The organism is Sinorhizobium prairiense, from assembly GCF_029201645.2.
GTDB lineage: Bacteria > Pseudomonadota > Alphaproteobacteria > Rhizobiales > Rhizobiaceae > Sinorhizobium > Sinorhizobium meliloti_A.
Window position 1 is genome coordinate 233,187 of the sequence record NZ_CP104131.1, and the last position, 56,220, is coordinate 289,406.

Consider the following 56,220-nt stretch of genomic DNA (forward strand, 5'->3'; position numbering starts at 1 on the left):
TCCTCATCGCCTTCCTTCTTGAGATCGGCGAAGAGGGCATCGACACGCTCTTTCGGAGTGGTAAGCGCAGCGACCTCGGCCTGAGGCGAGGGTTCTGCCGCACTGAAGCGGCGCGGCGGCCACTATCGCGGCGGCGGTCACGGCAAGAGATGCCAGTATCAGCTTCATGAAAACACGCATGGCGGACATCGTAGCCCGCCATGAAACAAGATCAAATCAATTTTGGGAAATCGGCGAGCAAGCCGCCGTGTTCCGGATTTTCCTTGAATCACGCCGATTCAGGAGACGTGCAGCAAGCCGAGTGCTACGACCTTTGCGCATCCGCCAAGACGCGCGGCGCTGCAGGCACGGCCTGCAGCAAGCATCAGCCCTGGCGTGCCTTGAAGCGCGGGTTCAGCTTGTTGATGATGTAGACGCGGCCCTTGCGACGAACCAGACGGTTTTCGCGGTGACGGGTCTTCAGGGACTTGAGCGAATTCTTGATCTTCATTTTTCCTGATCCGCAGGGTTTCGGGGAACGAAAATTCGCCCGGTAATTCCAACAATCAAAAGCGCGCCGTTCAGCGCGCTGTTCAAGTAGGCAGGCACATACCGTGTCGCCCCAATCGTGTCAACCGCATGACGGGGATTTTGCCGCCTGTCCCCGCCTTCCATGGCGTCCCGGTCAGAGCAGGCGGGTGAAGTGCCCCATCTTGCGGCCGGACCGCGCCTCGGCCTTGCCGTAGAGATGAAGGAGCACATTGCGCTCGGCAAGCAGGTCCGGAACGCGGGCGATGTCGTCGCCGACGAGGTTCTGCATCACGCAATCCGAATGGCGCGACGGGTCGCCGAGGGGCAGGCCTGCAATCGCGCGGATATGCTGCTCGAACTGCGAAACGACGCAAGCGGCCTCCGTCCAGTGGCCGGAATTGTGTACGCGCGGCGCGATCTCGTTTGCGACGACGCCGCCGTCGGCCAGAACGAAGAACTCGACACCGATGACGCCGACATAGCCGAGCGCGTCGAGAATGGCGGTTGCCGCCTTGCGGGCGGCCTCCGTGGTCGACCCGCCGACGGATGCGGGCACGGTCGATGTGTGGAGAATGCCGTTGCGATGCACATTTTCGGCAGGATCGAAACAGGCGGTGGTGCCGTCGGGCGCGCGTGCGGCGATGACCGAGATCTCCCGGTCGAACGGCACGAAGCTTTCGAGGATCAGCGGGACCTGTCCGAGCGCCATATAGGCACCGGCCGGATCGTCGGCAGCGGAACGGAAGACGCGCTGGCCCTTGCCGTCGTAGCCGAGCCGGCGGGTCTTGAGCACGCCGGCCCCGCCGAAGTCCGCAAGGGCGGCCTCCAGATCGGCCTGGCTGTCGACGGGATGGAATCCGGCGGTGGCGATGCCGCAGCCGTTGATGAAGCGTTTCTCGACGAGACGGTCCTGCGCGACTTCCAACGCCTTCGGCGGCGGGAAGACCGGCCGCGAACGGGCGAGTTGCTCGGCGGCCGAGACCGGGACGTTCTCGAATTCGTAAGTGATGAGATCCGCCACCCGCGCAAGCTCGTCCAACGCGCGCGGATCATCATAGGCGGCAATGATCTGGTCGTTCGCCACCTGCGCCGCCGGACAGTCCGGCTGCGGCTCGAGCACCACGGTGCGAAAGTTCAGGCGGGCAGCGGCCATGGCCAGCATGCGGCCAAGCTGGCCGCCACCGATGATGCCGATGATCTTCATGCCTCGTCTACCGGATATTCCGCGACCGATACGGTCTGCTGTTCGCGCCAGTCGTCGAGACGGTCGGCAAGATCCTCGTCACCGAGCGCGAGCACGGCGGCGGCCAGAAGTGCCGCATTGATGGCGCCCGCCTTGCCGATCGCAAGCGTGCCGACCGGAATGCCGGCCGGCATCTGCACGATCGACAGCAGGCTGTCCTGGCCGGAAAGCGCTCTCGACTGGACCGGGACGCCGAAGACCGGAAGCGGCGTCATGGCCGCGCACATGCCGGGAAGATGCGCCGCACCGCCGGCACCGGCGATGATCACCTGGAACCCCTCGTCGCGCGCGCCCTTGGCGAAGCGGACCAGGCGGTCGGGCGTGCGATGGGCGGAAACGATCCGGGCTTCGTAAGCGATGTCGAGCGCCTCGAGCGTGTCGGCCGCGTTCTTCATCGTCTCCCAGTCCGACTGGCTTCCCATGATGATGGCGACGGGCGGGGGCGTAGTGTCGGTCACGTCTCGATCCATTTCAGGCGATGATGTCGGGAATGATCTGGTCTTCGATCTTGGTGATCTTGTCCTTGATGGCCAGCTTCTTCTTTTTCATGCGCTGGACGCGCAAGGCGTCGCAACCCGTCTGGATCATCGCGTTGATTGCCGCGTCGTAGTCTTCGTGTTCCTGCCTCAGGCGCGCGATAGTCAGTCTGAGTTCGGCCTGGTCCTGGTCCGGCATGCAAAGCGATCCCCATAAGCCCGGCTTCGCCGATCCGCGATCCGGAAATTCCTGCGTCGCTCTACCACATCTTGGTTAGCGACGGGAAGTTACCCGGCGTCATCATTTCGCCTTCGACAAATGAAAAATGGCATGGCACATTAAAAAGGTTTCAACCATGGAACATCCGGCATTTGCGTGCCGGATGCAAGCTAAAGGGAAGGGACTGCCAATGACCATTGAGGCTCATCTTGCAACGCTTGAGAAAAAACATGGCGTCCTTGAAGAGGAGCTACACGAGGCTCTGAACTCTCCGTCCTGCGAGGACGAACTGATCAGCGAACTCAAGCGACGGAAGCTGCGCATCAAGGACGAAATCGAAAGACTCCGTTCCTCGACGCACTGAGCGTGAACGGTACTCCCGATTGAATCGGGACGCATCGCCACGCGGAACTGCAGAGGCGATGCAACGATAGGGTCAAAACAATCCCGAAAAGATAGATTGCATTGCTTGACCGGACCAAGGTCCGGTCGGCTTTGCGCGGCCGAACGGAATGCATCAGGACCAGAATTGGTCCAGCCACAGGTTGAGCCGGTCGAAGCCCGGCTTGTTGATCGCGTATATCCGCCGTGTGCCGCTGGTCGAAACTGATACCAGACTGCAGTCCAGCAGGGCTTTCAGATGCTGGGAGACGGCGGGCCGGCTGATCGGCAGACCTTCGGCGAGCTCGTTGACGGTTCTTGGCGCGCGCCTGAGTTCCTCCAGCAGATGGCGCCGGTTCGGATCCGCAATGGCATCGAATGGGTCCGCGATCGTCATGCACGGACGTTAGGCGAATTCCCCCGGAGCGGCAAGAAAATTGTGCGGTGCGGAATGTGCTTCGCACGGCAGCACCCGCTACACTCCTCCCGATACGATGCTCCGGAGCCCATCCCATACGAGCTTCGAGCCGGCGAGGAAGGCCATCGTGTACATGAAGGGATAAAAGACCTGCGGCTTCATCCGCCGGACGGTCCAGGCGCCGCAGGCGGTCGCGACCATGGCCAGCGGGAAGAGCGTTGCCGAGGTCTTGAGATTGCTGAGATCGAGTTGGCCAAGGGCGAAATAGGGGATGAGCTTCACCGCATTGAGGGTCGCGAAGAAGCGCACGATGGTGCCGGTATATTCGCGCGGCGCGAGCTTCAGCGGCAGTGCGTATATCTGGAAGGGCGGACCGCCGGCATGGGCGACGAAGCTGCCGTAGCCGGCGAAGGAGCCCCAGAGCGCTGCCGGACCGGCGCGCTGCGGTTTCGGCTGGATGGGCGGACCATTGCGGCTGCGCCACAGGGTGTAGACATAGCGCAGTACGAAGACGACGGTGATGAGCCCGATGATCAGCCTCAGCGCATCGCGGGGCACATAGGCGGACGTGGCCCAGCCGACCGCGATGCCGGCGAGGGCGCCCGGGAGGAGCATCACAAGGGTTTGCCGATCCCCGTGCTTGCGCCAGATCAAAAGGGAAACGATGTCCATGGCGATGAGGATCGGCAGGAGCAGCGCCGCGGCCTGTACGGGCGAAACGACCATGGACAGGATCGGGACGCCCATCAGCGACAGGGCCTCGCCCATGCCCCCCTTGGACAGGCCAACGAGCACGACGGCCGGAACGGCAACGAGATAGAAGTCGATGTCGGGAAGCATTGGCGGCGGTTGATCCTTTTGTCATCTCCGTCTATCGGTTTTCCGCAATGAAATCGAGTGCCGGCTTCCGGCCCGAAGCGAGATCGCCAGGATTGACCCATGAGCAACATTGAAGACCGCTGCCGCCTCGTGCTGGTCGTTCCGGACATCGCAGATAGCGCGGAACGCGCGAAACTCGTCGGCGAGGCGCTGAGGGGCGGCGACGTAGCGTCCGTGATCGTGCCGCAATACGCGCTCGGCGATGCGGATTTCCAGGAGCATGCGGAAGCGCTCGTGCCGGTTATCCAGCAGGCCGGCGCCGCGGCCTTGATCGAGGGCGACACGCGCGTCGCCGGACGGGCGAAGGCGGACGGTCTCCACATCGCCGGCGGTCCGGATGCGCTTGCAGATGCGATCGAGCGGCACGCGCCGAAGTTGATCGTCGGCGGCGGCAACGCCACCGACCGTCACCATGCGCTCGAGATCGGCGAGCTGCGGCCCGATTACGTTTTCTTTGGCCGCACGGATGGCGACATAAAGCCGGAGGCGCATCCGAAGAACCTGGCACTCGCCGAATGGTGGGCGTCGATGATCGAAATTCCCTGCATCGTCATGGGCGGCACGGATCCGCAATCCGCGCTTGCGGCCGCCGAAACCGGTGCCGAGTTCGTGGCGCTCCGCCTTGCCGTCTTCGGCGAGGCCGGTCAGGCGCCGTCGGTGGTTGCGGCCGTCAACGCATTGCTTGACGAAAAAGCGCCACGGTTTGAAGGTTAAGACCTGCCGATGGTAATCCGCTCTCTCCTGAAATCCAGCCGGCCCGCAGCCCTTGCCGCCGCGATGCTTCTTGCAGTCGCGCCCGCCGTGGCTCAGCAACCGGTCGCGCCTGCGCCGGCTGACGAGGGCAGCGCGTCGAAGCGCGGGCGGATCACGCCTTTCAACGGCGCGGTACTGCCGGAGGATGCGGAGCGCAAACCGGCAACGGCCGCTCCGGAAAAGCCGAAGCCCGGCGACGGCAGTGCGCCTTCGAAGGGCGTCACCGTTTTCGATCGCATGGGAGCCGAATTGCCGGCTCTTCCCGAGGAAAAGCCCTTCACCGGCAAGATCGACGAAGCCTACGGCGCCTTCCAGCGAGGTTACTACCTGACGGCGATCGACCTTGCCTTGCCGCGGGCCCAGCTCGGCGACCCCGCCGCCCAGACGCTTGTCGCCGCGATCCTGGAACAGGGTCTCGGCGTTGCACGCGACGCCAAGGCGGCGGCGTTCTGGTACGGCCAGGCGGCGAACAATGGCGACCCGGCGGCCATGTTCAAATATGCCCTGATCCTGATGGAGGGCCGCTACGTCAAGCGCGACCGGAAGAAGGCCGACGAACTGATGAAGAAGGCTGCCGATCTCGGCAACGCCTCGGCCCAGTTCAACTACGGGCAAACGCTCGTGGCCGACATGCCGGGCGAGCGGGGGCTGAAGGCGGCGATGCCCTATTACGAGAAATCCGCCGAGCAGGGTATTGCGGATGCGCAGTATGCGCTCTCGCAGATCTATCTCAATGTCGACGGCATAGAGGAGAGCAAGCGGGCCCGTGCTCGCGAGTGGCTGCTCAGGGCGGCGCGGGCGGGCTATGATACCGCCCAGCTCGACATTGCCATCTGGCTGATCGAGGGAATTGCCGGCGACCGCAATCTCGACGAGGGGTTTGCCTGGATGAAACGCGCCGCCGAAAGCGGCAACGTCGTCGCCCAGAACCGGCTTTCCCATCTCTACGTCAATGCCATTGGAACCCGTCCGAACCCGGTGGAGGCGGCAAAGTGGTACGTGCTCTCGCGCCGGGCCGGCCTCAAGGACGATGCGCTCGAGGATTTCTATCTCGGCCTCAACGAAACGCAGCAGAAATCGGCGCTGGCGGCGGCAAACAAATATCGCTCGACCTGACACGCGCCGGCGGACCCGATCTATTTCGCTTGAACTTCGGGGGTTTTTGTGGTCTTGAAGCCCCGGTTTTGTCCGCGGCCTCCCACCCCTGTGCCGCCGCGGACGGAGTGACATCTCACTCGGTTTTTTGACGACGGTTCTCCTGCCCGCGCTTCGAGCTGCGGCCTGCATGCGGACTGTCAGACAGGTTCAATGTCCGGTCGAGCGGTCTCGGCCGGCCTTCGCTAGAGGAATTGCCGTATGGCCCGCTCCGCCCTTCTCAATGTCATGGTCCAGGCCGTCTTCAAGGCCGGCAAGTCGCTGGCACGCGATTTCGGCGAAGTACAGAACCTGCAGGTTTCCTTGAAAGGACCGGCCGACTACGTTTCGCAGGCGGACCGCAAGGCCGAGCGGATCATCCGTGAGGAGCTCATGAAGGCTCGCCCGACCTACGGCTTCCTCGGCGAGGAGGGCGAGGAGATCAAGGGAACGGACGGCGCCCATCGCTGGATCGTCGATCCGCTCGACGGCACCACCAATTTCCTGCACGGCATTCCGCATTTCGCCATCTCCGTCGCGCTCGAGCGCCAGGGCGAGATCGTCGGCGCGGTCGTCTTCAATCCGGCGACGGACGAGCTCTACACCGCCGAGCGAGGCGGCGGCGCCTTCCTGAACGACCGCCGCCTGCGCGTCGGCGCGCGCAAGGCCCTCTCCGATGCCGTGATCGGGACCGGCACGCCCCATCTCGGCCGCGGCAATCACGGCAAGTATCTGGTCGAGCTGCGCCACGTCATGGGCGAGGTCGCCGGCATTCGCCGCATGGGCTCCGCCTCGCTCGATCTCGCCTATGTCGCGGCCGGCCGCTTCGACGGCTTCTGGGAACGGGACCTTGCCGCCTGGGACATGGCTGCCGGCCTCTTGCTCATCCGCGAGGCCGGCGGGTGGTCCACCGATACCGAAGGCGGCAGCAAACCTCTGGAAGCAGGTTCGATCGTCTGCGGCAACGAGCATATCGCAAAGGCACTTCGCGAGGTGATCCAGCGCCCGATTCCGTCCAAGTAACGGCAATATAGTTCACCCGGTACGGTGCAACGTTTCCGGGACGGCAACATGCATAAAACAGCAAGCTGAAGCGCGCCGTATGAATTCGATTTGAATGCGACGCGCTTTAGTGCCGTGCCCTTTGTTTTCCCTTCAATTCGGCGCAAACTTCCACTAGTCTCCGGGCCAATACGGATGGCCTGCGGCCATCGGCAGCACCGCTCTTCGATCGTCTCCGATTTGGGAATGGTGCAGCGATTCAGAGTGATGCGGCCGCCCTCTTGTTCGTCGGACAGGCGCGGAAACTGCCGCAAAACCGGGAGACTGGCGAACTTATGGCGAAACTGAATCTGTCCGGGTGGCGCGATCGCGAAGACGTGGAGGAGGACTACGGTCCGCACAAGCTTTCGAGCCCGATGCCCTATTTCTGGACGATGGTCCTTTTCCTGATCATCGTCGGTTTCGTCGCTGCGATCCTCTTCCGGCAGGCAAGCGAGGCCTTCGCCGGCAATCCCGGCCTCAACGGGCTGATCCTGGGCGTGCTCGTGATCGGTATCCTGCTGGCGTTCAACCATGTCCTCAGTCTGAGACCCGAGGTTCGCTGGTTCAACTCCTTCCGTGCCGCCGGCAGCGCCGATAAAGTCGGGCGCGATCCGGTGCTGCTTGCGCCAATGCGTGCTCTCATCGGGGGACGCCAAACGACGGCAATCTCGACGGCCGCGCTCCGGTCCATCCTGGATTCAATCGCTGCGCGCCTCGACGAGTCGCGCGACATCACCCGCTATCTCGCCGGACTTCTCGTTTTCCTCGGCCTGCTCGGCACGTTCTGGGGCCTGCTCGGCACCATCGGTTCCATCAACACCGTGATCCAGTCGCTGGATGCGGGAAGCGGCAGCACCGACGATCTCCTGAGCTCCCTCAAGAGCGGCCTTTCGGCGCCTCTCACCGGCATGGGAACGGCGTTCTCCGCCTCGCTCTTCGGTCTTTCCGGTTCGCTCATCGTGGGCTTTCTCGATCTGCAGGCGGGACGCGCGCAGAATCGCTTCTATACGGAGCTCGAGAATTGGCTTTCGTCGGTAACCGACGTCAGCTCCGGTTTTTCCTCGCCGGGCGACATGACCGACGGCGCTCCGGTGGAAGAGCTGCGGCGGCTCACCGACCAGCTTACGCGCCTGACGCATGACGGCGGCGTGAACCAGCGCACCACCGCGGCCATGGCGAGCCTCGCCGAAGGCATTCAGGGCCTCGTCAAGAACATGCGCGGCGAGCAGCAGATGCTGCGCGACTGGATCGAGGCGCAGCAGGAGGAAGCCAAGGCGATGCGCAAGACGCTCGACCGGCTGACGGCGCGCATCGGCCAGGCCGACCGGATCACCGTGCAAAGCGAGAAGGCCGCAGGACAGGCGAAGCTCAGCCGCATCGAAGACGGCGGAGGGGATTGACCATGGCGCTTTCCCGACGCCGCGATCCGCGGGCGATCAACTACTGGCCGGGCTTCGTCGACGCACTCTCGACGCTGCTCATGGCGATCATGTTCCTGCTCAGCGTTTTCGTCACCGCGCAGTTCCTGCTCGGTCGGGAGATCAGCGGCAAGGACGAGGTGTTGAACCGGCTGAACAGCCAGATCAACGAACTCACCCAGCTCCTGGCGCTCGAGAAAAGCGGCAAGCAGGATCTCGAGGATTCGCTCGCCAACCTGCAGGCGTCGCTTTCACAATCGGAAGGCGAGCGGTCCCGCCTGCAGGCCCTGCTCGACCGGGGCGCCGGCAGTGCCGAAGTCGCCGACGAAAAGATCGGCCGGCTTGGCTCCGAGCTCGAAAACGAGCGGCAGGTCAGCGCCCGGGCCATGAGTCAGATCGAACTCTTGAACCAGCAGATCGCAGCGCTTCGCAGCCAGATCGCCGCCATCGAAGGCGCACTCCAGGCATCGGAGGCGAAGGACGACGCCTCGCAGGCCAAGATAGCCGATCTCGGCCGCAGGCTGAACGTCGCCTTGGCGCAGCGTGTCCAGGAGCTCAACCGCTACCGTTCGGACTTCTTCGGCCGGCTGAGGGAAATCCTGTCGGATCGGGAAAACATCCGCATCGTCGGCGACCGTTTCGTCTTCCAGTCGGAAGTGCTCTTTCCCTCGGGCGGCAGCGACCTGAACCCGGAAGGGCAGACCGAGATGGCGAAACTTGCGACAGCCCTTCTCGACCTTGCCAAGGAGATCCCGGCGGAGATCAACTGGGTGCTGCGCGTGGACGGCCACACGGACGACGTTCAGCTGTCGGGGATAGGGCGCTTCCGGGACAATTGGGAACTGTCGTCCGCCCGCGCGACGTCCGTCGTCAAGTTCCTGATCTCGAAAGGCGTCCCGGCCGACCGGCTGGTGGCGGCGGGCTTCGGGGAGTATCAGCCCATCGCACCGGGCGAAAGCCAGGAAGCACGCGCGCAGAACCGCCGCATCGAGCTCAAGCTCACGGAGAAATAGGCGCGGGCGAGCCGACGAACAGTGCTTCTGCGCCGTGATCGAACTGGAGCCGCGCGAGCTTCGCATAAAGCCCGCCCTGGCGGATCAGCGACTCGTGGGTTCCTTCCTCGACGATACGGCCGTGCTCCATTACCAGAATGCGATCCGCCTTCAGCACGGTGGCGAGCCGATGGGCGATGACGAGCGTCGTGCGCTCCTGCATCAGGTTCTCAAGCGCCTTCTGCACCAGCGTTTCGCTCTCCGCATCGAGCGCCGAGGTCGCCTCGTCGAGAAGAAGGATCGGAGCGTTTTTGAGGATGGCGCGGGCGATTGCGATGCGCTGGCGTTGACCGCCCGAAAGGGTCACCCCGCGCTCGCCGACCAGCGTGTCGTAGCCCTGGTCCAGCCTGCCGATGAACTCTTCGGCCTGCGCTGCGACGGCGGCGGCGCGCACCGCTTCACGGCTTGCGTCCGGCACGCCGAAGGCGATGTTGTCGTGCACCGAGGTGGCGAAGATGGTCACGTCCTGAGGCACGATCGCAAGTCTCACCCGCAGATCCTCGGGATCGACGGCGCGTATGTCCGTACCGTCGACGCGGATGGTGCCTTTCGCCGGGTCGTAATAACGCAGGAGCATCGAGAAGACCGTGCTCTTGCCGGCGCCGGACGGGCCGACGATGGCCACCGTCTCGCCCGGTCTTACCGCAAAGCTCAAGCCCCGGAGGCTCTTATAGTCCGGACGGGCGGGATAGGCGAAGTGGACACCGTCGAACTCCACCGCACCCGCGGCAGGGACGGGCATTGCGACCGGATGCTCGGGCGCCCCGATCTCCGGCACTTCGCTCAGAAGCTCGTTCAGACGCTCGGCGGCCCCCGCCGCCTGCGAGAGCTCTCCCCACACTTCCGAGAGTGCGCCGAGGCTGCCTGCCGCAAAAACGGAATAGAGCAGGAACTGACCGAGCGTCCCCGCGGAAAGCGAGCCCGCCAGGACGTCCCGCGCACCGAACCAGAGCACGGCGACGACGCTTCCGAAGATCATGGTGATGGCAAAGGCGGTCAGCACCGAGCGCGCTTTGGTCGCAGCGCGCGCGGCGCGATAGGCAGCCTCCACAGCGCTGCCGTAGCGCGAGCGCGCGCTCTCCTCACCGTTGAAGGCCTGCACGGTGCGGGTGGCGGCGATCGCTTCGCCGGCATAGGCAGAGGCGGCCGCGAGCATGTCCTGCGCTTCGCGGGAACGCCGGCGTACCGAGCGTCCGAAGCCGACGAGGGGGAAGACGATGAGGGGATCGCCGCAAGCACGAGGCTCGAAAGCTTCGGGCTCGTATAGACCATCATGCCCATTGCGCCGAGACAGAGGATCAGGTTGCGCAGCGCCACCGATGCCGTCGCACCCACCGCCGACTTGATCTGCGTCGCGTCGGCCGTCAGCCGCGAGACGATTTCGCCGGACTGATTGACGTCGAAGAATGAGGCCGAGAGCTGCATGACGCGTGCGAAGACGTCGCGTCTGAGGTCGGCGACGATGCGCTCGCCGAGCGAGATCACGAAGTAATAGCGGGCGGCACTGGCAAGGGCGAGGACCACTGCAAGCACCATCAGCATGGAGAAATAGGTGTTGATGAAGCCGGAGTCGGAACTGGAGAAGCCGTGATCGATCATCCGTCGAACGGCCAGCGGCAAGGTCAGCGTGGTGGCCGCTGCAACGGTCAGAGAGACGGCGGCGCCGATGGCGAGGCCACGGTAACGCGAGAGATAAGGCAGCACGGTTGCGAGCGGGCGGATGGACCTGCGCGCCGGCGGTTGTTTTTCTTGTCTTGGCACATAGCCCCCCGTTCGCCTGTCACGGGGCCACAGGCCTGTGCGCCGCCGAGGCGCCAGAGCTGTGCGACTGCGATCTGCTGCAGCCCCGGACCGTGCCGATCCGACGGACCATACAGAGATCACAAGTCTTCCGCGCGGCACTTGTTATCCCGCAGACCTTCATGTATAGGCACGGCATCGAATTGGGAAGCCGCGGCCCAAGAGCGGTCTGCGGCTTCATTTACGTGTTCGGTCCCAAAGTCGCAATGCCTTGCGACAATTGGACCCTGGAACTCTAGGAAGATTGTTATGAAGGCAGACATCCATCCCGACTACCACACGATCAAGGTTGTCATGACCGACGGCACCGAATACGAAACCCGCTCGACCTGGGGTACGGAAGGTGCGACCATGAACCTGGAAATCGACCCCAAGTCGCATCCGGCCTGGACCGGCGGCAACCAGCAGCTCGTCGACCGCGGCGGCCGCGTCTCCAAGTTCAAGAAGCGCTTCGAAGGCCTCGGCCTCTGATTCAGCCGCTCGACAGCGTGTTTCGAAGCCCGGCATTGCCGGGCTTTTTTGTTGGCTGCCGCTCTTTCCTGCCGGCTTCGGGCAGGTGCTTTGTCGCTCAAGTCGTCCGTGCATGCATCCTCGGGCTTGACCCTGGGCTTGACCCGAAGATCCAACCGCAATCACGCCCGCGCCAACAAAAAACCCGGCACATGGCCGGGCTTTGGCTTACAGCGGCAGGGTTCTGCCTCGCTCAACTCGCTCCGAAGGCCGTCTGCAGCAGCTTTATCTGCGCCTTGACGCCGTTCTGGTTGTCCGGAACGAAGGTCGTCGCTTCCTGCGGCCGATAAATCTCGCGGTCGAGCAATGCGACCCGGTTCTGCAGCCGGAGCGACCGCTCGATGAGCTCGCGGAAGCTCTCCGGCAGATCGTTCCAGCCCGGCGCGCTGCGGTCGACGTTGAAGCTGTCCAGTCGCACCTTGCTCTTTTCCGACAGCACCTGCTCGCGGCTCATCTCGCCATTGTTGACGGCGCGCTGCAGCAGGAGCCATGACGCCATCTGCATCAGCCGGGTGGTGAGGCGCATCGACTCGGCAGCATAGAGAACGGATGCCATGCGCGGCAGCACCTTGGCGGCGGTGCGTCCAGGGCCATCGAGATAGCTTGCCGTTTCCTCGACCAGGCCCATCCCTTCAGCGTAGAGCGCCTTGAACTGCGCCGAAGACGCAGCGTGACCGGCGAAACTGACGGTATTCAATCCTCGTTCGGACATGCCTGTATTCCCTGGTTCCAACGCATCACAACTGTCAGGAAACGGGCGGCTCTGGGAAAAGTTTCCTGAGGCCCCTCCATGCTCGAAGAATGATCCCATACCGCATTCCGCGCAAGAGCATTCTTAAGAAAGGGTTAATCTCCACACTTCTTTGGAGGCCGCCCTGTCGCAAAGCAAAAAAAGAGCCGCGTGAAGCGGCTCTCAAGGTAAAACAGGGAGAAAAATCAGACCCATTCGCCAGTCGGTGAAATTGTCTGAGTCCGGAAGGACCGGATGCTCGGACAATCGCAGAAAATGCTTAATTTACGGTTAAAGCCCAAGCATTCTTCTGGATTAAAAGTCCGCAATCATTCCAGCCCGCGCTCACCGGAAAAGGCTTTCGGCGGCCGAACGGCTCGCCGACTTGCGCTGTCTTTCCGCTTCGAGCCTTGCAATTTCCTCCGTCAGAAGCGCGATGCGCGCGGTCAGTTCGTCCACGGAGAGCAGCGAAAGATCGCTGCCGATCTCGTGCTCGGTCTTCTTTTTCGGTTGGTCATCGTCAAACAGGCTCATTCGATCTCTCCTCTTCCTGGGGATCGTCGGCGCCTTCGTCCGGCAGTTCCTCCAGCGGAGCCGCACGCGGCGAGAGCTGCAGGCTCTCCGGCGTCGTCGCCGTGCCGGCATTGACCGGCGAGAAGTTTTCGCGCTCGGCCGCGGGCACCGGTGCGCGCCGGCGGCTGCGGACGATCGCATAGGCAGTGATGAGCATATGCGCACAGGCCGTGATCATGAAGAGGCCATAAGGCCCGCTGGCGGTCATTATCGGCCCGCCGATCGTCGGGCCGATAATCGTGCCGATGCCGTAGAGCAGCAGGAGCCCGCCCGAAACCTTCACGAAATCCTCAGGGGTCGCGAAGTCGTTGGCGTGGGAAACCGCGATCGGGTAGAGCGCATTGGCGGCTGCGCCGTAGATCGCGATCAACGTCAGAACGATCCAGACCTGGCCGGGCTCGACGAGGAAGATCAGGAGGCCGGCGAAAGCGCCGACGCCTGCGAGCGCGGCAAGCACATAGCGGCGGTCGATACGGTCGGAGATGCGGCCGGCCGGCAGTTGCATGACGGCGCCCGAGAAGATCGCCACGCTCATCATCGCCGCGACGGTGCTGTCCGACAGCCCGGCCTGGCGGCCGAAAACCGCGCCGAGCGTGCCGAAGGTGCCGTTGGCGATGCCGATGAGCAGGATGCCGAGGAAGGAAACCGGCGAATTGCGGTAGAGGCCGCGCAGGTCGAGGCGGACCTGTTTCAGCGGCTGCGGCGAGGCGGCCCTGGACAACAGCGTCGGCAGCATCGCTACGCAATAGAGAATGCCGCAGATCATGAAGAAGAAGGTCGTGGACGTCTCGCCGAAGGGAATCATCATCTGGCCGCCGACGACGCCGAAAAGGGTGATGGCGATATAGAGCGAGAAGATCACGCCGCGGCTCTCATTGGTGGCGCGCTCGTTCAGCCAGCTTTCGATGATCATCGACGTTCCGGCAGTGGAGAAACCCGTGACCGCGCGCAGCGCCAGCCACCAGACCGGGTCGATCAGAATGCCCGTCAGCAGGGAAACGATGGCGATCAGGGCCGTGAACACGCTGAAGGCGCGCACATGCCCGATGCGCTTGACGACATTCGGAGCGAAGAAGCAGCCAAGCACGAAACCGGTGGCCCAGAGCGTGCCGAACAGACCGAGGATGGTCGTCGGATAGCCCTCCGCGGTGCCGCGCACCGGCAGGAACAGGCCCTGCAGACCGTTTCCGAGGAAGAGAAACAGGGTGCCAAGCAGCAGCGCGGCAACGGGAAGCAGGTTATTTCTCATCGTCCACCCGGAATTCGTTCGCCCTTCGGCGTGTCGTGACGAGGACCGCCGCTCTGCCGATGGAAATCAATACCACCGGTCATTGCAAATCGACGGCGAAAACAATAGCCCTCTATGCGGCGAAAAGTGACGTCCGTATGACGTCGCTCCCATTGCAGCGGATCTTCCCGGAAATGAGCGAATGTCAAAGGCACTGACGGTTCTCCTGCTGCTGGCCATGTGCGTCCAGCTCATCAAGCCGCTCGGCTATCCGGGACTGCGGCAGCGCCGCGATTTCTGGAAGATTGCCGTCTTCGCCATCGTCGTGATGATGGTCACGGTGCTCGTGCGTCCCTGAGCCTCCTGCGTGCCGCACGAGATTTAGAAGTCCGGCGGCTTCGGCGTTCCTTGAGAAACAGCAACTTGGGAAAGGGCCGCGCTATTGTGGCGCTCAAGTTGCTCTATCTCCGCACGACATGACGACAGGAAAAGGTTAAATTACCGTGCTCGGCCACAAGATGAAGATCGAGGCTCTGTTGGAACGTCGTCTCACCGCCATTCTCGCAGCCGATGTCGTGGGCTACAGCCGCCTCATGGGAGCGGATGAGGCCGGGACGCTCGCGGCGCTGAAGCGCCACCGCCGCGAGCTGCTGGAACCAAAGATCGCCGAACATAAAGGCCGAATCGTCAAACTGGCGGGAGACAGCATGCTCGTCGAGTTTTCGAGCGTGGTGAACGCCGTTGCCTGTGCCGCCGCGATTCAGCGCGGTATGCTCGCCTGCAACGAAGGCTTGCCGAAGAGCAGGCGCATCGAACTCAGGATCGGCATCCATCTCGGCGACGTGATCGTCGAGGACGGCGACATCTTCGGCGATGGCGTCAATGTCGCGGCGCGCCTCGAAGGGCTTGCCGATCCTTCCGGCATCGCCGTTTCTGCCTCCGTACGGGACCATGTCGGCTCGAGACTCGATGTCGGTTTCATCGACAAGGGCGAATACAGCCTGAAGAACATCGCATCGACCGTCCGCGTCTATACGGTGTCGCTCGGCGGCAATTCGCTCGGCAAGCGTGGGGAGCCGTCCGGCGTCGTCGACCGCGGCTACGAATTATCGATCGCCGTCCTGCCCTTCACCAATATGAGTCATGATCCCGAGCAGGAATATTTCTCCGACGGCATCACAGAGGATGTCATCACCGACCTTTCGAAGATTTCGCGCCTGCACGTCGTCGCCCGCAACACCGTCTTCACTTACAAGGGCAAGTCCGTGAAGGTTAAGCAGATCGCCCATGAACTCGGCGTTCGCTTCATCCTCGAAGGCAGCGTGCGCAAGGCGGGCGGGCGCGTGCGCATCACCGGCCAGTTGATCGACGCGCAGACCGGCGGGCATCTGTGGGCCGACCGCTACGACCGCGATCTGACGGATATTTTCGCGATTCAGGACGAGATCACTCATGCCATCGTCGACCAGCTCAAGATAAAGCTTCTGCCGGAGGAAAAGAGAGCGATCGAAAGCGACCCGACGACCTCGGTCGAGGCCTATACGTACTATCTCCGCGGTCGTCAGTTCTCCCATACGTGGACCCGGCCCTGATCTGCTGCTCGCACGCCGCATGTTCCTGAAGGCCGTCGAACTCGACCCGAACTATGCGCGTGCCTATGCCGGCATCGCCGAGTGCGAATGTGCGATCAGGGACTGGCACGAAAAGGAGTTCCCGCTGGAGAGCATACTCGACATGAGCGCCAGGGCGCTCGCGCTCGATCCGAACCTGGCGGAAGCGCATGCCTCGCGCGGGCTCGCATTGAACCACCACGGCCAGACGGAAGAGGCAAGCCGTGAGTTTCTGCAGGCTCTGGCGCTCGATCCTTCGCTCTATGAGGCGAATCTCTATTATGGCCGTTTCCTCTTTGCGCAGGGCCGATTCCGGGAAGCGATCGGGTTCTTCGAGCGCGCGGCGGAAATCCGGTCGGACGATTACTTTTCGCCGATCCATTTGATGGGTTGCCATCTGTCCCTTGGTATGGAGACCGAGCGCCAGCGCTGGGCGCGGATCGGCATCGAAAGAGCGCAAAGCGCAATGGAGCGGAACCCCGAAAATGCCAGCCCGGCGCATCGCGGTGCATTGGCGCTGGCGCATATGGGCGAGGCGGAACGTGCGAAAGAATGGGTATCTCGCGCGCTGGCGATCGATCCGGACGATATCGTCGCGCGGTACAATGCAGCCTGCGTCCATTCGCTCCTCGGTGAGGGCGAGCGCGCGCTGGAACTGCTGGAAACCGTGGTGCCGCTGAGCTCCAGCTACCATGTCCAGTGGTTCAACCAGGATCCGGACCTGGACCTCATACGCGACGATCCGCGCTTCCGCGCGCTCCTCGACGCGCTCACAGAGTGCAAGGTCGGGAGGCGCTGAACATTCCGGCGATCAGATCAAGATCTCCCCGCGCATCGCCGAAACGCAGTCGCCCGAGACGCTGACGTTGCGGACTGTGCCGTTCCTCTTGTCGACACCGACCGTGATGAGGCTGCGGCGGCCCATTTCCACGCCCTGTTCGATGACGAGTTCGGCCTTCGCGTCGGCCTCGGGAAGCAGCGAGACGAGGTAAGCGCCGAGCGCCGCCGAAGCGCTGCCGGTTGCCGGGTCCTCGATGACGTTGTCGAGCGGAGCGAACATGCGTGCCCTTATATGGCCGGGCCGCTCGCGCGTATGGCCATAGAGAAACAGGCTGAAGCTGTCTTCCGCAAGCGGATAGCGGCTATTCGCCTCCTCGAAGGCCGAGACGTTCGGCCGCGCTGTCGAAAGGGCATCGACGTCGCGCACCTCGGCGACCGCGAAGGGCAGGCCGACCGAAATGCGCACCGGCGGATGAGTTCGGTCGACGAGGTCGTCCTGGCGCAGCGATGCGCAGGCGGCAATCGTCGCGGCGTCTATGGCGGGTCCGATTTGCAGCGCCTGCGGGGCGACGATCCTTGCGCCCGTGACGATGCCGTCACTGCCGAGAAGAGTCACTTCGACAAGGCCCGCTTTTTCCTCGAAACGCAATGCGCCGCCCGGCTTGCGGCCGAAGACTTCCCGTTGCCGGCCGAGCACGAAGGCCGTGCCGACATTCGGGTGGCCGGCGAAAGGCACTTCGGTCGTCGGCGTGAAGATGCGCACGCGCGCGGTGTTCTCCGGATTTTCGGGCGGAAGGACGAAGGTGACTTCGGAATAGCCGAACTCCGTGGCGATCGCCTGCATCTGGGCGTCGCTCAAGACCCGTGCATCCGGGATGACGGCAAGCTGATTGCCGGCGAAACGGTCGGTCGTGAAGACGTCGACGGTAATGAAGGAGACGGTGTTCATGGTGCCCTCCGGTCGGTCGCAGATGGCGTAGATTTAAAGTCGTCGCCGGCGCCGCTGAACAGCGAACTTGTCTCCCTGACAATTGTCGAGGCAGCAAGGCGGCGCCATAAAAAAGGCCCGGCGGCATCGCTGTCACCGGGTCTCTCCTCGCTCCCTCTAACTATTCTGGCGCTCAGGCGGCTTTTTCGAAGTCCTTCGTCCAGCTTCCCTTGGCGGCGAGGCTGCACATCTTGGCGCGATGGGCGAAGGCGCGCTGCCCGGCCGCGACGTTTTCCGACTTGCCGCCCCAGGCATTGAGCGCTTCCTGCTGCAGCGCCCGGCCATAGGAGAAGGTAAGCTTCCAGGGCAGGTCGTGCGCCGCGTTCATGGCTGAAAGGTGCGCCGTCGCCTCTTCGGTCGACTGGCCGCCGGAAAGGAAGGCGACGCCGGGAACAGCCGCCGGAACGGTGCGCTTCAGCACCTTGATGGTGCGTTCGGCGACCTCATCGACGGACGCTTTGCGCGCCTTCTTGCCGTCGATCACCATGCTCGGTTTCAGGATCATGCCTTCGAGGCTGACGCGGAGTTCGCCAAGTTCCTCGAAGACGGTGCGAAGGACCCATTCGGTGACCTCTTCCGAGCGCTCGATCGAGTGATCGCCGGGGGCTCCATCCATCAGCACTTCCGGCTCCACGATCGGTACGATCTTCGCCTCTTGGCACAGCGCGGCATAGCGGGCGAGCGCATGGGCATTGGCCCTGATCGCGCCCCAGGTCGGAAGAGCGTCGGAAATCGCAATCACGCCCCGCCATTTGGCGAAGCGGGCGCCGGCTTCATGATATCTGGCAAGGCGGGCGGCGAGCCCGTCGAGGCCTTCGGTTACCGTTTCGTTCGGGAAATGGGCCATCGGCTTGGCACCGGTGTCGACCTTGATCCCCGGTATCGAGCCCGCATTGCGGATGACGTCGGCGAGGGGCGTGCCGTCGGCAGCCTTCTGGAACAGTGTTTCCTCATAGAGGATGACGCCGGAGATATACTCGCGCATCGCATCGTCCGAGCGCAGCAGCATCTCGCGATAGTCGCGGCGCGACGTCTCGGTGGACTCCAGGCCGATGCTGTCGAAGCGCTTCTTGATCGTCGCGGTCGACTCGTCGGCCGCAAGCAGGCCGCGGCCGTTTGCCACCATGGCAACCGCAATGTCTTCCAGTCTTTCGCTCATATTCTTCTCCTACACACAGCGCTGATCAGCAATCGGAACAGCGAATGAAACCAATCTCGGAGCGAGGCGCAAAACCGTCTTTCGCGCCTCGGGAACAAAGCCGCGTTAACAGAAGATACCGTGCGGGAAAATGGCAGTAAAACGAGCTAAAACGATTTAAATAATTTTAATCGTTTGAAATATCGTAATTATTTCGGGTGGCTTGGTTCCGGCGCGAAGGTGCATGTTACCTGCACGACGAGGCGTTCGAATCTGGAGCAACTTGTCGGGATTTAGTCATCGAGGCGATAGGCGCGTCGCATGAGTACTTCAATGCGACGCACCTTGCATGCAGAGCACCGTAGCCGGGCTCAGTTCCGCTGCCGGAGAATATCGACGCCCGGCAGGGGCTTGCCTTCCATCCATTCGAGGAAGGCGCCGCCGGCGGTCGAGACATAGGTGAAATCGTCCGCGACCTCGGCATGGTTGAGCGCTGCGACCGTGTCGCCGCCCCCGGCGACGGAGACGAGCGAGCCTGCGCGCGTGCGGGATGCCGCGTGTTTCGCGGCTGCCACGGTCGCCCTGTCGAACGGCGCGATCTCGAAGGCGCCGAGCGGGCCGTTCCACACGAGCGTTTCGGCGCGGGAGATCCATTCGTTGATGGCATCGATCGATTTCGGCCCGACGTCGAGCACCATGGCGTCGGCAGGGATGGCGTTGATATCGACGGCCTCGTTGTCCGCACCGGCCTTGAACTCACGGGCAACGACGCCGTCGACCGGAAGAACGATTGCGCATCCCGCTTCCGAGGCCGCCGCGAGGATGGCCTTGGCGGTCTCCGCAAGATCGTGCTCGCAGAGCGACTTTCCGACATCGACTCCTTGCGCCGCGAGGAAGGTGTTGGCCATGCCGCCCCCGATGACGAGCGCGTCGACCTTCTTCACGAGGTTCTGCAGAAGGTCGATCTTGGTCGAGACCTTGGCGCCGCCGACGATCGCAACCACCGGGCGCTTCGGATTGCCGAGTCCCTTTTCAAGCGCTTCGAGCTCCGTCTGCATGGTGCGGCCGGCATAGGCGGGAAGGTGATGAGCAAGCCCTTCGGTCGAGGCGTGGGCGCGATGGGCGGCGGAGAAGGCGTCGTTGACATAGATGTCGCCATTGGCGGCGAGCGCCGTCACGAAGTCCGGATCGTTCTTCTCCTCGCCTTTGTGGAAGCGGGTATTCTCGAGCAGCAGCACTTCGCCGTCGTTCAATTCGGCAATGGCGTTGGCGGCCTTGTCGCCGATGCAGTCGGCAGCGAAATAGACGCGCTGGTCGAGAATCTCCTCGACGGCGGGGGCGATCGCCTTCAGCGACATGCCGGCGACGGGCTCGCCCTTCGGCCGGCCGAAATGCGCGAGCAGAACGACTTTCGCGCCCTTCTCGGAGAGTTCGCGAATGGTCGGCGCCACGCGCTCGATGCGGGTGGTGTCGGTCACCTGATTGTCCTTGACAGGCACGTTCAGATCGACGCGCACGAGAACGCGCTTGCCGGCGATGTCGGTCAGATCGTCGAGAGTCTTGAAAGTCATCAGATGGTCTCCGGTGATAGTCTCTGGAATAGGGTAGGGTAGTCGATGACGAGGCCATCCTCGTCCACTGGCAGGTCCGCCGTGAAGCTGCCGTCCGCCGCCTCGTAACGGTAGAGCTTCCCGTCGTCGAGGCAGGTGTAATGCTGACCGTCGACGGTCGGTTCGAAGCTGTCGAAGGGCACGTAAAGCATGTCGAGCCTGGCGGTGCCGGATTGCCGGGTGAGGCCCAGGCGGCGGATCGGCAGCGTATTCGTGAAGGGCGTGCCGGCCAGGTCGATATCGACGCAACCGTCGAATTGCGGCAAGGCCGTTCCGTCTGCTTTGCGCCAATGGCCGTGCCCATCGGACATGAGGTGCAGCCTCAGCCCTTGGGTCGTCTCTATGAGAAAGGAATAGACGCGCCAGCCGGCATCGCAGTCGATCCGGTAGCGAACGCCATAGGCCGTTGCGCCGCGTTCGCCGATGAGAACGCTTTCGGCGCGGATGGCCGCGCCGAGCGATGTGTCGAAAGTCCTGAGCGTCAGATGTTCGAGCCCTTCCCCTTCGAGCGGGCGCCAGCGCACCGTCGTTGAGGAAAGGGCCCGGAACATCGGTCTTAGAGGAGCTTGCTCAGGGCAACCGCCGTATCCGCCATGCGGTTCGAGAAGCCCCATTCATTGTCGTACCAGGACAGGATCGACACGAACTTGCCTTCCATCACCTTGGTCTGGTCCATGTGGAAGACCGAGGAATGCGGGTCATGGTTGAAGTCGACCGAGACGTTCGGCTGAAGCGTGTAGCCGAGAACGCCCTTGAGCGGGCCGTCGGCGGCAGCCTTGATGGCGGCGTTGATCTCTTCCTTGGTCGTCTCGCGCTTGGCGACGAATTTCAGGTCGACCACCGAGACGTTCGGGGTCGGCACGCGCACCGAGATACCGTCGAGCTTGCCCTTGAGCTCCGGCAGAACGAGGCCGACCGCCTTGGCCGCACCAGTGGAGGTCGGGATCATCGACAGCGCCGCGGCGCGGGCGCGGTAGAGATCCTTGTGCATCTGGTCGAGCGACGGCTGGTCGTTGGTGTAGGAGTGGATCGTGGTCATCATGCCGTGATCGATGCCGATGGCATCGTGCAGCACCTTGGCGACCGGTACCAGGCAGTTGGTCGTGCAGGATGCGTTGGAGATGACGAGATGATCCTTCGTCAGCTTGTCGTGGTTGACGCCGTAGACGACGGTCAGGTCCGCGCCGTCGGCCGGGGCCGAGACGATGACGCGCTTGGCGCCGGCTTCCAGGTGAGCGGCTGCCTTGTCACGGGCGGTGAAGATGCCGGTGCACTCCATCGCGATGTCGACGCCGAGTTCCTTGTGCGGCAGTTCCGCCGGATTGCGGATGGCGGTCACCTTGATCGGCTTGCCGTTGTTGATGACGATCGCGTCGCCGTCGACCTTCACGTCGGCCGGGAAGCGGCCGTGGATGGAATCGAAGCGCAGCAGGTGAGCATTGGTCTCGACCGGACCGAGGTCGTTGATGGCAACGACTTCAATGTCGGTGCGGCCGGATTCGACGATGGCGCGGAGAACGTTACGGCCGATGCGGCCAAAACCGTTAATGGCGACTTTCACTGTCATATCGGGTCTCTCCCTGTCAGAATGCGTGGGGTGGAAAGGAGGGCATCGGGGAATGTCCTCCTGGCTTGATCAGGACAGCTTGGCTTCGGCGGACGCAACCACGACTTCTGGCGTAATGCCGAAGTGCTTGTAGAGATCCTTGTAGGGGCCCGAAGCACCGAAGCTCGACATGCCGATGAAGATGCCGTCATTGCCGATGAAGTGGTCCCAGCCCTGGCGGATGCCGGCTTCGACGGCGATCTTGACCGGCGACGTGCCGATGATTGCCTGCTGGTAGTCTTCGCTCTGCTCGGCGAAAAGCTCGAAGCAGGGGACGGAGACGACGCGCGTCGCAATGCCCTTGGCGGTCAGCGTCTGGCAGGCCTTGACGGCGATCTCGACTTCCGAGCCGGTGGCGAAGATCGTCACCTGCGCATCGCTTGCGGAGATCAGGTCATAGGCGCCGCGGGCGCAGAGGTTCTGCTCCTCATATTCCGTGCGCACCGCCATCAGGTTCTGGCGGGTGAGCGCAAGACCGGAGGGGCGCTTGCGGTTTTCCAGGGCAAGCTGCCAGCATTCGGCGGTCTCCGTCGCATCCGCGGGGCGGAACATCAGAAGGTTGGGGATGGCCCGAAGCGCGGCCATGTGCTCGACCGGCTGGTGGGTCGGCCCGTCCTCGCCGAGACCGATGGAATCATGCGTGAGCACGTGGATGACGCGGATGCCCATGAGCGCGGCAAGGCGGATCGACGGGCGGCAGTAATCCGAGAAGATCAGGAAGCCACCGGAATAGGGGATGAGGCCGCCATGCAGCGCCATGCCGTTCATTGCGGCCGCCATGCCGTGCTCGCGCACGCCGTAGTGGATATAACGGCCGGAGAAATCGTCCGGGGTGATGGAGTGTGTCTGGCTCGTCTTGGTATTGTTGGAGCCGGTCAGGTCGGCGGAGCCGCCGATCGTCTCGGCAAGTACGCCGTTGATGACTTCCAGCGCATCCTCCGAAGCCTTTCGCGTCGCCGGCGAGGGCTTGGTCTCGGCAAGCTTCTGCTTGTAGGCGCCGATCGCCGAGGCGAGGCTGCCTTCGAGCTCGCCGGAGAAGCGGCGGACGAACTGCGCCTTCTTCTCCGCCTCTGCGGCTTCGAGCCGCTCTTCCCATTCCTTGCGCGCCTTGGCCGACCGCAGGCCTGCGATGCGCCAGGCGTCGAGCACGTCGGAGGGAACCGTGAACGCTTCGGCTTCCCAGCCGAGCGCCTTGCGGGTGGCGGCGATTTCCTCGGCGCCGAGCGGGGAGCCGTGGACCTTGTGCGTGCCGGCCTTGTTCGGCGCACCGAAGCCGATCACGGTCTTGCAGGCGATCATGGTCGGTTTGTCGGACTTCTGGGCTTCCTCGATCGCGGCGGCGATCGCTTCGGGATCATGGCCGTCGATGGCGATCGTGTGCCATTTGCTGGCGCGGAAGCGGGCGTGCTGGTCGGTCGAGTCGGCAATGGAGATCGGACCGTCGATCGAGATGTTGTTGTCGTCCCAAAAGACGATCAGCTTGTTGAGCTTCAGGTGGCCGGCAAGCGCGATCGCTTCCTGACTGATGCCTTCCATCAGGCAGCCGTCGCCGGCCAGCACATAGGTATAATGCTCCATCAACTCGCTGCCGAACTCCTCGCGCAGCTTGCGTTCGGCGATCGCCATGCCGACGGAATTGGCAATGCCCTGGCCGAGCGGACCGGTGGTCGTCTCGATGCCGGCGGCGTGGCCGTATTCCGGATGGCCCGCCGTGCGCGAACCCAGCTGGCGGAAGTTCTTGATCTCGTCGATGGTGATGTCGTCGTAGCCCGTGAGGTAGAGCAGCGAATAGAGCAGCATGGACCCATGGCCGGCCGACAGGACGAAGCGGTCGCGGTTCGGCCAGGCGGGGTTTTTAGGGTCGAAGCTCAGATAGCGGGTGAACAGCACTGTTGCGATATCGGCGGCGCCCATCGGGAGGCCGGGGTGGCCGGAATTTGCCTTCTCGACGGCGTCCATGGAGAGGAAGCGGATTGCATTCGCCATCCGGTCGTGTTTTTCGCGAGAGATCATGACTGTTCCGTTTGCGTTCGGTGGTCAGGGGACGGTCTCTATCCTCCAAAGACCGCATGAGAAGCGGCAGACACATAGCAGGTGCGTGAGCCGAGTCAATAAATACGGGCCCTCCGCGACCAAATGCGGCGGCCCCCGCGCGGTGTCTCTCGAACGGCAGGAACGCCGCCGGCCGGTTGCCGGTTCGGGAGGCGAAATCGACCATCCACAGCTTCCGCAGTTCAATGCCGCGCTTGGCATTGTTGAGACTTGCGTAATAGGTTTAAAAAAGAAAAGGGCCGAAGTGATGAAAGCTCTACGATTCGGCCTTGGAGCGAGGCCCGTCCAGGCAAGGTGCAAGCGCTCCGCACTTTGTTTTAGGGCAGGGCGAAGCCGCTCCCCCTAGAGAGGTATCGGAAGACATGCCGGCAAAGACGGTCAAGGCGGCGATCGACGAGTTGCGCAACGCGGTTCAGTCACTTGAAATCGCGATCGACGGCCGCTTCGACAAGGAAAAGGATGTGAGCGAGTTCGAAGGCGAGGTCAGGCGGGTCAATGAGGACCGGTCTCGCCTGGCACAGGAACTCGACCAATCCCAATTCCGCGCCAACCGGTTGGAAGAGGTCAATCGCGAGGTATCCCGTCGTCTCGTGACGGCGATGGAGACCATTCGCGCGGTGCTGGATCGCTGAGGTTCTGAACGTATGGCGCAGGTGACGGTAACGATCGACGGCAAGGCCTATCGCATGGCCTGCGAGGAAGGGCAGGAAGAGCACCTCGGCGACCTCGCGACCAGGTTCGACCAGTATGTCGGCCATCTGAAGGCCCAGTTCGGCGAAATAGGCGACCTCAGGATCACCGTCATGGCAGGCATCATGGTCATGGACGAGTTGAGCGAGGTCAATCGCCGGCTGAAGAGTATCGAGGCCGAAGTGGACGATCTGAAGAGGGGCCGCGACACCGCGCTTTCGGATCACACGAGAAGCGAGGAGGCGCTTGCCTCGGCGCTCGGTGAAGTGACGGCGCAGATTCAGGACATCGCCGCCAAGCTCAACGGGCGGCCGACTCCCCCGACAAATTGAGTCCGGCCTGCGATTTCGCAGAAATTATGCAGCTCCACGGCATCCGGCTCTGGTGAAAAGCCCCGGGACGCTCTATATCTGCCGGGCGATCTGCGCTTCCCGACAGGAACCACAATCCCCGGGGCCATACACGATCTCAAGGGAACTGTCCCTGGCCGGACCCGTGGGTCCGGGCATACGGTGCCCACCTACCTAGTAGGTACCCGGGATCGTAAACTCTCCATCGGTCGTCGTGGATCGCACTTCTTCCCTTTCCTTCTCGCTCGGTGCCCGGAACGCGCGGCGGATTGCATCCGCCATCGCGTCGACCGTCGGCGACCGGTTCCCGCGTCTCGTCCGCAGCACGACATTCGACATATCGATGATGCCGAAGCCATCCGCCTCGGTAAGCTCGCGGCAGCCGGGCGGTATGGTGCTTCGCGACAGGGGCGCAATGGCGAGGCCTGAAACGACGGCGGCGATGAGCCCGCCGCTCGTGCGGCTCACATAGGCGACGCGGTTCTCGATATTCCGGGTCGTCAGGCTGCGCAGGGCCAGGTCGTCGCACCAGCCGCCTTCCGCATAAGTATAGGTCGCGATGGGCAGGGGCTGCCGCAAATGGGTGCCATGCTGCTCGGAGGTCGCCCAAACGGTTGGGTTTACCATCAGAACCTCGCTGCGGGTTCGTCCGCCCGGCTCGAAGACGACGGCGATGTCGAGTTCTCCGGCCGCGAGCGCTGCCGAGTTGGCCATGGAGGTTTCCTGACGCACCGTCACTTCGACGCCGGGATGAATGGCCGCGAAAGCGCCGAGCGCCTTCGGCAGGGTGGAATTGACATATTCCTCGGAAATCCCGATCCGGACGGACCCGTCGAGCGCCGGTGAGCGCATCGCCGCAGCCGTATCGTCGAGAAGGGTAACGATCCGGCGCGCATTGTCGACAAGGCGCCGGCCCTCAACGGTCAGTATCACGCCACGCGAATGGCGTTCGAAGAGCGCGGATCCGATGAGATCCTCAAGCCTGCGGATCTGCATGCTGACGGCCGATTGGGTGCGCCGCACCATGTCGGCAGCGCGTGTGACATTGCCGGTGTCGGCCACCGCCAGGAAGGTTCTGAGCAGGTCGCTGTCGAGCGGTGCGGTCATGTCGCTGCCATAAGAAATGCTGATGACAGGCATGGTTGCAATTCATTTGTCACATGTCAAGGACGGCGCAAAGATGGACCTGTCGCCATCCTTCCGAGGTCCTCGCCATGCCCGTTCTGGTCGTCTCAGCACAGCCCGTCAGAAGCTCCTCCCCGCCGCTTGCGACGGCCCTTGCGCGCTGGCGGCTGTGGCTTTCGCTTCGCACGCAATGGGCGCTGGTGAGCCGCCGCGGCGACCGGCACCTTCTGGCAGACGCCGCTATCCCCGCCACGTATCGCCTCGGATGCGAGGAAGACCGGCGCCACCGTGACGCAGTCCGGCATCTGCACTGGATGCTCTGAGGCAACTTCCTTCGAGAATTGGCATCCCTAAGCCATTGTGGCACACGCACGAGTCGCGAAGTATTGCGAAAGCGGCGCCCGCATGGTTCCGCTTCGGGGTCGTTTTGCGCTATGGCATGGCGTTGAGGTTGATCACCGCGGCAATATTCGCCCGCAGGGGAAGGTTGGATGTCACCCAAGGATCTGAAAGCAGCTTTGAGGAAGGAGCGCCTGGCGCTCCGCGATGCCATGCCGGCGGAAGCGCGTATCGAGGCGAGCCTTGCCATGGCCGATCATGCGGCCGAGGTCATCGCGCTCGATCCCGGACACGTCGTCTCGGGCTTCTGGCCGATCCGTTCGGAGGCCGACGTCCGGCCGCTGATGGTGCGGCTCAGGGATCGCGGTGCGCGCCTCTGCCTGCCGGTGATCCTGGACAGCAAGGCCATCGTTTTCCGGGAACTGCTCGACGGCATCGCGGTCGTCGAAACCGGCTTCGGCACCACCGGCCCCGGCCCCGATGCGCCGGAAGTCGATCCGGACATCATGCTCGTACCGCTCTCGGCCTTCGATGCCGTGGGCCATCGGATCGGCTATGGCGCCGGCTATTATGATCGGGCGATCGACCGGCTGCGCCGCAAAGGCCACATGCCGCGCCTGATCGGGATTGCATTCGACTGCCAGGAAGTGGCATCAGTGCCGGCTGAACCGCACGACGTGGCGCTGGACGCCGTATTGACGGAGAGCGGTTTTCGGCATTTCTGAGCGGGATGAGGATTTTGCGCGGATTCCGCCACATCCTGCTTAAAATTCATTGAACCGACCACGTGCATGAATTGGAGTCGATCCAGATTGCCTTGGTCCAAGCGGGATTGAACGGCATGCGACTTCTGTTTCTGGGGGATATGGTGGGCAAGACGGGCCGCATGGCCGTCTGGGAGCGCCTCCCGGGACTCGTGAGCGATCTCAAGCTCGACTTCGTCATCGTCAATGGCGAGAACGCTGCCGGCGGATTCGGCATAACCGAAGACATCTTTCTCGAGACGATCAGCGCCGGTGCCGACGTAGTGACCACCGGCAATCACGTCTGGGATCAGAAGGAGGCGGTGGTCTTCTGCGAGCGGCACGATCAGTTCCTGCGGCCGGCAAACTATCCTGCCGGGACTCCGGGTCGCGGTTCCAATCTCTTCTTCGCGCGAAACGGCGCCCGCGTTCTGGTTGCCAATGTCATGGGGCGCGTCTTCATGCATCCCGAGCTCGACGATCCCTTCAAGACGGCCGAGGCGATCCTCGACGCCTGCCCGCTCGGCGAGCAGGCCGATGCAGTCGTCTTCGATTTTCACGCCGAGGCCACGAGCGAGAAGCAATGCTTCGGCCACTTCGTCGACGGGCGTGCCAGCCTGGTGGTCGGCACGCACACCCATGTGCCGACGGCGGACCATCAGATACTCAACGGTGGCACCGGCTATATGAGCGATGCCGGCATGTGCGGCGACTACGACTCGTCCTTGGGGATGGACAAGGAAGAGCCGCTCAACCGCTTCATCTCGAAGATGCCCAAGGGTCGCTTCGAAGCGGCATCCGGCCCGGCGACCATCTGTGGCGTCGGGATCGAGATTTCGGACCGGACGGGGTTGGCGGAAAAGATCGCGCCGCTCAGGATCGGCCCGCGCCTAGCTGAGACGATCCCGCAATTCTGGGTTTGAGCGGCTGGGCTTCCTCCGTCTGCGCATCCATTTCCGGATGCGGGCGCTCTGTTCGGATCTCCTTTTTCAAGGGTGACAGACCCGCCAAATGGTGGCAGGTTAGCGACCAAAATGAGAGCCGCACCGCACGCGGCCGCTATTCGTAAGTTTCCATGCCAATAATTGAAACGGGATGCGGTCGGAGGCGCCCATACTTTCGCTCATCCCGGCGTACAGCGCCGCGCGTTCCTCAGACGCGCAGAGGTCGCTGCAGCATTTTGATTGCTGCATGTGTCTTCCTTTGACCGAAAACGATCAAGGGAAACATGCAGGTAATGCAGCCGGAGTTCCATAGCGTCGCAGCTCGGTCGGGCGCACAGAGTCGCTGTGGCGCTCCGGTATCCAAAGGCGCCGCACCAATTGCAGTCCCGGTGCCGGCGATCTGACGTTCAGATATCTGGAGAGCGTGCATGTTGCGAAAGTGGCGTCTGCCGGCCATCGCCGGCTTTTTCGTCTCCCTTCTCGTTTCGGTCCCGGCAGGCGCGCAGGATGCGCAGTTGCCGACGGTGACCGTCGCCAAACCGGTCGTGCGCGATGTCGTCGACGCCGACGAATTCATCGGCCGCTTCGAAGCGGTCGACCAGGTCGCGATCCGCGCACGGGTCGGCGGCTATCTCGATCAGGTCTTCTTCACCGACGGCGCCATGGTGAAGAAGGGCGACAAGCTCTTCGTCATAGACCAGCGGCCGTTCCGCACCGCCCTTTCCCAGGCGGAAGCCTCGCTCGAGGCTGCGCGATCGACCCTTGTCTTCGCGGAGACCACGTTCAAGCGAACGGAATCGCTCGCGGGATCGGGCACGCTCTCGGTGTCCAGGCTCGATGACGACCGCCGTGCGCTGCTCGCGGCCCAGGCGAATGTGCGCGGCGCCGAGGCGGCCGTCGAGCGCGCAAAGCTGGATCTGGATTACACGACCATCACGGCGCCGCTGAGCGGACGCGTCGACCGGCGTCTCATTTCCCCCGGCAATCTGGTACAAGCGGACCAGACGGTGCTGACGACGATCGTCTCGCTCGATCCGATCGATTTCTATTTCGACGTCGACGAGCGCCGGCTGCTCTCCTATGCGCGTACGGCTCGGGACCGCGGCAGCGCTTTGCAGGAGGGGGCGGGCTCCATCCCGGTGCTGGTCACGATCGCCGACGCCAACGAGCCGCCATTCGAGGGCAAGCTCGACTTCGCGGAGAACCGGGTCGACAACCAGACGGGTACGATGCGGGTGCGCGCGCGCCTCGCAAACCCCAAATTGATCCTGCAGCCCGGCCTGTTCGGCCGCGTAGAAGTGGAGGGATCGAACACCTACCGGGCGGTTCTGGTGCCTGACGAGGCAATCGCCGCCGACCAGAACGAACGCATCGTCTACACGGTCGGCGAGGATGGCAGCGTCGCAACCAAACCGGTGCGTCTTGGTCCCAGGCTCCACGGTTACAGGGTCATCCGCAGTGGCTTGACGGGGAGGAGACGATCGTCGTCAACGGTCTCATGCGCGTCCGGCCGGGCGTAAAGGTCAAGCCCGAGCTCATCGTCCTGCCCCCCGAGGCCGCGCAATCGGCGGAGAATGCCCAATGAGGTTCGCGCATTTCTTTGTCGACAGACCGATCTTCGCGTCGGTGCTTTCGATCGTTCTGCTGATCGTCGGCAGCATCGCCTATTTCCAGCTTCCGGTGGCGCAGTATCCGGAGATCGCGCCGCCTACCATCGTCGTGCGCGCCTCCTATCCGGGCGCGGATGCTGAGACCGTCGCCAATACCGTTGCCACCCCGCTCGAGCAGGAGATCAACGGCGTGGAGAACATGCTCTACATGTCCTCCTATGCCACCGCTGACGGCTCGATGGCGCTGACGATCACCTTCAAGCTCGGGACCGATCTCGATCAGGCGCAGGTGCTGGTGCAGAACCGTGTCTCGATCGCCGAGCCCCGGCTTCCCGAGGAAGTCCGGCGCATCGGCGTAACCACGACGAAGAGCTCGCCGGACCTGATGATGGTCGTTCATCTGCTTTCGCCGAACGACCGCTATGACCAGCTTTATGTTTCCAACTACGCCCGCACGCGCATTCGCGACATATTGGTCCGGCTGGACGGAGTCGGCGACGTTCTTCTGTTCGGCGAGCGTGAATATGCGCTGCGCATCTGGCTCGACCCGCAGAAGCTCTCCGCCTACGGCATGACTGCAGGCGATGTCGTCTCCGCGCTGCGCGAGCAGAACGTCCAGGTCTCGGGCGGATCCATCGGCGGTCCGCCGATGTCGAGCGACAGCGCCTTCCAGTATACGGTGACCACCGACGGCCGCTTCAGCGACGCCCGTCAGTTCCGCTACGTCATCGTCAAAGCGACCGAAGAAGGCAGGCTCGTCCAGTTGCAGGACGTCGCCCGCATCGAACTCGGTGCGCGCGAATACGTGACCAACAGCTATCTCAACGGCAGCCCCGCCGTCGCGCTCGGCATCTTCTCCCGCCCCGGCAGCAATGCGCTCGCTGCGGCCGACGCGATCCAGGCGACGATGACCGAACTTTCGCGGGATTTTCCTGAAGGGCTCGAATACAGGATCATCTACAACCCAACGGAATTCATCTCGGAATCCATCGACGAGGTCTACAAGACGATCGGGGAAGCCGCGCTCCTCGTCGCTCTGGTCGTGATCGTGTTCCTGCAGTCGTGGCGCACGGCGATCATTCCGATCGTCGCCATCCCCGTTTCGCTCGTCGGCACATTCGCGCTTCTCTATGCCTTCGGCTTTTCACTGAACATGCTGACGCTGTTCGGCCTGGTTCTCGCGATCGGCATCGTGGTCGACGACGCGATCGTCGTTGTCGAGAACGTCGAGCGCAACCTTGCGCGCGGGATGACGCCGCGAGAGGCGGCGCATGTGACGATGGACGAGGTGGGCGCCGCGGTCATCGCGATCTCGCTCGTCCTGACGGCAGTGTTCGTGCCGACCGCGTTCATTCCGGGTATTGCCGGGCAGTTCTACCTGCAATTTGCGGTGACGATCGCAGTCGCGACGGTGATCTCCGCGGTCAATTCCCTGACGCTCTCGCCGGCGCTTGCCGCAATCCTGTTGCGGCCGCACGAGAACCACGAGCATGAGAGCCGCAATCCCCTGACGCGGATCGGCCGCGGTTTTGCCAACGGCTTCAACCGCGGCTTCGACCGCATGGCCGATGGGTATGCATGGACGGTGCGCCACCTCGTCAGGACGCGGATCGCCTTAGCCGGGGCGCTCGTCGTCTTCGTCGCCCTGCTCGGAGCCACCTGGTACATGGCACAGGTCGTGCCTCGCGGCTTCATACCCACGATGGACCAGGGCTATGCCATCGTCGTCATTCAGCTTCCGGACGGTGCCTCTCTCGAGCGCACCGATAAGGTCGTCCGGCGGGCCTCGGAGATTATCCGGGAGGTACCCGGCGTAAAGGATGCGGTCGCCTTTGCCGGTTTCAACGGCGCGACCTTCACCAATGCATCCAATTCCGGCGTGATATTCACGCCCTTCGACAGTTTCGAAGAACGCCTCGAGCAAAAGCAGAGCGCGGAACAGATCATCGGCCAGATCTTCGGTGCGATGCAAGGCATTCAGGAGGCTTTCATCATCGCCGTTCCGCCACCCTCCGTGCGAGGCATCGGCAATTCGGGCGGCTTCAAGATGCAGATCATGGACCGCCAGAGCGCCGACATGCGCCGGGCGCTCGGGCTCGCCCATCAGATGATGGGAGCGGCCAACCAGACGGAGGGGCTGACCGGCGTCTTCACCACCTTCACGGCCTCCAGCCCGCAATTCTTCCTGGCGATCGATCGCGACAAGGCGCGGGCGCTGAACGTGCCGATTCCCAATATTTTCGAGACACTCTCGATCAATCTGGGGACGTCCTACGTCAACGATTTCAACGCCTTCGGCCGCGTCTATCAGGTCCGTGCCCAAGCCGACCAGCAATTCCGGCTGGAGCGGGAGGACATACTTGCGCTTAAGGTACGCTCCGCCTCGGGCGCCCTGGTGCCGCTCGGCACGCTCGTCGAGATCCGCGATACGAGCGGACCGGCGCTCGTCCAGCGCTACAACATGTATGTCTCGGTCCCCGTTCAGGGCAATCCGGCGCCGGGCGTTTCGACGGGCAGCGCCCTGGACAAGATGGAAGCACTTGCAGGTCAGATCCTGCCGCAGGGCACCACCTTCGAATGGACGGAACTCGCTTTGCAGGAGCGCCAGACCGGCAACACTGCGGTCTTCATCTTCGCGCTTTCGGTGGTCTTCGTTTTCCTGGCGCTCTCTGCGCAATACGAAAGCTGGGTGCTGCCGCTGGCCATCATCCTGATCGTGCCGCTTGCCGTGCTCGCGGCGCTTCTCGGCGTTTCGATCCGGGGCTTCGACAACAATGTGCTGACCCAGATCGGGCTTATCGTCCTGATCGGTCTTGCCGCGAAGAACGCGATCCTCATCGTGGAATTCGCCCGCCAGGGCGAGGAGGAGGGCAAGACGCCGATCGAGGCGGCGATCGATGCGAGCCGGCTGAGGCTGCGGCCGATCCTGATGACCGCTTTCGCCTTCATCCTCGGCGTCGTGCCGCTCGTCATCGCCACGGGACCCGGCGCCGAAATGCGCCAGTCGCTCGGCACGGCGGTCTTTGCCGGCATGCTCGGGGTCACCGTCCTCGGCCTGTTCCTGACGCCGGTCTTCTATGTGGCCCTGCGCTCATTGCGGCGCAAGCGTGCACCGGCTGCCGCGCCGGCGCCGGCGCCGGGGGAGTGAAGAGACCAGTGCATCGGCAATGACGCAATTGTGAGCGGCCGCCGGTCGTTAGACGCTGGACGCGATCGCGGCCTTGAATGATCCTGCGTGCCGCCCGGCATGAGCAGCAATGCGCTATGCGGGCGGAGTACCAGAGCAAGTTTTTCTTCCCGCACATGTGAGAGGTGAAGGATGCTGCTGCGATACCTTGCCTACACCGTGACCGTCATCTGGATTATCCATGCGCTCTGGCCGACACCGGCGCACGCGCAGCAGGCGGAAGCCCATGTGAGCCAATGCCAAGCGATCGCGGCAGCCACGCCGGCGGCGACGTTCGCCAGCTTCTCGGCCCCCGCCGCCGCTCCCGCGGCATCTGCCGACACAAGCGAGGTGACGATCACCTTTCTCGGTCATTCGACCTTCCTGATCGAAACGCCGGGGGAGTTTCGATCGCCACCGACTACAACGGCTGGTTCCGCACTCCGTCGCCGCCAACGGTGGTGACGATGAACAGGGCCCATTCCAGTCATTACACCCTGGCGCCGGATCCGGCGATCCGGCATGTCCTGCACGGCTGGGGCGACAACGGCGAGCCGGCGGATCATGACCTCGTCGTCGGCGACGCCTATATCCGCAATGTGACCACGGATATCCGTTCGGGTTTCGAGGGAATGGAACGGGACGGCAATTCGATCTTCATTTTCGAGATTGCCGGGCTCTGCATCGGCCATCTCGGCCATCTGCACCACGAGCTCGACGAAAGCCATTACCGGCAAATCGGCCGGATCGACGTGCTCATGGTGCCGGTGGACGGCGGTCTGACGATGGGAGCGGAGAGCATGAGCCGCGTCGTCTCGCGACTGCGCTCGGCGCTGATCCTGCCGATGCACAGGCCGATGACCAACAACTTTCTGGCGATGTTCGGAGACGACTTCGACAAGCGCTTCGCCACGGAGCCTTCCGTGAAGGTGTCGCTGCGCTCCCTGCCGAGGAGACCGCTCATCTATGTCCTGCAGGGTGTTTGAGGACCGCCGCAGCGCATTTCCGTCTCCTGAAAACACGACGCGCCTGCTGGACTGGACGCGGCAATGAAACTATAAGGCGCCCGATCTCACCGAAATCACGCATGCAGAGGGCGTCATGGCTGGCCATTCACAGTTCAAGAACATCATGCACCGCAAGGGCCGTCAGGATGCGGTGCGCTCCAAAATGTTTTCCAAGCTCGCGCGCGAAATCACCGTCGCAGCAAAAACCGGCCTTCCCGACCCGACGATGAACCCGCGCCTGCGTCTGGCGATCCAGAACGCCAAGGCGCAGTCGATGCCGAAGGACAATATCGAGCGCGCGGTCAAGAAGGCTGCGGGCGGCGATGCCGAGAATTACGAAGAAGTCCGCTACGAGGGCTACGGCCCGGGCGGCGTCGCAGTCATCGTCGAGGCGTTGACGGACAACCGCAACCGCACCGCCTCCAACGTACGCTCCACCTTCACCAAGGCGGGCGGGGCGCTCGGCGAAACCGGTTCGGTTTCCTTCTCCTTCGATCGCGTCGGTGAAATCACCTACAAGCTTTCCGCCGGCGACGCCGACAAGGTGATGGAAGCGGCAATCGAAGCGGGTGCCGACGACGTCGAGACCGATGAGGAAGGCCACACCATCACCTGCGGCTTCGAGGATATCGGCGAAGTATCGAAGGCGCTCGAAGGCGCGCTCGGCGAGGCGGAGACCGTAAAGGCCGTCTGGAAGCCGCAGAATACCGTGCCGGTGGATGAGGAAAAGGCACAGTCGCTGATGAAGCTCATCGACAATCTCGAAGATGACGACGACGTCCAGAACGTCTATTCGAACTTCGAGGTCTCCGACGAGGTTCTGGCGAAGCTTTCTGCCTGAGCGCCTCCGGAGCATCCCAATGCAATTGACCCGCATCGCTCCGAGCGATGCGGGTCAATTGCTGTTCGCGTCAGGCGGCGGCGAGATCGCGTTGCGCTTGGGCAAACAACTTCACCGAACGCAATCGCGCTTCCATGTCGAAGATCGGCATTGAGACGATCAGCTCGTCCGCCCTGGTGAGATCCACGAATGCCTCGATCTTTCGGCGGATCGTCTCGGGGCCGCCGACCACCGCGTAGCTCATTGCATGGTCGACAAAAATCTTCTCGTCCTGGCTCCAGAGGCCCTCCATCGATTTGACCGGCGGCGGAAAGCGCCCGCGGGCATTGCGGCGAAGCGCGACGAAGGATTGCTGCATTGAGGTGAAGAGGTGGTTCGCCTCATCGTCGGTGTCCGCGGCGACGCCCATGACGCCCACCATGATATGCGGCTTGTCGAGCTGGGGCGACGGGGTGAAGCGCTCGCGATATATTTCGAGCGCGGAAAGCAGCATGTCCGGCGCGAAATGCGAGGCGAAGGCGAAGGGAAGGCCGAGCATGCCGGCGAGATGGGCGCTGAAATGGCTCGAACCGAGCAGCCAGATCGGCACATTCGAATCCGCGCCCGGAACGGCGATGATCTTCTGGTCTTCGGTCGCCGGGCCGAGCAACGCCTGCAGTTCGACGACATCGTTTGGGAAGTTGTTGGCGCTCGCCTCCATGTTGCGGCGGAGCGCCTGCGCCGTTCTCATGTCCGTGCCGGGCGCGCGGCCGAGGCCGAGATCGATGCGGCCGGGGTAAAGCGCCGCAAGCGTGCCGAATTGCTCGGCAATGACGAGCGGTGAATGATTGGGAAGCATGATGCCGCCGGAGCCGACGCGGATCGTCCGCGTGGCGGAAGCCACATGCGAAATCACGAGAGAAGTCGCGGCGCTGGCAATGCCTTTCATGCCATGGTGTTCGGCCAGCCAGAAGCGCTCGTAGCCGTTCTCCTCCGCGGCGATTGCCAGCCGCCGCGAATTTTCGAGCGACTCTGCGATGCTGCCCCCTTCGGTGATCGGCGACAGGTCGAGAATGGAGAAGGGGATCATGGCGGGGCTTTCAATTAAGAGAAATTGATCTTCCGCAATGTAGGTTCAAGTTTCCTTACGCCAAGGGTGCGCCGGCGCTTTTAGGCAAAGCGCGACCATTTCTGTGCAATGTTTTTGTTTTGTTCACTTTTTGCTGGCAGCGTCGCGCCGACCGAAATAGGGTGAAGCATGCAGACTACGATTCGCATCATCGGCATCGATCCGGGCTTGAGGCGCACCGGCTGGGGGGTCATCGAAACACTCGGCAATTCGCTGCGTTTCATCGCTTCCGGCACCGTCACTTCCGATGGCGAGATGGACCTTGCCTCCCGCCTCTGCCAGCTGCATGACGGGCTTGCCGAGGTGGTGCACGGCTATCAGCCGCACGAGGCCGCTGTCGAACAGACCTTCGTCAACAAGGATGCGACGGCGACGCTGAAGCTCGGCCAGGCGCGCGGCATCGCCATGCTGGTGCCGGCCCGGGCGGGCTTGAGGGTCGCGGAATATGCGCCAAACGCCGTCAAGAAGGCCGTGATCGGCGTTGGCCACGGCGAAAAGCAGCAGATACACATGATGCTGAAGGTGCTGATGCCCAAGGCCGAGTTCAAAGGCAATGATGCCGCCGACGCGCTCGCCATCGCCATCTGCCATGCCCATAACAGGCAGGCGGTGACGAGCCGCCTTGCGGCGCTTGCGGGCTAGGCCGGGCAACGGCATTTCTTCAAAGACGACGGACCAACACCATCCAGAGAGACCAGATGATCGGCAAGCTCAAGGGCACGATAGACGAGATCGGCGAGGATCACGTGGTTCTCGACGTGCATGGGGTCGGGTATGTCGCCCATTGTTCGGCGCGCACGCTCGGAAAGCTCGGAAGCGCCGGAGAGGCGGCCGTTCTCTTCATCGAGACCTATGTCCGCGAGGATCAGCTGAAGCTGTTCGGGTTCCTGAGCGCGTTGGAACGCGAATGGTTCCGCCTGCTTCAGAGCGTTCAGGGTGTGGGATCCAAGGTGGCGCTGGCAGTGCTCTCTACGCTGACCCCGGGGAACTCGCCAACGCGATCGCCTTGCAGGACAAGACGTCGATCTCGCGCGCGCCGGGCGTGGGTCCGAAAGTTGCCGTGCGTATCGTCACCGAACTCAAGAACAAGGCTCCCGCCTTCGCCGGCGAGATGGCACCGTCGATCGGCCTGAAGCAGGAGCTCGGCGAAGGCGTTGCCGCGGCGCCGGTTGCGGACGCGGTCTCGGCGCTCACCAATCTCGGCTATTCGCGAGACCAGGCGGCCAATGCCGTTGCGGCTGCGCTGAAAAACGGCGGGGAGGGCGGCGACAGCGCCAAGCTGATCCGCCTCGGCTTGAAGGAGTTGTCGCGGTGAGGAAGCGGCGAGCCTTCCTGCGGCCACAAAAGCATTGGAATAGAGGGACGCTGGCCGTTCTCGCTGGATTGATCCGGGCGCCGCTATTATGGTTGAGCGCGGCAGCGACGGTGACCGCGCCTCAACGCCGGTGCCCCTATGGCCGCGGACAGCCCGAAACGGAAGCAATGACATGAGCGAAGCCGCACGTCTGATCGCGCCGGAAAAGCGAGGCGAAGACCTCGATGCGACCATGCGCCCGCAGACGCTCGACGACTTCACCGGCCAGGCTGAAGCGCGCGCCAATCTGAAGATTTTCATCGAGGCGGCGCGCAACCGCGGCGAAGCGCTCGACCACGTGCTCTTCGTCGGTCCGCCCGGGCTCGGCAAGACGACGCTGGCGCAGATCATGGCAAAGGAGCTCGGCGTCAATTTTCGCTCGACTTCCGGGCCGGTTATCGCCAAGGCCGGTGACCTTGCGGCGCTGCTGACCAACCTCGAAGAGCGCGACGTGCTCTTCATCGATGAAATCCACCGCCTCAATCCCGCCGTCGAGGAAATCCTCTATCCGGCCATGGAGGATTTCCAGCTCGACCTCATCATCGGCGAGGGGCCGGCGGCCCGTTCGGTGAAGATCGATCTCGCGAAGTTCACCCTGGTGGCGGCGACGACGCGCCTCGGACTGCTGACGACGCCGCTGCGCGATCGCTTCGGCATCCCCGTGCGGCTCAATTTCTATACGGTCGAGGAGTTGGAGCTGATCGTCCGGCGTGGCGCGCGGCTGATGGGTCTCGGCATGACCGACGAAGGCGCGCGCGAGATTGCCCGCCGTGCGCGCGGCACGCCTCGCATTGCCGGCCGTCTCCTGCGCCGGGTGCGCGACTTCGCCGAAGTCGCACGGGCGGAGGCCGTGACGCGGAAGATTGCCGACGAGGCGCTGACCCGGCTGCTCGTCGACAGCATGGGTCTCGACCAGCTCGACCGGCGGTATCTGACGATGATCGCCCAGAATTTCGGCGGCGGGCCGGTGGGGATCGAGACCATCGCCGCCGGGCTTTCCGAGCCGCGCGACGCGATCGAAGACATCATCGAGCCCTATCTGATCCAGCAGGGATTCATCCAGCGCACGCCGCGTGGTCGCGTGCTCACGGCGAATGCCTGGAAGCATCTCGGCCTCAATCCGCCACGGGATGTCGAGGCAAGCCAATTCCGGCTGACGCTCGAGGACGACTGAAATGATCACCCGGCGGGGCTTCATGAAGGTCCTCGGCGGTGGATTGGCGAGCGCCGTGGCCCTGGGCAGCTACGCCTTCGCCATCGAACCGCTTGCGCGTCTGAGGGTGGCCCGCTACGCCGTGACGCCACCGGGCTGGACGCCCGGCCTTAAGCTCCGCCTGGTCGCGCTCGCGGATATTCACGCCTGCGAACCCTGGATGCCCGCGCGCCGCATCGCATCCATCTGCGAGCGCGCCAACGACCTCGGCGGCGACGTGACAGTCCTTCTCGGCGACTACGCTTCCGGGATGAATCTCGTGACGCGGTATGTCCATGCGAGCGAGTGGTCGAAGGCGCTTGCCACCCTCACGGCGCCCCTCGGCGTCCATGCCATCATGGGAAATCATGATTGGTGGGAAGACATGACGGCCCAGAAGAACGGCGGCGGCGATACCTTCGGCCATCGGGCATTGGCCGGGGTCGGCATTCAGGTGCACAGCAATCGCGCGGTCCGCCTTGAGAAGAGCGGCTTCCCTTTCTGGCTCGCAGGGCTCGAGGACCAGCTTGCGCTCCTGCCGGGACGGAAATGGAAACGCGCGTGGATGGGTGGGCTCGACGATCTCGATGGCACGCTTGCACAGGTGACGGACGAGGCGCCAGTGATCCTGCTCGCGCACGAGCCGGACATTTTTCCGAAGGTGCCCTCGCGGGTCGCATTGACGCTATCCGGTCACACCCATGGCGGACAGGTGCGCTTTGCCGGCCACTCGCCCGTCGTGCCGTCGCGTTTCGGTGACCGGTACGCCTATGGTCATATCGTCGAGCATGATCGCAACCTCATCGTCTCGGGCGGCCTTGGCTGCTCCATCGCGCCGATCCGTTTCGGCGTGCCGCCGGAGATTGTGGTCGTCGATCTCGGATGAGTGGAAATCGCCCCCTATCCGCCTGCCGGTCACCGTCTCCCCGCAAGTTCCCGGATCGTCGCAGCCAGTCTTTCCCTTCCGCCCGGCATCCAGCCGAGAGCGCGCAGCTTCTCCGTCGACATCGTCTTGAATTCGGCGGCTTCCGCTGCCGGCGGCAGCGGGTGCGGACAGCCGGTTGCGGCTTGCAGAAAGGAGAGAATCTCGCGGTTGTCGGTCAGCACGTCGGAGACGTTGAACACCTGACCGGATATCCTCGCCGGTTCGGTCTCGAGCATGAGGCGGACGGCCTGGGCGACATCGTCGCCGTGGACTTCCGTGCCGATGCGCCCTGGTACCGGCCGGCCGGCAATGTAATCGGAAAAGAGATCGCTCCACTTGTGTTTTCGTCCCGGGCCCGCGGGACCATAGACACCGGTGACGCGCAGGCTCGTCGTGACGAAACTGTGGTCGGCCATCGACTTCAAGGCGTTCTCGGTGGCGAGCTTTACCTGTCCGTAGAGCGTGTCCGGAGCGGCAGGTGAGGTCTCTGCGACAAGGGGCGGCGCCGCCGTGTCGCCGTAGACCGCGCGGCTCGACAGGAAAACGCAGCGGCGTACGCCGGCGGCGCGCGCTTCCTCGAACAGGCGAACGGAGCCGTCGAGATTGGCGCGGCGGAACCCCTGGGGGTCATCACCCTCTCCTCCGCGATATCTGCCCTCGACATGCTCGAAGGCGGCATGGACGAAATAATAGATATCGTCGAACGCGCACGCCTGGTCCGCATCCGCATCGAGACGCAGCGGCACATGGGACACCCGTTGCGAATACAGGCCAGCAGGGGGCGGAGAGCGCCCGCCGACCGTGACTTCATAGCCGTTTGCCAGCAGGTGCTCGACGATGAAGCGGCCGACGAATCCGGTGCCGCCGGAGACGAGAACGCGGGTCATGGCGACGTCGGACCCGCCTGCGGCGGATTGGGAAGACCGGCAATATCCGGAATCTCCCTGCCGGTCAGATAGGCGTGCCAGAGATCGATCAGCGGGCGCAGCACGTCCGCGCGCGGATGATCCTTTTCCCACGGCTTTTCATACTGGTAGTGAAGCACCCCGATCGAGCGCCAGTCCCAAAGCTCAGGCAGGTTGAACCACACATATTGCAGCATGTTCATCGTCACCGGCAGTCCATGCCAATCGGGGAAGAAGCTTTGCAGAAAGGTCTGGTCCGTGCGCGGCCAGAAGGCGTCCGGCGCATCGAGGGCCGCGAGCATATTCTCGAAGGTCGCGACGGCCGGCTCGGCGACGAAGACGCCGGAGTTCAGGCGGTGGAAGTCCGCGAGACTCTCATAGACGTTCGGCGCCGCGGCAAATTCCGGATAGAAAAACAGCTTGTCGATGTTGCGCAACACGATCGCGTCGGCATCGATGAAGATGCAGCGTTCGTATTCCACGAGTTGCCACAGCCTTATCTTGCAGAAATTGTCGAGCGGCGAATGGAAATCGGGCTTGCGTCCTTTGGTGAAGGGTGCCTGCTCATGCACGTTGCGGCGTTGATGTCGGGCGTTGAATTCGTCCGAGAGCGGCAGCAGGTCGGTTTGGATCAGGCGGCAGTCGAATTCGCGCAGCGGCTCGAGAGCGGCGGCATCCACCCCGCCGGTGTGGAGCACGACGATATCGGCGGGCGTGCGGGTGAGGCGGATCGATCTGAGCAGGGCCCGCGCACCGAGCGCGTAGTCGCTATTGGTGACGAGCGTCACGAAAGCGTGGCGCGCAGTCACCGTAGAGGAGGGGCTGAGCCCCTCCGGACTGGCGAAGACGCGGCTCATGAAACGGATTTCAGCCGCTTGCCCTCCGGATCGTGGTTGATCAAGGGGGCGATGTCCTTCGTCCAGGCGGAAATGGCCGGCACGCGCGAGCGATCGACGCGATAGGCGAATTTCTTCGCCACATCGACGATCTCCGAAAGCAGTCCGTCTTCGAGCCGAACCGGATTGAGGCCGAGCGCGAGGAATTTCTCGTTCTGCACCACGAGCTCGTTCTCGGCCGCTTCCTTGCGCGGATTGGGAAGCCAGGCGATTTTCGCGCCGGTCATGCGTGCGACCATCTCGGCGAGATCGCGGATGCGATGCGTTTCCGTCATCTGGTTGAATATCTCGACACGGCTGCCGCGCGCCGGCGGGTTCTTGAGCGCGAGTTCGATGCAGCGCACCGAGTCCTGAATATGGATGAAGGCACGCGTCTGGCCCCCGGTTCCGTGAACCGTCAGCGGATAGTCGATTGCTGCCTGGATCAGGAAACGGTTGAGGACGGTTCCGTAATCGCCGTCGTAGTCGAAGCGGTTGATGAGCTGCGGATGACGCCGCGTCTGTTCCGTATGCGTGCCCCAGACGATGCCCTGATGCAGATCGGTGATCCTGAGGCCGTCATTCTTCGCATAAAACTGGAAGAGCAGCTGATCCAGGCACTTGGTCATGTGATAGACGGAGCCCGGGTTGGAAGGATAGAGGATTTCCTGGTTCACCGTCTCTCCGCCCATGGTCTCGATGCCGACGGGCAGGTAGCCTTCAGGGATCGCGGCCCCGATCGTGGAATAGCCGTAAACGCCCATCGTACCGAGATGCACGAGATGCGCATCGAGGTCGAGTTCGACCAGTGCATTGAGGAGGTTGTGGGTCGCGTTGACGTTGTTGTTGACCGTGTAATTCTTGTGCCTGTCGCTCTTCATCGAATAGGGAGCGGCTCGCTGCTCGGCGAAATGGACCACCGCATCGGGCCGATGCTCCGCCAGCCAATTCTTCAGGAGTTCGTAGTCGCGGGCGAGATCGATCAGATTGAAGTGGATACGCCGGCCGGTTTCGGCGTGCCAGATGCGCGTGCGCTCCTGGATGGAATCCATCGGCGTCAGAGATTGCACGCCGAGTTCCGTGTCGATCCAGCGGCGGGAGAGATTGTCGAGGATGTGAACGTCGTGGCCCGCATCGGACAAATGCAGGGCGGTGGGCCAGCCGACGAAACCATCACCGCCGAGGACTGCAATCTTCATGCACGATTCTCCTGCTCGGGAAGAGGACAGGGTCCTGATAGGATAGGATTGTGACAAAGCTGCAGTGCTTGCAAATGTCTTTTTGTTCCTGCACAGGAAAACGCGAAAAATCCTCCCGGAGAATGCCATGTCACTGATTTCGCTTGCCGGCGAGCTGACCGAGACCGGCCACCGACTGATCCAGCGGGTCTATTACGAGGACACCGATTTTTCCGGCGTCGTCTACCATGCGCGCTATCTGCATTTCATGGAGCGCGCCCGGACCGACTATCTGCGGCTTCTCGGCGTCGAGCAGGCGTCGCTGGCGATCGAAGGCGACGTGGAAGGCCTCGTCTTCGTCGTCCATCGTATGGAAATCGACTTCAAGGCGCCGGCGCGCATGGACGACGTCCTGACCATCGAGACCGCGACCGAAAAGGCCGGCGGCGCAAAAATGATCCTGCAGCAGCAGATCAGGCGCGGCGACGCGCTGCTGATCGCGGCCAAGGTCATCATTGCGGTCATCAACGGTCAGGGGCGGCCGAGGCGTCTGCCGGAGGCACTGGCAACGAAATTCCTTGCTGCGCAGGCGGCTTCCGGGTGAGCGGCCGGCTCACTCGACCGAGTTCAATATCTTCTTCGTCAGCGACTGACTGATCTTGCCGATCTCCCGCCACGGATCGGTTCCGGATTCTATCCGCTCGACAATGTCCGGAATGTGAAACCCGTTGGCGGCCTCGAGCCCTTGGAGTTCGTCCCAGCCGACCGGAGTGGCCACCGGTCCGCCGGAGCGCGCGCGGGTGGAATAGGGTGCGATAGCCGTGGCGCCGCGATCGTTTCTCAGCCAGTCTATGAAAATCCTTCCCTTGCGCTTCGCCTTCGACATGGTGGCGACGAAATTATCCGGATCGCGCTCGGCAATAGATCGCGCGAGCGCTTTGGCGAAGCCTTTGGCCTCCTCCCATTCGGCATGGGGGCGGAGCGGAACGATGACGTGGACGCCCTTGCCGCCGGTCACCATGGGCACTGTCTTCAGGCCGATCTCGGCGAGCTCGTCGCGAAGCTTGACGGCTGCCGCCTTGACCGTCTCGAAGTCGACGCTCGGATCGGGGTCGAGATCGAAGACCAGACGGTCGGGTTTCTCCAGTCGATCGATGCCTGAACCCCAGATGTGAAACTCGAGCGTTCCCATCTGCACGGCGGCGACGAGGCCCTTGGCATCGTGGATGTACATATAGTTCTCGGTGTCGCCCGATGACTCGGTGATCGGCACTTCCCGGATCGCCTCGGGGAAGCCGTCGCTCGCGTGTTTCTGAAAGAAGCAGTGCCGATCGCCGCCTTGCGGGCAGCGCACCAGCGAAACGGGGTGATCGGCGGCAAAGGGGAGCATCCTCTCGGCGACGACGGCGTAATAGCGGGCGAGATCGATCTTGGTGATGCCCTGGCCTTCGAAGAGCACCCGGTCCGGATGCGAGATGCGGATACCGAGGACATCGCCGTCTCCTTGCACAGCCGGCGTCTTGCGCGGCTTGGCCGAGGTTTTGCTTTTGGCGGTCTCCGGCTCCGCTTCCGCCGGCTTCGCTGTCTCCAGTTTCACGGCCCTGGCCTCCTTGTCCTCGCGCAATCCCTCGAATGAACCGTGGCGGACATGTCCGTCAGCCGTGAACTCGGCGAAATCCACCTCCGCCACCAGGTCCGGCTCAAGCCATACCGAATTTCGCATTCTCTCTCGCGGCACGCTGTCAAAGGGCGACGTGTCGCGTCTGCGCTTCGCGAAGGCCGCAGCGAGTTCCTTCATCGTCTTTCCGCTGAATCCGGTGCCGACGCCGCCACGGTAGATCAGCTTCCGGCCTTCGAACGTCCCGACAAGAAGCGAGGCAAAGGCACGTCCTTTCTTCGAAGATGGGGTATAGCCACCGATGACGAACTCCTGGCGCTTCGTGCATTTCACCTTCAGCCAGCTTCGGCTGCGCCCGCTGCGATAGGGGGCATCCGCCTCCTTGGCGATTATACCCTCCTGGCCTGCCTTGCATATCGCGGAAAGCACGTGCTCGCCATTGCCGCGGACATGCTCGCTGAATTGTATGGTCGAGGTGGTGCCGAGCGTTTGGAGCAGCGCTTCGAGCCGTTCCTTGCGTTCCACGAGCGGCTTACGGCTCAAATCCTTGCCGTCGAGCTCGATGAGGTCGAAAGCGTAAAGCCGTGTGCTGGCCCCCGTTCTAAGCGCTTTCTGCAAGGCCGAGAACGTCGATCCGCCTTCCGACAGCGCCACCACTTCGCCATCGATGAGGGCCGACCGGCAGTCGAGTTCGGCAAGGGCCGCGGCAATTGCCGGGAACTTCTCGGTCCAGTCGAGGCCGTTGCGCGTGTAGCAGCGCACGGTGCCGGCGCCGACGGCGCAGACAAGACGGTAGCCGTCGAACTTGGCTTCGTTCAGCCATGCATCGCCGGCAGGCACCTTGGTCACCAGAGTCGCCAACTGCGGTGCCTTGAAGGCGGGCAGCTTACCGGAGGCTTTTCGCGTGACAGGCTTGGCCGCATTGCCGGTTTCGGCGATCGCGCCGGCCTTGAGATTGGCCGCGATGCTCTCGTTGGAATGCCAGACCCGTGCCTGCTTCTCGCCTTTGCCGTTGGCGATCTCCTCCATTGTCCGGCCGGTGACGATGCTGGTGATGTTCTCGTTGATCAGGCTCTCGCCGTCTTCGGAGGCGATCTCGTCCTTTTCCTTGACGAGCAGCCAGTTCTCGCGCTTTTCGCCTTCGCGCGGCCGCATGCGCACCAGGGCCCAGCCGCCCTTCATTCGGCTGCCATGCAGCTTGAAGGAGAGCTTGCCCTTCTTCAAGGCTTTCGACGGGTCATCCTCCGGCTCCCACCAGCCGGTATCCCAGAGCATCACGGTACCGCCGCCGTACTCTCCCTTCGGTATCGTTCCTTCGAAATCGCCATAGGCAAGCGGGTGGTCTTCGGTGCGCACGGCCAGGCGCTTGTCTTCGGGGTTGAGGCTCGGGCCGCGGGTCACCGCCCAGCTCTTCAGCACGCCCTCCCATTCCAGGCGGAAGTCGTAATGCAGGCGCGTCGCAGCGTGCTTCTGGACCAGAAACCGCATCCTGTTGTCCCCGCGGCGCCGCGCGACCGCACCCTTGGGTTCGCTGGTCCGCGTGAAATCGCGGCGCCGGTTATATTCGGAAAGCGGTTGATTGCGAGCGGCCATGGATCGTCAGCCCCAATTCGGCTGGAAGGCTGTATGTTTCGGGGGCCAGGGGCTCATGGCACCGAAACGTGCGACCCGGTGCGAAGTTCCGTATCGCTCAAGCTCAGTCGAACTGCGCGCGCGGTAATACTCCCTTAACCATAATGGTGTCTTAATCCGTGTATCAGGATTTGTGCAGTGCACGTCATCCTTTGACCAAAATTGACGGCAAGAAGGCAGGCTGACGCGAGTAGATCTCAATGCCGCGATCGGTGGCAATACCGGGGCATTCCTGCTGCAGGACGTTTGGGCGACCCGGTCTCGAGCATGAGTTGCTCTGCCGGGTGTTTGGATTCGGGGACTGAAATCGATGGAACAGGTTGGATTGGCCGCGACGAGCGACGTGACCCTCTGGTCGCTCTTCATGCAAGCGGGCTTGGTCGTGAAGCTGGTCATGCTGGGGCTCATCGCCGCCTCGGTCTGGACCTGGGCGATCGTCGTCGACAAGAGCCTCAATTACGGGCGCGTCCGCCGGCAGCTCGACAATTTCGAGCAGGTATTCTGGTCGGGCCAATCGCTGGAGGAGCTCTATCGGACCCTCTCGGACAGGCAGACGAGCGGAATGGGCGCGATCTTCGTTTCGGCCATGCGCGAATGGAAGAAAAGCTTCGAGCGCGGCGCGCGCGCGCCGATCGGCCTGCAGATGCGTATCGACCGCGCCATGGACGTGACGCTCGCCCGGGAATCCGAAGCGCTCGAGGCAAGGCTCGGCTCGCTTGCGACGATCGGCTCGGCTGCACCCTTCATCGGCCTTTTCGGTACCGTCGTCGGTATCATGACCTCGTTCCAGGCCATCGCCGGTTCCAAATCCACCAACCTCGCCGTCGTAGCGCCCGGTATCGCCGAAGCGCTGCTGGCGACCGCCATCGGTCTGCTCGCCGCTATTCCTGCCGTTATCGCCTACAACAAGTTCACCGCGGATGCCGGCAAGCTGACGGCACGCATGGAAGCCTTTGCCGACGAGTTCTCCGCCATCCTGTCGCGGCAGATCGACGAGAAGCTGCAGCCTTCTCGTCAGGCCGCGCAATAACGACCTCAAAGCACGGAGACTACGCTGATGGGTATGGCAGCTGGCGGAGCCAAGGGGTCGGGCGGCGGGCGCCGCCGCCGTGGAGGCAGAAGAAGCGCGATCAGCGAGATCAACGTCACGCCGCTCGTCGACGTCATGCTGGTTCTCCTCATCATCTTCATGGTGGCCGCGCCGATGATGACGGTCGGCGTGCCGATCGATCTGCCGGAAACGCAGGCGAAGGCCATGAACGCCGATACCCAGCCGATCACCGTTTCGGTCAACCCGGCGGGCGAGATCTTCCTGCAGGAGACTCCGATCGCGATCGACGAGGTCGTGCCGAAGCTCGAGGCGATTGCCACGACCGGCTACAATGAGCGCATCTATGTGCGCGGCGACACCAGTGCCGATTACGGCACCGTGATGAAGGTGATGGCACGCATCTCCGCGGCAGGCTTCAAGAACCTGGGTCTCGTAACGCTTCAAGAACAAGAGAAGTGATCGTCCGAATGAAGGGCAGTATCGCTACATCTGCTGTCCTCCACGCTCTGGTTCTCACCTGGGCGCTGGTGTCGCTTGGCAGCCCGGCCGATTTCGAGGTCGCGGATGTCGAGGCGCTGCCGGTCGACATCGTGCCGGTCGAGTCGATCACGCAGATCCAGCAGGGCGACAAGAAGGCTCCGGCCAAGGAAAAGGCATCGCCCGTTCCGACCAAGAAGCCGACGCCTGTCGAAAACGCCGAGAATGTCGGCGAGAACGACGTCGACCTGAAGACGCCGCCCACACCCAATGTCAAGCCGGTCGAAAACGAGTCGGCCGCAGCGCCGCAGAAGACCGAAAAGGCACCGCCGACACCCGATCCGGTGAAGGAAGCGATCGAGAACGTCGAGGAGAAGCCGGCGGCCGAGCCGGCCACGGAAGTGGCGGCACTTCCCGAACCCAAACAGGAAGTGAAGCCGGACACGAAGCCGGAACCGGCACCGGCGGAAGAACAGCCTGCGGAAAATCCCGAGGCCGAGGCTCTGCCGGACAGGGTGCCGACGCCGCAGTCGAAGCCCAAGGTCGAAAAGCCCGCGCAAACGGCCAAGACGCCCGAACGCAAGAAGGACGAAGCCAAGAAGGAGCAGAAGAAGGCGTCCTCCCAGAAGGAGAGCGACTTCAATGCCGACGAGATCGCGGCGCTGCTCAACAAGCAGGAATCCTCCGGCGGCGGCGCCAAGCGCTCGACCGAGGAGGCGGCCCTCGGCGGCAAGAAGACGACGAGCGGCAATACGCTTTCGCAGAGCGAAATGGACGCGCTTCGCGGCCAGATCCAGAACAACTGGTCGATCATTCCCGGCATGGCCGACGCGGCGGATGTCCGCATCAAGGTAACGATGCGGCTCGACCCGAACGGCGACCTGATCGGCGAACCGGAAGTGGAAGCCAGCGGCGGCTCGGATGCGGCCCGGCGGGCACTCATGGGTGGTGCACGCCGGGCCATTCTGAAGTCTGCTCCCTTCAAGGGGCTGCCGGCCGACAAATACGATTCGTGGAGCGAGGTCGTCGTCAACTTCGACCCGAGCTCGATGCTCTAGACAGGTTGGGCTGGTTGTGGGCGGATCATTGCGCCTCATCCTGCTCGGAACACGAAAGGCTGAAAGGCTTTATGGAAATGCTGAGACGCAATTTTTTCCGCCTCCTGATGGTGCTGGTCGCCGGCTGCGGGCTCATTGCCTCGCCGGCAAATGCGCTCGTCGAGATCAACATCAACAAGGGTAACGTCGAGCCGCTGCCGATCGCGATCACGGACTTCCTGCAGGGCGATCTCGCCCGGAAGATCTCCGACGTCGTTGCCGCAGACCTGAAGCGCTCCGGGCTCTTCGCGCCGATCGACAAGGGCGCCTTCATCGAGAAGATCTCCAATCCCGATGCCGCGCCGCGTTTCGAGGACTGGAAAGTGATCAACGCGCAGGCGCTCGTCATCGGCCGCGTCACGCAGGAAGGCGACGGCAGGCTGAAGGCGGAGTTCCGCCTCTGGGATACCTTTGCCGGCCAGCAGATGCTCGGTCAGCAGTTCTACACCCAGCCGGAGAACTGGCGCCGGGTCGCCCACATCATCGCCGACGCGATCTATGAGAGGATCACCGGCGAGAAGGGCTATTTCGACACGCGCATCGTTTACGTCGCCGAAAGCGGGCCGAAGAACGCGCGCAAGCGCCAACTTGCCATCATGGACCAGGACGGGGCCAATTCCCGGGCGCTCACCAATGCCAACGACATCGTGCTGACGCCGCGCTTCTCGCCGAACCGTCAGGAAATCACCTATATGTCGTTCGAGAACCAGCAGCCGCGCGTCTATCTGCTGCAGCTCGAAACGGGGCAGCGCGAGGTGGTCGGCAATTTCCCGGGCATGACCTTCGCCCCGCGTTTCTCGCCGGATGGCCAGCGGGTGATCATGAGCCTGCAGCAGGAAGGCAACGCCAACATCTATACGATGGATCTGCGCTCGCGCACGACGACGCGGCTCACCAATACCGCGGCGATCGACACCTCTCCTTCCTATTCGCCGGACGGCAGCCGGATCGTCTTCGAAAGCGACCGCGGCGGCAGGCAGCAGCTCTACGTCATGGGCGCCGACGGCTCGGGCCAGACGCGCATTTCCTTCGGCGACGGCTCCTATTCGACGCCCGTCTGGTCTCCACGCGGCGACCTCATCGCCTTCACCAAGCAGTCCGGGGGCAAGTTCTCGATCGGCGTCATGAAGCCGGACGGTTCGGGCGAACGCATTCTCACCACCGGCTTCCACAATGAAGGCCCGACCTGGGCGCCGAACGGCCGCGTTCTCATGTTCTTCCGCCAGAACGCCGGTGCGGGCGGTCCGCAGCTCTATTCGATCGATCTGACGGGCTACAACGAACAGCTCGTCCAGACGCAGGGCTTCGCCTCGGACCCGGCCTGGTCGCCGTTGATGGAATAGGGCCGCCGGCGGGCCCGATCGAGAGAATTGATGAGATTCAAAGATTTCGGGCCGATACGGCCCGAAATTCTTCGTGATCGCGCGTCCACAGTTATGGCAGGGAATGAGGCGAATGTGCCGCTTTCTCGCCGCAAAGTGCTGGTGTAGCAGGCGCCCCGACGCACATTGTCGATTTGTTAACCATATCCGTTGAAAAGCAATTAACCGCTTCCGGTTACAGTCTGGCAACCGTGAATTTGACACTTCTCAAGGAGACCCGGCCCATGAGCCGAATTGACACCCCGGCAGCAAGCCGCATGCAGACCATCGCCCGCAATCCGGTCATGATCGCGCTCGTCATGACGCTTGCCCTTGCTGGCTGCGCTTCCAAGAAGAACCTGCCGAACGATGCTGCCGGCCTCGGACTCGGCGCAGGCGCGGCGACCCCGGGCTCACAGCAGGACTTCACCGTGAACGTCGGCGACCGCATCTTCTTCGATACCGACTCGACATCGATCCGAGCCGACGCACAGGCGACGCTCGACCGCCAGGCGCAGTGGCTGGCAAAATATCCGAACTACGCAATCACCATCGAAGGCCATGCCGACGAGCGCGGCACCCGCGAATACAACCTCGCGCTCGGCGCCCGCCGCGCTGCCGCGACCCGCGACTATCTCGTCAGCCGCGGCGTCCCTGGAAATCGCATGCGCACGATCTCCTACGGCAAGGAAAAACCGGTCGCCGTTTGCGACGACATCTCCTGCTGGTCGCAGAACCGCCGCGCCGTTACCGTTCTCGGCGGCGCCGGCAGCTGATTATTCGGCATCGAGGGGATTCGAGGGGCGGCCTGCGGGCCGCCCTTTCTTTTTACCACACTTTGGCCGAACTCCGTTGCTTTTTCACGGGAGTTGGAAAACTGTGCGGCACCCCACCTCGGATTCGACGAATGTACTGCGCAAGGCGATTCAGGGGCGGGAGAATCGGTTACGAACAGGACAAATGAAATGAAGAAATTTGTCGTGGCAGGACTGCTTGGCCTCGTGACCCTTGCGGGTCTCGGCTCTACAGCAGATGCCATGCCGCTTTCCGGGCTCTTTGCCCGTACGACGCAGACCGATGCCGGCAGCAAGGGCAACCTTCCGGTAATGAAGGTGCAGTCATCCGATATCGCACGGGTCGGTCAACTCGAGGAACAGATCCGCTCTCTCAACGGGCGTATCGAGGAAATGAGCTTCCAGCTCCTGCAGATGCAGGAGCAGATCCGGAAGTTCCAGGAGGACAACGAGTTCCGCTTCCAGGACCTGGAAAACGGCAGGTCCTCCTCCAAGAAGAGCGGCGCGCTTGAAACGCCGAAATCGAATGATCAGGCGTCCGTCACCCCCGGGGTGACGGATAGCCGGCCCTCGGGCGCTCCGGCTGCCGGCGGCGCCGATAGGGCGGGTGTCGATCCCAGCGGGCCAGGCGCAGCGCCTGCGCCGACGACGCTGGGTCAGATCATCTTCGACGAGAACGGCAATCCCGTCTCTGCAACGGCGGGCGTTGAGCCCGGGGCCAACGCGACTCTGCCCGGCGTCGACACAGGACTTGCGACCCAGGGCGGCGGCCTCAACGACAATCCGGGAAGCGTGTCGGACAGCGGACAGGCGACCGCGTCTCTCAGCGATCCGGGCGATCTCTACCAAGCAGGCTACAGCCACGTGCTTTCCGGTGATTACAGCATCGCGGAGCAGGAATTCCGCGATTATCTCGATGCCTTTCCAAGCGGCGACAAGGCGGCGGATGCGAGCTTCTGGATGGGCGAGGCACAGTATTCGCAAGGCAAGTACAGCGAGGCGGCCAAGACCTTCCTCAACGCGCATCAGAGCCACGGCAAGTCACCGAAGGCTCCGGAAATGCTCTTGAAGCTCGGCATGTCCCTCGGCGCACTCGACAACAAGGAGACCGCCTGCGCCACGCTGCGCGAGGTCAACAAGCGCTATCCGAAAGCATCACCCGCCGTGAAGGCGAAGGTGGCGAGCGAGCAGAGCCGTTTCGGCTGCTGAGGCGGGCCAAGATGCCCCATGCCGTCCTCGATACGGCCCGAAATTTTCTCCGATCCTTTATCAGGCCCTGCAGGATTCTGGTTGCCGTCTCCGGTGGCAGCGACTCGATGGGGTTGCTTGTAGCCCTGCATGCGGCGATCGCCGCAGATGAGCGCCGTGGATTTTCCCTTGCCGCCTGCACTGTCGACCATGCGCTGAGGCCGCAGTCGGCTCGCGAAGCAGAAGATGTGGCGGCTTTTTGTGCCGCGCTCGGTATTGCCCACCGCGTGTACCGCTGGGAGGGCGCGAAGCCGTCGACCGGCATTCAGGCGGCGGCTCGAAACAAACGCTACGAATTGCTGGCCGAGGCCGCGGGGGCGCTTGGCGCCGATTGCATCGCGACCGGTCATACGCGCGACGACCAGCAGGAGACCGTCGCCATGCGCGTTGCCCGCGGCAGAAGCGATGGTGCTGGAGACGGGGGGCAGGGCGAAGGGTATGGCGCCGCCGGCATGGCCGCGGCCATGTTGTACGGACGGCGGATCTGGGTGTTGCGGCCGTTTCTCGGCTTGGCGCGCGCCGACATCCGCAGCTTTCTCCAGGCATGCGGCGTCTCCTGGACCGACGATCCGAGCAATGCCAACCCCGCCTTCGAGCGCGTCCGGGTGCGTGCCCGGATAGCGACATCCCAGGGGATGCCGACGCCCTTGTGCAACGGGCGCCAGCGCGCCGCCTCTTCCGCCAGAGCCGCCGCCCTGATCGAGAAGCGCATCCGCGTTCACGCGGCGCTCGTCGCGGAGATTTCGGCACGGCATGCCGGGGAGATCGACGATGCGGACTGGCGCCGTGCGCTCCTGACGGTCGCGTCGGTTCTCGGCGGGCGCGACCACATGCCCGCTCGCGCCACGGTGCAGCGGCTTTCGCAGTTCCTGCGATCGGGTGAGCCCGGCCGCATGACGGCGGGACGGGTCGTCTTCGACCGGCGAGCAAGCGGTCTCTATCTCTATCGAGAGGTGCGCAACCTGCCGGGGCTCGCCGTCGGACCGGGCGGGCAGGGCATTTGGGATGGGCGGTTCACGGTAAAGAGCGGCGGGTCAGCGGTTACGGTCGCCGCGGACGCTTCGGGGAGGCTGTGGACTCAGAGGCTTATTGACGCAGGGCTGCCGACGGGGATTGCCAAGCGCGGATCCATGGTGGCACCAGAAATCGCGTCGGCGGACGGCGCGGGGGTCGCCTTCGGCGAGGCTCCGGCGAAAGTCGAGTACCACATCCCGCTTTACGACACCTTTTTGCCGGGTTTCGACAGGATCATGGCGGATGCGGTCGCCGTGTCGTTTGGGCGTGATCGATACCCCGCGCCGCCGGTGCACGATGTTTTGATAGAAATGGAAACGTAACCGGCGGTTTTCCTTGGCAAGGTCACCCCGGACACCTATGTTAGGACCAACAATACAGTCCGGCGAATGCGCGGGCTGCGACAGGTTCCGGGGAGTTCGATGAACCCTAATTTTCGAAATTTTGCCCTTTGGGCAATCATAGCGCTTCTCCTGATAGCGCTATTCAGCATGTTCCAGCAGCCGACCGAACGAGCAGGCTCGCGTGAAATTCCATTCTCGCAGTTCCTCAAGGACGTAGACGCGAGCCGTGTGAAGGACGTGGTGATCACCGGTTCGAAGGTGATCGGCAGCTACACCGAAAGCGGGGCGACTTTCCAGACTTATGCGCCCGCCGTCGACACGGCGCTGACGGAGCGGCTGGAAGCCAAGGACGTCACGGTCACGGTTCGGCCGGAGACGGACGGCTCGTCGGGCTTCCTCAGCTATATCGGAACGCTGTTGCCGATGCTCCTGATCCTCGGCGTCTGGCTGTTCTTCATGCGGCAGATGCAAGGTGGCTCGCGCGGCGCGATGGGTTTCGGAAAGTCGAAGGCAAAGCTTTTGACGGAAGCGCATGGCCGCGTGACCTTCGACGACGTCGCTGGTGTCGACGAGGCCAAGCAGGATCTCGAGGAAATAGTCGAATTCCTGCGCGACCCGCAGAAGTTCCAGCGCCTCGGTGGCCGCATCCCGCGCGGCGTGCTGCTGGTCGGACCGCCCGGCACCGGTAAGACGCTGCTTGCCCGCTCGGTCGCCGGCGAGGCGAACGTCCCCTTCTTCACGATTTCGGGTTCGGACTTCGTCGAAATGTTCGTGGGTGTCGGCGCATCGCGCGTCCGCGACATGTTCGAGCAGGCGAAGAAGAACGCCCCCTGCATCATCTTCATCGACGAAATCGATGCGGTCGGCCGCCATCGCGGCGCCGGTCTCGGCGGCGGCAACGACGAGCGCGAGCAGACGCTGAACCAACTGCTGGTAGAGATGGACGGCTTCGAGGCGAACGAGGGCATCATCCTCATCGCAGCCACGAACCGGCCGGACGTGCTCGACCCGGCGCTTCTGCGTCCGGGCCGCTTCGACCGCCAGGTCGTCGTACCGAACCCGGACATCAACGGCCGCGAGCGGATCCTGAAAGTGCATGTCCGCAACGTGCCGCTCGCACCGAACGTGGACCTCAAGGTGCTGGCGCGCGGCACGCCGGGCTTCTCGGGCGCCGATCTCATGAATCTCGTCAACGAGGCCGCGCTGATGGCGGCGCGGCGCAACAAGCGCCTCGTTACCATGCAGGAGTTCGAGGACGCCAAGGACAAGATCATGATGGGCGCCGAGCGCCGCTCTTCGGCCATGACCGAAGCCGAGAAGAAGCTGACCGCCTATCACGAGGCGGGCCATGCGATCCTCGCGCTCAACGTGCCCTCGGCCGATCCGTTGCACAAGGCGACGATCATTCCCCGCGGCCGTGCGCTCGGCATGGTGATGCAGCTTCCCGAGGGCGACCGCTACTCGATGAGCTACAAGTGGATGATCTCGCGCCTCGCGATCATGATGGGCGGACGCGTTGCCGAGGAACTGACCTTCGGCAAGGAGAACATCACCTCCGGCGCATCCTCCGATATCGAGCAGGCGACGAAGCTTGCCCGGGCGATGGTGACGCAGTGGGGCTTCTCCGACCAGCTCGGTCAGGTCGCCTATGGCGAGAATCAGCAGGAGGTTTTCCTCGGCCATTCCGTCGCGCAGCAGAAGAACGTTTCGGAATCGACCGCCCAGAAAATCGACAACGAAATCCGCCGGCTGATCGACGAGGCCTATGAGACGGCGCGCCGCATCCTCATCGAAAAGAACCATGAATTCGTGGCTCTCGCGGAAGGATTGCTCGAATACGAGACGCTGACCGGCGACGAGATCAAGGCTCTGATCCGTGGCGAGAAGCCGGCGCGCGATCTCGGGGACGACACACCACCGCATCGCGGCTCTGCAGTGCCTTCAGCCGGCACGAAGAAGGAAGCCGGCACCAAGGGCGAGGAGCCCGAAGGTGGGTTCGAACCGCAGCCGCAATAGGTTCCCACACATGCGCAAATCCAATGCCGCCGCTCCGGAAGGAGCGGCGGCATTTTGGATGCTCGCGTTTCAGTGCAACAGTGGTGCGCCCAAGCGTTGCTCAGGGAAAGATCCGGTTGTAACGCGCTGTAATGATTTCTGATGTTATGATCGGTGCCGTATATTGCGGTTTTATGGCAAATATGGCGCAGATTTGCGGGCGGGTCGCGGAACTATGAAAACCAAGAGCGGAACACGCAGGCGCACGCGGCCGGCACAAGAGGCGACGCCGAAGCAGGACAATGGAGTTTTTATGAAGCGCAGATATTTCGGCACCGACGGCATTCGCGGCCAGTCCAATATATTTCCGATGACGCCGGACCTCGCCATGCGGGTCGGCATTGCAGTAGGAACGATTTTCAGAAACGGCGCTCACCGCCACCGGGTGGTGATCGGCAAGGACACGCGCCTGTCCGGCTACATGCTCGAGAACGCGATGGTCGCGGGCTTCACGGCAGCGGGGCTCGACGTCTTTCTGCTCGGCCCGATCCCGACGCCCGGCGTTGCCATGCTGACGCGGTCGCTGAGGGCCGATATCGGCGTGATGATCTCCGCCTCGCACAATGCGTTCCGCGACAACGGCATCAAGCTCTTCGGGCCCGATGGCTACAAGCTCTCGGATGACATCGAACAAAAGATCGAAGAACTGTTGGAGCAGGATATGTCCGGGCAGCTGGCCAAGCCGGAGGATATCGGCCGGGCCAAGCGCGTCGACGGTGACATCTACCGGTATATCGAGCAAGCCAAGCGGACGCTGCCGCGCGACGTCACGCTGAAAGGTCTTCGGATCGCCATCGATTGCGCAAACGGTGCCGCCTACAAGGTCGCGCCCTCCGCCCTTTGGGAACTGGGCGCCGAAGTCGTTACGATCGGAACCGAACCGAACGGCGTCAACATCAACCTTGAGTGCGGATCGACGCATCCGGCGGCGCTTCAGAAGAAGGTGCACGAGGTGAGGGCGGATATCGGCATCGCGCTCGACGGAGACGCCGACCGTGTTCTGATCGTCGACGAGGAGGGGGCG

At 63.2% G+C, this 56,220-nt stretch carries 49 protein-coding genes, 1 other RNA gene and 7 pseudogenes (2 of these 57 running past the window's edge); 34 read left to right on the plus strand and 23 right to left on the minus strand.

Annotated elements, in window-relative coordinates:
• The 5 genes and pseudogenes from N0Q91_RS03720 to N0Q91_RS03740 form a co-directional block, all read right to left on the minus strand.
• Positions 1-189 (minus strand): annotated as a pseudogene (locus N0Q91_RS03720) (tetratricopeptide repeat protein); it reaches 427 nt to the left of the window's first position.
• A gap of 175 nt (positions 190-364) precedes the next feature.
• Positions 365-490, minus strand: a complete 126-nt coding sequence (ykgO, locus tag N0Q91_RS03725) for a type B 50S ribosomal protein L36 (protein WP_010970191.1) — start codon at positions 488-490, stop codon at positions 365-367.
• Between the two features lie 174 nt (positions 491-664).
• A complete protein-coding gene (locus N0Q91_RS03730) occupies positions 665-1,714 on the minus strand; it encodes a 5-(carboxyamino)imidazole ribonucleotide synthase (protein WP_275597368.1) in 1,050 nt (349 codons plus the stop codon).
• The gene (gene purE, locus N0Q91_RS03735) at positions 1,711-2,223 is read right to left on the minus strand and encodes a 5-(carboxyamino)imidazole ribonucleotide mutase (RefSeq protein ID WP_018096802.1); all 513 of its coding nucleotides are present in this window, start codon (positions 2,221-2,223) and stop codon (positions 1,711-1,713) included. The genes N0Q91_RS03730 and purE overlap by 4 nt, the downstream gene beginning before the upstream one ends.
• 1 nt (position 2,224) lies before the next feature.
• A complete protein-coding gene (locus N0Q91_RS03740) occupies positions 2,225-2,428 on the minus strand; it encodes a YdcH family protein (RefSeq protein ID WP_003536028.1) in 204 nt (67 codons plus the stop codon).
• Between the two features lie 211 nt (positions 2,429-2,639).
• Here N0Q91_RS03740 and N0Q91_RS03745 point away from each other — a divergent pair, with 211 nt between their 5' ends.
• Positions 2,640-2,813, plus strand: a complete 174-nt coding sequence (locus N0Q91_RS03745) for a YdcH family protein (RefSeq protein WP_003536026.1) — start codon at positions 2,640-2,642, stop codon at positions 2,811-2,813.
• Positions 2,814-2,966: 153 nt separating this feature from the next.
• Here the strand turns inward: N0Q91_RS03745 and N0Q91_RS03750 are convergent, their stop codons facing one another.
• Together N0Q91_RS03750 and N0Q91_RS03755 are read right to left on the minus strand one after the other, a co-directional pair.
• Positions 2,967-3,227 carry an ArsR/SmtB family transcription factor gene (locus tag N0Q91_RS03750; protein WP_100672955.1) on the minus strand — a complete coding sequence of 87 codons (261 nt, stop codon included), beginning with the start codon at positions 3,225-3,227 and terminating at the stop codon, positions 2,967-2,969.
• A 78-nt stretch (positions 3,228-3,305) separates the two neighbouring features.
• The gene (locus tag N0Q91_RS03755) at positions 3,306-4,088 is read right to left on the minus strand and encodes a sulfite exporter TauE/SafE family protein (RefSeq protein ID WP_018096804.1); all 783 of its coding nucleotides are present in this window, start codon (positions 4,086-4,088) and stop codon (positions 3,306-3,308) included.
• A 99-nt stretch (positions 4,089-4,187) separates the two neighbouring features.
• Between N0Q91_RS03755 and N0Q91_RS03760 the strand changes: the two genes are divergently transcribed.
• The 5 genes from N0Q91_RS03760 to N0Q91_RS03780 all read left to right on the plus strand — a co-directional run bounded on the left by N0Q91_RS03760 (position 4,188) and on the right by N0Q91_RS03780 (position 9,489).
• Positions 4,188-4,841, plus strand: a complete 654-nt coding sequence (locus tag N0Q91_RS03760; RefSeq protein WP_275597369.1) for a thiamine phosphate synthase — start codon at positions 4,188-4,190, stop codon at positions 4,839-4,841.
• A 9-nt stretch (positions 4,842-4,850) separates the two neighbouring features.
• On the plus strand, positions 4,851-5,996 hold the full coding sequence (locus N0Q91_RS03765) for a tetratricopeptide repeat protein (protein ID WP_275597370.1): 1,146 nt from the start codon (positions 4,851-4,853) through the stop codon (positions 5,994-5,996).
• Between the two features lie 240 nt (positions 5,997-6,236).
• The gene (locus N0Q91_RS03770) at positions 6,237-7,037 is read left to right on the plus strand and encodes an inositol monophosphatase family protein (protein ID WP_275597371.1); all 801 of its coding nucleotides are present in this window, start codon (positions 6,237-6,239) and stop codon (positions 7,035-7,037) included.
• 314 nt (positions 7,038-7,351) lie between these two features.
• On the plus strand, positions 7,352-8,458 hold the full coding sequence (locus tag N0Q91_RS03775; RefSeq protein WP_100672959.1) for a MotA/TolQ/ExbB proton channel family protein: 1,107 nt from the start codon (positions 7,352-7,354) through the stop codon (positions 8,456-8,458).
• 2 nt (positions 8,459-8,460) lie between these two features.
• A complete protein-coding gene (locus N0Q91_RS03780; RefSeq protein WP_100672960.1) occupies positions 8,461-9,489 on the plus strand; it encodes a peptidoglycan -binding protein in 1,029 nt (342 codons plus the stop codon).
• Here N0Q91_RS03780 and N0Q91_RS03785 read toward each other — a convergent pair.
• Positions 9,476-11,289: pseudogene (locus tag N0Q91_RS03785) on the minus strand (ABC transporter transmembrane domain-containing protein). The gene N0Q91_RS03780 and the pseudogene N0Q91_RS03785 sit on opposite strands and share 14 nt — an antisense overlap.
• A gap of 288 nt (positions 11,290-11,577) precedes the next feature.
• On the opposite strand from N0Q91_RS03785, the gene rpmE reads away from it, so the two are divergent.
• Positions 11,578-11,799: a 50S ribosomal protein L31 gene (gene rpmE / locus N0Q91_RS03790; RefSeq protein WP_010970183.1), complete on the plus strand. Its 222-nt coding sequence runs from the start codon at positions 11,578-11,580 to the stop codon at positions 11,797-11,799.
• 232 nt (positions 11,800-12,031) lie between these two features.
• Here rpmE and rcdA read toward each other — a convergent pair whose 3' ends face one another.
• From rcdA to N0Q91_RS03805, 3 genes are all read right to left on the minus strand, one after another.
• Positions 12,032-12,550 (minus strand): protease adaptor protein RcdA, encoded by a 519-nt coding sequence (gene rcdA / locus N0Q91_RS03795; protein ID WP_100672962.1) that lies wholly within the window; start codon positions 12,548-12,550, stop codon positions 12,032-12,034.
• 363 nt (positions 12,551-12,913) lie between these two features.
• On the minus strand, positions 12,914-13,102 hold the full coding sequence (locus tag N0Q91_RS03800) for a DUF1192 domain-containing protein (RefSeq protein ID WP_018096816.1): 189 nt from the start codon (positions 13,100-13,102) through the stop codon (positions 12,914-12,916).
• A complete protein-coding gene (locus N0Q91_RS03805) occupies positions 13,089-14,390 on the minus strand; it encodes an MFS transporter (protein WP_275597372.1) in 1,302 nt (433 codons plus the stop codon). Before N0Q91_RS03805 ends, N0Q91_RS03800 begins: the two co-directional genes overlap by 14 nt.
• A 181-nt stretch (positions 14,391-14,571) precedes the next feature.
• Between N0Q91_RS03805 and N0Q91_RS03810 the strand changes: the two genes are divergently transcribed.
• On the plus strand, positions 14,572-14,727 hold the full coding sequence (locus tag N0Q91_RS03810) for a hypothetical protein (protein ID WP_018096818.1): 156 nt from the start codon (positions 14,572-14,574) through the stop codon (positions 14,725-14,727).
• A 145-nt stretch (positions 14,728-14,872) separates the two neighbouring features.
• Positions 14,873-16,778, plus strand: a pseudogene (locus N0Q91_RS03815) (adenylate/guanylate cyclase domain-containing protein).
• A gap of 12 nt (positions 16,779-16,790) precedes the next feature.
• Here N0Q91_RS03815 and N0Q91_RS03820 read toward each other — a convergent pair.
• From N0Q91_RS03820 to tkt, 6 genes are all read right to left on the minus strand, one after another.
• Complete coding sequence (locus tag N0Q91_RS03820) at positions 16,791-17,708, minus strand: PhzF family protein (protein WP_275597373.1); 918 nt, start codon at positions 17,706-17,708, stop codon at positions 16,791-16,793.
• 172 nt (positions 17,709-17,880) lie between these two features.
• On the minus strand, positions 17,881-18,906 hold the full coding sequence (locus N0Q91_RS03825) for a class I fructose-bisphosphate aldolase (RefSeq protein WP_275597374.1): 1,026 nt from the start codon (positions 18,904-18,906) through the stop codon (positions 17,881-17,883).
• 350 nt (positions 18,907-19,256) lie between these two features.
• Positions 19,257-20,456 (minus strand): phosphoglycerate kinase, encoded by a 1,200-nt coding sequence (locus tag N0Q91_RS03830; RefSeq protein ID WP_018096822.1) that lies wholly within the window; start codon positions 20,454-20,456, stop codon positions 19,257-19,259.
• Positions 20,456-21,046 (minus strand): putative glycolipid-binding domain-containing protein, encoded by a 591-nt coding sequence (locus N0Q91_RS03835; RefSeq protein WP_275597375.1) that lies wholly within the window; start codon positions 21,044-21,046, stop codon positions 20,456-20,458. The genes N0Q91_RS03830 and N0Q91_RS03835 overlap by 1 nt, the downstream gene beginning before the upstream one ends.
• Positions 21,047-21,051: 5 nt before the next feature.
• Positions 21,052-22,062: a type I glyceraldehyde-3-phosphate dehydrogenase gene (gene gap, locus N0Q91_RS03840; protein WP_018096824.1), complete on the minus strand. Its 1,011-nt coding sequence runs from the start codon at positions 22,060-22,062 to the stop codon at positions 21,052-21,054.
• 69 nt (positions 22,063-22,131) lie between these two features.
• Positions 22,132-24,114 (minus strand): transketolase, encoded by a 1,983-nt coding sequence (gene tkt, locus N0Q91_RS03845; RefSeq protein WP_018096825.1) that lies wholly within the window; start codon positions 24,112-24,114, stop codon positions 22,132-22,134.
• A 401-nt stretch (positions 24,115-24,515) separates the two neighbouring features.
• On the opposite strand from tkt, the gene N0Q91_RS03850 reads away from it, so the two are divergent.
• From N0Q91_RS03850 to ssrS, 3 genes are all read left to right on the plus strand, one after another.
• Positions 24,516-24,785 carry a DUF4164 domain-containing protein gene (locus N0Q91_RS03850; protein ID WP_018096826.1) on the plus strand — a complete coding sequence of 90 codons (270 nt, stop codon included), beginning with the start codon at positions 24,516-24,518 and terminating at the stop codon, positions 24,783-24,785.
• A gap of 12 nt (positions 24,786-24,797) precedes the next feature.
• On the plus strand, positions 24,798-25,175 hold the full coding sequence (locus tag N0Q91_RS03855) for a cell division protein ZapA (protein WP_018096827.1): 378 nt from the start codon (positions 24,798-24,800) through the stop codon (positions 25,173-25,175).
• Between the two features lie 84 nt (positions 25,176-25,259).
• Positions 25,260-25,418, plus strand: a non-coding RNA gene (ssrS, locus tag N0Q91_RS03860) — 6S RNA.
• A 90-nt stretch (positions 25,419-25,508) separates the two neighbouring features.
• Here ssrS and N0Q91_RS03865 read toward each other — a convergent pair.
• A pseudogene (locus tag N0Q91_RS03865) lies at positions 25,509-26,219 on the minus strand (LysR family transcriptional regulator); the annotation flags it as partial.
• On the opposite strand from N0Q91_RS03865, the gene N0Q91_RS03870 reads away from it, so the two are divergent.
• From N0Q91_RS03870 to N0Q91_RS03905, 8 genes and pseudogenes are all read left to right on the plus strand, one after another.
• Positions 26,161-26,313: a hypothetical protein gene (locus N0Q91_RS03870; RefSeq protein WP_234819246.1), complete on the plus strand. Its 153-nt coding sequence runs from the start codon at positions 26,161-26,163 to the stop codon at positions 26,311-26,313. The pseudogene N0Q91_RS03865 and the gene N0Q91_RS03870 overlap by 59 nt on opposite strands.
• 94 nt (positions 26,314-26,407) lie before the next feature.
• A complete protein-coding gene (locus tag N0Q91_RS03875) occupies positions 26,408-26,641 on the plus strand; it encodes a hypothetical protein (protein WP_100672971.1) in 234 nt (77 codons plus the stop codon).
• A gap of 168 nt (positions 26,642-26,809) precedes the next feature.
• Positions 26,810-27,382, plus strand: a complete 573-nt coding sequence (locus N0Q91_RS03880; RefSeq protein WP_026168795.1) for a 5-formyltetrahydrofolate cyclo-ligase — start codon at positions 26,810-26,812, stop codon at positions 27,380-27,382.
• Positions 27,383-27,498: 116 nt separating this feature from the next.
• Positions 27,499-28,323 carry a TIGR00282 family metallophosphoesterase gene (locus tag N0Q91_RS03885; protein ID WP_013844839.1) on the plus strand — a complete coding sequence of 275 codons (825 nt, stop codon included), beginning with the start codon at positions 27,499-27,501 and terminating at the stop codon, positions 28,321-28,323.
• Between the two features lie 449 nt (positions 28,324-28,772).
• Positions 28,773-29,929, plus strand: a pseudogene (locus N0Q91_RS03890) (efflux RND transporter periplasmic adaptor subunit).
• Complete coding sequence (locus N0Q91_RS03895) at positions 29,926-33,102, plus strand: efflux RND transporter permease subunit (protein WP_275597376.1); 3,177 nt, start codon at positions 29,926-29,928, stop codon at positions 33,100-33,102. Before N0Q91_RS03890 ends, N0Q91_RS03895 begins: the two are co-directional and overlap by 4 nt.
• 171 nt (positions 33,103-33,273) lie before the next feature.
• Positions 33,274-34,106 (plus strand): annotated as a pseudogene (locus N0Q91_RS03900) (MBL fold metallo-hydrolase).
• 115 nt (positions 34,107-34,221) lie between these two features.
• Positions 34,222-34,968 carry a YebC/PmpR family DNA-binding transcriptional regulator gene (locus tag N0Q91_RS03905; protein WP_010970171.1) on the plus strand — a complete coding sequence of 249 codons (747 nt, stop codon included), beginning with the start codon at positions 34,222-34,224 and terminating at the stop codon, positions 34,966-34,968.
• Between the two features lie 70 nt (positions 34,969-35,038).
• Here N0Q91_RS03905 and N0Q91_RS03910 read toward each other — a convergent pair whose 3' ends face one another.
• Entirely contained in the window at positions 35,039-36,037 is a 999-nt protein-coding gene (locus tag N0Q91_RS03910) for an LLM class flavin-dependent oxidoreductase (protein ID WP_275597377.1), read from the minus strand.
• 168 nt (positions 36,038-36,205) lie between these two features.
• Between N0Q91_RS03910 and ruvC the strand changes: the two genes are divergently transcribed.
• The 4 genes and pseudogenes from ruvC (at position 36,206) to N0Q91_RS03930 (ending at position 39,508) form a co-directional block, all read left to right on the plus strand.
• Positions 36,206-36,718: a crossover junction endodeoxyribonuclease RuvC gene (ruvC, locus tag N0Q91_RS03915; RefSeq protein ID WP_275597378.1), complete on the plus strand. Its 513-nt coding sequence runs from the start codon at positions 36,206-36,208 to the stop codon at positions 36,716-36,718.
• 56 nt (positions 36,719-36,774) lie between these two features.
• Positions 36,775-37,391: pseudogene (gene ruvA, locus N0Q91_RS03920) on the plus strand (Holliday junction branch migration protein RuvA).
• 172 nt (positions 37,392-37,563) lie between these two features.
• Positions 37,564-38,604, plus strand: a complete 1,041-nt coding sequence (ruvB, locus tag N0Q91_RS03925) for a Holliday junction branch migration DNA helicase RuvB (protein WP_100672977.1) — start codon at positions 37,564-37,566, stop codon at positions 38,602-38,604.
• A gap of 1 nt (position 38,605) precedes the next feature.
• Complete coding sequence (locus tag N0Q91_RS03930) at positions 38,606-39,508, plus strand: metallophosphoesterase (protein WP_275597379.1); 903 nt, start codon at positions 38,606-38,608, stop codon at positions 39,506-39,508.
• Between the two features lie 29 nt (positions 39,509-39,537).
• Here the strand turns inward: N0Q91_RS03930 and N0Q91_RS03935 are convergent, their stop codons facing one another.
• From N0Q91_RS03935 to N0Q91_RS03945, 3 genes are read right to left on the minus strand one after another with little or no spacing between them, the layout of a single operon-like run.
• Complete coding sequence (locus N0Q91_RS03935) at positions 39,538-40,434, minus strand: NAD-dependent epimerase/dehydratase family protein (RefSeq protein WP_275597380.1); 897 nt, start codon at positions 40,432-40,434, stop codon at positions 39,538-39,540.
• Positions 40,431-41,309, minus strand: a complete 879-nt coding sequence (locus N0Q91_RS03940; protein ID WP_275597381.1) for a glycosyltransferase — start codon at positions 41,307-41,309, stop codon at positions 40,431-40,433. Before N0Q91_RS03940 ends, N0Q91_RS03935 begins: the two co-directional genes overlap by 4 nt.
• Positions 41,306-42,526, minus strand: coding sequence for an NAD-dependent epimerase/dehydratase family protein (locus N0Q91_RS03945; protein ID WP_275597382.1), 1,221 nt, complete (start codon positions 42,524-42,526; stop codon positions 41,306-41,308). Before N0Q91_RS03945 ends, N0Q91_RS03940 begins: the two co-directional genes overlap by 4 nt.
• 127 nt (positions 42,527-42,653) lie before the next feature.
• Here N0Q91_RS03945 and ybgC point away from each other — a divergent pair, with 127 nt between their 5' ends.
• Entirely contained in the window at positions 42,654-43,109 is a 456-nt protein-coding gene (gene ybgC, locus N0Q91_RS03950) for a tol-pal system-associated acyl-CoA thioesterase (RefSeq protein ID WP_100672982.1), read from the plus strand.
• Between the two features lie 9 nt (positions 43,110-43,118).
• Here ybgC and ligD read toward each other — a convergent pair whose 3' ends face one another.
• Positions 43,119-45,716 (minus strand): DNA ligase D, encoded by a 2,598-nt coding sequence (gene ligD, locus N0Q91_RS03955; RefSeq protein WP_275597383.1) that lies wholly within the window; start codon positions 45,714-45,716, stop codon positions 43,119-43,121.
• A gap of 349 nt (positions 45,717-46,065) precedes the next feature.
• Between ligD and tolQ the strand changes: the two genes are divergently transcribed.
• The 9 genes from tolQ to glmM all read left to right on the plus strand — a co-directional run.
• The gene (tolQ, locus tag N0Q91_RS03960) at positions 46,066-46,785 is read left to right on the plus strand and encodes a protein TolQ (RefSeq protein WP_003527594.1); all 720 of its coding nucleotides are present in this window, start codon (positions 46,066-46,068) and stop codon (positions 46,783-46,785) included.
• A gap of 27 nt (positions 46,786-46,812) precedes the next feature.
• Positions 46,813-47,265: a protein TolR gene (tolR, locus tag N0Q91_RS03965; protein ID WP_100672984.1), complete on the plus strand. Its 453-nt coding sequence runs from the start codon at positions 46,813-46,815 to the stop codon at positions 47,263-47,265.
• Positions 47,266-47,273: 8 nt separating this feature from the next.
• On the plus strand, positions 47,274-48,341 hold the full coding sequence (tolA, locus tag N0Q91_RS03970) for a cell envelope integrity protein TolA (protein WP_100672985.1): 1,068 nt from the start codon (positions 47,274-47,276) through the stop codon (positions 48,339-48,341).
• Positions 48,342-48,412: 71 nt separating this feature from the next.
• Positions 48,413-49,723: a Tol-Pal system beta propeller repeat protein TolB gene (gene tolB / locus N0Q91_RS03975; RefSeq protein WP_018096845.1), complete on the plus strand. Its 1,311-nt coding sequence runs from the start codon at positions 48,413-48,415 to the stop codon at positions 49,721-49,723.
• Positions 49,724-49,986: 263 nt separating this feature from the next.
• On the plus strand, positions 49,987-50,517 hold the full coding sequence (pal, locus tag N0Q91_RS03980; RefSeq protein WP_018096846.1) for a peptidoglycan-associated lipoprotein Pal: 531 nt from the start codon (positions 49,987-49,989) through the stop codon (positions 50,515-50,517).
• 189 nt (positions 50,518-50,706) lie between these two features.
• Positions 50,707-51,744 carry a tol-pal system protein YbgF gene (gene ybgF / locus N0Q91_RS03985; protein WP_100672986.1) on the plus strand — a complete coding sequence of 346 codons (1,038 nt, stop codon included), beginning with the start codon at positions 50,707-50,709 and terminating at the stop codon, positions 51,742-51,744.
• A gap of 11 nt (positions 51,745-51,755) precedes the next feature.
• The gene (gene tilS, locus N0Q91_RS03990; protein ID WP_275597384.1) at positions 51,756-53,120 is read left to right on the plus strand and encodes a tRNA lysidine(34) synthetase TilS; all 1,365 of its coding nucleotides are present in this window, start codon (positions 51,756-51,758) and stop codon (positions 53,118-53,120) included.
• 99 nt (positions 53,121-53,219) lie between these two features.
• Entirely contained in the window at positions 53,220-55,157 is a 1,938-nt protein-coding gene (gene ftsH / locus N0Q91_RS03995; protein WP_100672988.1) for an ATP-dependent zinc metalloprotease FtsH, read from the plus strand.
• 292 nt (positions 55,158-55,449) lie between these two features.
• Positions 55,450-56,220, plus strand: the 5' portion of a protein-coding gene (gene glmM, locus N0Q91_RS04000) for a phosphoglucosamine mutase (RefSeq protein ID WP_100673061.1). It continues 582 nt past the right edge of the window; 771 of the gene's 1,353 nt are visible here — the first part of the coding sequence; it begins with the start codon at positions 55,450-55,452; its stop codon lies beyond the right edge, outside the window.

Coding starts and splice junctions, on each gene's coding strand:
- ykgO (WP_010970191.1), bottom strand. CDS start 490: ATGAAGATCAAGAATTCGCTCAAGTCCCTGAAGACCCGTCACCGCGAA.
- N0Q91_RS03730 (WP_275597368.1), bottom strand. CDS start 1,714: ATGAAGATCATCGGCATCATCGGTGGCGGCCAGCTTGGCCGCATGCTG.
- purE (WP_018096802.1), bottom strand. CDS start 2,223: ATGGATCGAGACGTGACCGACACTACGCCCCCGCCCGTCGCCATCATC.
- N0Q91_RS03740 (WP_003536028.1), bottom strand. CDS start 2,428: ATGCCGGACCAGGACCAGGCCGAACTCAGACTGACTATCGCGCGCCTG.
- N0Q91_RS03745 (WP_003536026.1), top strand. CDS start 2,640: ATGACCATTGAGGCTCATCTTGCAACGCTTGAGAAAAAACATGGCGTC.
- N0Q91_RS03750 (WP_100672955.1), bottom strand. CDS start 3,227: ATGACGATCGCGGACCCATTCGATGCCATTGCGGATCCGAACCGGCGC.
- N0Q91_RS03755 (WP_018096804.1), bottom strand. CDS start 4,088: ATGCTTCCCGACATCGACTTCTATCTCGTTGCCGTTCCGGCCGTCGTG.
- N0Q91_RS03760 (WP_275597369.1), top strand. CDS start 4,188: ATGAGCAACATTGAAGACCGCTGCCGCCTCGTGCTGGTCGTTCCGGAC.
- N0Q91_RS03765 (WP_275597370.1), top strand. CDS start 4,851: ATGGTAATCCGCTCTCTCCTGAAATCCAGCCGGCCCGCAGCCCTTGCC.
- N0Q91_RS03770 (WP_275597371.1), top strand. CDS start 6,237: ATGGCCCGCTCCGCCCTTCTCAATGTCATGGTCCAGGCCGTCTTCAAG.
- N0Q91_RS03775 (WP_100672959.1), top strand. CDS start 7,352: ATGGCGAAACTGAATCTGTCCGGGTGGCGCGATCGCGAAGACGTGGAG.
- N0Q91_RS03780 (WP_100672960.1), top strand. CDS start 8,461: ATGGCGCTTTCCCGACGCCGCGATCCGCGGGCGATCAACTACTGGCCG.
- rpmE (WP_010970183.1), top strand. CDS start 11,578: ATGAAGGCAGACATCCATCCCGACTACCACACGATCAAGGTTGTCATG.
- rcdA (WP_100672962.1), bottom strand. CDS start 12,550: ATGTCCGAACGAGGATTGAATACCGTCAGTTTCGCCGGTCACGCTGCG.
- N0Q91_RS03800 (WP_018096816.1), bottom strand. CDS start 13,102: ATGAGCCTGTTTGACGATGACCAACCGAAAAAGAAGACCGAGCACGAG.
- N0Q91_RS03805 (WP_275597372.1), bottom strand. CDS start 14,390: ATGAGAAATAACCTGCTTCCCGTTGCCGCGCTGCTGCTTGGCACCCTG.
- N0Q91_RS03810 (WP_018096818.1), top strand. CDS start 14,572: ATGTCAAAGGCACTGACGGTTCTCCTGCTGCTGGCCATGTGCGTCCAG.
- N0Q91_RS03820 (WP_275597373.1), bottom strand. CDS start 17,708: ATGAACACCGTCTCCTTCATTACCGTCGACGTCTTCACGACCGACCGT.
- N0Q91_RS03825 (WP_275597374.1), bottom strand. CDS start 18,906: ATGAGCGAAAGACTGGAAGACATTGCGGTTGCCATGGTGGCAAACGGC.
- N0Q91_RS03830 (WP_018096822.1), bottom strand. CDS start 20,456: ATGACTTTCAAGACTCTCGACGATCTGACCGACATCGCCGGCAAGCGC.
- N0Q91_RS03835 (WP_275597375.1), bottom strand. CDS start 21,046: ATGTTCCGGGCCCTTTCCTCAACGACGGTGCGCTGGCGCCCGCTCGAA.
- gap (WP_018096824.1), bottom strand. CDS start 22,062: ATGACAGTGAAAGTCGCCATTAACGGTTTTGGCCGCATCGGCCGTAAC.
- tkt (WP_018096825.1), bottom strand. CDS start 24,114: ATGATCTCTCGCGAAAAACACGACCGGATGGCGAATGCAATCCGCTTC.
- N0Q91_RS03850 (WP_018096826.1), top strand. CDS start 24,516: ATGCCGGCAAAGACGGTCAAGGCGGCGATCGACGAGTTGCGCAACGCG.
- N0Q91_RS03855 (WP_018096827.1), top strand. CDS start 24,798: ATGGCGCAGGTGACGGTAACGATCGACGGCAAGGCCTATCGCATGGCC.
- N0Q91_RS03870 (WP_234819246.1), top strand. CDS start 26,161: ATGAGATCCTCAAGCCTGCGGATCTGCATGCTGACGGCCGATTGGGTG.
- N0Q91_RS03875 (WP_100672971.1), top strand. CDS start 26,408: ATGCCCGTTCTGGTCGTCTCAGCACAGCCCGTCAGAAGCTCCTCCCCG.
- N0Q91_RS03880 (WP_026168795.1), top strand. CDS start 26,810: ATGTCACCCAAGGATCTGAAAGCAGCTTTGAGGAAGGAGCGCCTGGCG.
- N0Q91_RS03885 (WP_013844839.1), top strand. CDS start 27,499: ATGCGACTTCTGTTTCTGGGGGATATGGTGGGCAAGACGGGCCGCATG.
- N0Q91_RS03895 (WP_275597376.1), top strand. CDS start 29,926: ATGAGGTTCGCGCATTTCTTTGTCGACAGACCGATCTTCGCGTCGGTG.
- N0Q91_RS03905 (WP_010970171.1), top strand. CDS start 34,222: ATGGCTGGCCATTCACAGTTCAAGAACATCATGCACCGCAAGGGCCGT.
- N0Q91_RS03910 (WP_275597377.1), bottom strand. CDS start 36,037: ATGATCCCCTTCTCCATTCTCGACCTGTCGCCGATCACCGAAGGGGGC.
- ruvC (WP_275597378.1), top strand. CDS start 36,206: ATGCAGACTACGATTCGCATCATCGGCATCGATCCGGGCTTGAGGCGC.
- ruvB (WP_100672977.1), top strand. CDS start 37,564: ATGAGCGAAGCCGCACGTCTGATCGCGCCGGAAAAGCGAGGCGAAGAC.
- N0Q91_RS03930 (WP_275597379.1), top strand. CDS start 38,606: ATGATCACCCGGCGGGGCTTCATGAAGGTCCTCGGCGGTGGATTGGCG.
- N0Q91_RS03935 (WP_275597380.1), bottom strand. CDS start 40,434: ATGACCCGCGTTCTCGTCTCCGGCGGCACCGGATTCGTCGGCCGCTTC.
- N0Q91_RS03940 (WP_275597381.1), bottom strand. CDS start 41,309: ATGAGCCGCGTCTTCGCCAGTCCGGAGGGGCTCAGCCCCTCCTCTACG.
- N0Q91_RS03945 (WP_275597382.1), bottom strand. CDS start 42,526: ATGAAGATTGCAGTCCTCGGCGGTGATGGTTTCGTCGGCTGGCCCACC.
- ybgC (WP_100672982.1), top strand. CDS start 42,654: ATGTCACTGATTTCGCTTGCCGGCGAGCTGACCGAGACCGGCCACCGA.
- ligD (WP_275597383.1), bottom strand. CDS start 45,716: ATGGCCGCTCGCAATCAACCGCTTTCCGAATATAACCGGCGCCGCGAT.
- tolQ (WP_003527594.1), top strand. CDS start 46,066: ATGGAACAGGTTGGATTGGCCGCGACGAGCGACGTGACCCTCTGGTCG.
- tolR (WP_100672984.1), top strand. CDS start 46,813: ATGGGTATGGCAGCTGGCGGAGCCAAGGGGTCGGGCGGCGGGCGCCGC.
- tolA (WP_100672985.1), top strand. CDS start 47,274: ATGAAGGGCAGTATCGCTACATCTGCTGTCCTCCACGCTCTGGTTCTC.
- tolB (WP_018096845.1), top strand. CDS start 48,413: ATGGAAATGCTGAGACGCAATTTTTTCCGCCTCCTGATGGTGCTGGTC.
- pal (WP_018096846.1), top strand. CDS start 49,987: ATGAGCCGAATTGACACCCCGGCAGCAAGCCGCATGCAGACCATCGCC.
- ybgF (WP_100672986.1), top strand. CDS start 50,707: ATGAAGAAATTTGTCGTGGCAGGACTGCTTGGCCTCGTGACCCTTGCG.
- tilS (WP_275597384.1), top strand. CDS start 51,756: ATGCCCCATGCCGTCCTCGATACGGCCCGAAATTTTCTCCGATCCTTT.
- ftsH (WP_100672988.1), top strand. CDS start 53,220: ATGAACCCTAATTTTCGAAATTTTGCCCTTTGGGCAATCATAGCGCTT.